Origin of the sequence: Mycobacterium sp. EPa45, assembly GCF_001021385.1 — a bacterium.
In the GTDB taxonomy this organism is placed as follows: Bacteria; Actinomycetota; Actinomycetes; order Mycobacteriales; family Mycobacteriaceae; genus Mycobacterium.
Map to the genome: position 1 here is coordinate 5,558,302 of NZ_CP011773.1, position 55,538 is coordinate 5,613,839.

The 55,538-nt window shown below is 66.4% G+C and carries 57 protein-coding genes (2 of these 57 only partly in view); 31 read left to right on the forward strand and 26 right to left on the reverse strand.

The features are described 5' to 3' along the window. The 3 genes in view from dmpG to AB431_RS26360 are tightly spaced (at most 13 nt apart) and all read right to left on the reverse strand, a layout consistent with a single transcriptional unit that may run on beyond the window. Positions 1 to 712 carry the 5' portion of a 4-hydroxy-2-oxovalerate aldolase gene (gene dmpG / locus AB431_RS26350; protein WP_047332425.1) on the reverse strand. Its footprint begins 341 nt before the window's first position, so the window shows 712 of its 1,053 coding nt (coding positions 1-712); it begins with the start codon at positions 710 to 712; its stop codon lies off the left edge, out of view. After that, positions 709 to 1,659: an acetaldehyde dehydrogenase (acetylating) gene (locus AB431_RS26355; protein ID WP_047332426.1), complete on the reverse strand. Its 951-nt coding sequence runs from the start codon at positions 1,657 to 1,659 to the stop codon at positions 709 to 711. The genes dmpG and AB431_RS26355 overlap by 4 nt, the downstream gene beginning before the upstream one ends. Positions 1,660 to 1,672: 13 nt before the next feature. Beyond that, the gene (locus tag AB431_RS26360) at positions 1,673 to 2,458 is read right to left on the reverse strand and encodes a 2-keto-4-pentenoate hydratase (protein WP_047332427.1); all 786 of its coding nucleotides are present in this window, start codon (positions 2,456 to 2,458) and stop codon (positions 1,673 to 1,675) included. A gap of 154 nt (positions 2,459 to 2,612) precedes the next feature. Here AB431_RS26360 and kstD point away from each other — a divergent pair, with 154 nt between their 5' ends. The 3 genes from kstD to AB431_RS26375 all read left to right on the forward strand — a co-directional run bounded on the left by kstD (position 2,613) and on the right by AB431_RS26375 (position 5,935). Further along, complete coding sequence (gene kstD, locus AB431_RS26365) at positions 2,613 to 4,325, forward strand: 3-oxosteroid 1-dehydrogenase (protein ID WP_047332428.1); 1,713 nt, start codon at positions 2,613 to 2,615, stop codon at positions 4,323 to 4,325. A gap of 1 nt (position 4,326) precedes the next feature. After that, the gene (locus AB431_RS26370) at positions 4,327 to 5,187 is read left to right on the forward strand and encodes a MaoC family dehydratase (RefSeq protein WP_047332429.1); all 861 of its coding nucleotides are present in this window, start codon (positions 4,327 to 4,329) and stop codon (positions 5,185 to 5,187) included. Between the two features lie 166 nt (positions 5,188 to 5,353). Beyond that, the gene (locus tag AB431_RS26375; RefSeq protein ID WP_144418372.1) at positions 5,354 to 5,935 is read left to right on the forward strand and encodes a hypothetical protein; all 582 of its coding nucleotides are present in this window, start codon (positions 5,354 to 5,356) and stop codon (positions 5,933 to 5,935) included. 51 nt (positions 5,936 to 5,986) lie between these two features. On the opposite strand, the gene AB431_RS26380 is transcribed toward AB431_RS26375, so the two are convergent. The 7 genes from AB431_RS26380 to AB431_RS26410 form a co-directional block, all read right to left on the reverse strand. Next, on the reverse strand, positions 5,987 to 6,829 hold the full coding sequence (locus AB431_RS26380) for a DUF559 domain-containing protein (protein ID WP_047332430.1): 843 nt from the start codon (positions 6,827 to 6,829) through the stop codon (positions 5,987 to 5,989). A 114-nt stretch (positions 6,830 to 6,943) separates the two neighbouring features. After that, entirely contained in the window at positions 6,944 to 8,110 is a 1,167-nt protein-coding gene (locus tag AB431_RS26385; RefSeq protein WP_047332431.1) for a lipid-transfer protein, read from the reverse strand. After that, positions 8,110 to 8,511: a MaoC family dehydratase gene (locus tag AB431_RS26390; protein WP_047332432.1), complete on the reverse strand. Its 402-nt coding sequence runs from the start codon at positions 8,509 to 8,511 to the stop codon at positions 8,110 to 8,112. Before AB431_RS26390 ends, AB431_RS26385 begins: the two co-directional genes overlap by 1 nt. Further along, positions 8,508 to 9,476: a bifunctional MaoC family dehydratase N-terminal/OB-fold nucleic acid binding domain-containing protein gene (locus AB431_RS26395; protein ID WP_047332433.1), complete on the reverse strand. Its 969-nt coding sequence runs from the start codon at positions 9,474 to 9,476 to the stop codon at positions 8,508 to 8,510. The genes AB431_RS26390 and AB431_RS26395 overlap by 4 nt, the downstream gene beginning before the upstream one ends. Beyond that, a complete protein-coding gene (gene fadE29 / locus AB431_RS26400; protein WP_047332434.1) occupies positions 9,473 to 10,636 on the reverse strand; it encodes an acyl-CoA dehydrogenase FadE29 in 1,164 nt (387 codons plus the stop codon). Before fadE29 ends, AB431_RS26395 begins: the two co-directional genes overlap by 4 nt. Before the next feature lie 2 nt (positions 10,637 to 10,638). Beyond that, positions 10,639 to 11,646, reverse strand: coding sequence for an acyl-CoA dehydrogenase family protein (locus tag AB431_RS26405; RefSeq protein WP_047332435.1), 1,008 nt, complete (start codon positions 11,644 to 11,646; stop codon positions 10,639 to 10,641). 34 nt (positions 11,647 to 11,680) lie between these two features. Then, positions 11,681 to 12,919 carry a cytochrome P450 gene (locus tag AB431_RS26410; RefSeq protein WP_047332436.1) on the reverse strand — a complete coding sequence of 413 codons (1,239 nt, stop codon included), beginning with the start codon at positions 12,917 to 12,919 and terminating at the stop codon, positions 11,681 to 11,683. Positions 12,920 to 13,039: 120 nt separating this feature from the next. On the opposite strand from AB431_RS26410, the gene AB431_RS26415 reads away from it, so the two are divergent. The 4 genes from AB431_RS26415 (at position 13,040) to AB431_RS26430 (ending at position 15,538) form a co-directional block, all read left to right on the forward strand. Next, positions 13,040 to 14,203, forward strand: a complete 1,164-nt coding sequence (locus tag AB431_RS26415) for a steroid 3-ketoacyl-CoA thiolase (RefSeq protein ID WP_047332437.1) — start codon at positions 13,040 to 13,042, stop codon at positions 14,201 to 14,203. Continuing rightward, the gene (locus tag AB431_RS26420) at positions 14,203 to 14,595 is read left to right on the forward strand and encodes a hypothetical protein (protein ID WP_047332438.1); all 393 of its coding nucleotides are present in this window, start codon (positions 14,203 to 14,205) and stop codon (positions 14,593 to 14,595) included. The genes AB431_RS26415 and AB431_RS26420 overlap by 1 nt, the downstream gene beginning before the upstream one ends. Positions 14,596 to 14,646: 51 nt before the next feature. Further along, positions 14,647 to 15,066 carry a nitroreductase family deazaflavin-dependent oxidoreductase gene (locus AB431_RS26425; RefSeq protein ID WP_369803093.1) on the forward strand — a complete coding sequence of 140 codons (420 nt, stop codon included), beginning with the start codon at positions 14,647 to 14,649 and terminating at the stop codon, positions 15,064 to 15,066. 70 nt (positions 15,067 to 15,136) lie between these two features. Beyond that, positions 15,137 to 15,538, forward strand: a complete 402-nt coding sequence (locus AB431_RS26430) for a nitroreductase family deazaflavin-dependent oxidoreductase (protein WP_047333826.1) — start codon at positions 15,137 to 15,139, stop codon at positions 15,536 to 15,538. On the opposite strand, the gene AB431_RS26435 is transcribed toward AB431_RS26430, so the two are convergent. Continuing rightward, complete coding sequence (locus tag AB431_RS26435; protein WP_047332440.1) at positions 15,535 to 16,440, reverse strand: SDR family oxidoreductase; 906 nt, start codon at positions 16,438 to 16,440, stop codon at positions 15,535 to 15,537. The two genes, AB431_RS26430 and AB431_RS26435, sit on opposite strands and share 4 nt — an antisense overlap. A 9-nt stretch (positions 16,441 to 16,449) precedes the next feature. Beyond that, complete coding sequence (locus tag AB431_RS26440; RefSeq protein ID WP_047332441.1) at positions 16,450 to 17,229, reverse strand: SDR family oxidoreductase; 780 nt, start codon at positions 17,227 to 17,229, stop codon at positions 16,450 to 16,452. Between the two features lie 68 nt (positions 17,230 to 17,297). Between AB431_RS26440 and echA20 the strand changes: the two genes are divergently transcribed. From echA20 to AB431_RS26475, 7 genes are read left to right on the forward strand one after another with little or no spacing between them, the layout of a single operon-like run. Then, the gene (gene echA20 / locus AB431_RS26445) at positions 17,298 to 18,053 is read left to right on the forward strand and encodes a (7aS)-7a-methyl-1,5-dioxo-2,3,5,6,7,7a-hexahydro-1H-indene-carboxyl-CoA hydrolase (protein ID WP_047332442.1); all 756 of its coding nucleotides are present in this window, start codon (positions 17,298 to 17,300) and stop codon (positions 18,051 to 18,053) included. Continuing rightward, entirely contained in the window at positions 18,050 to 18,928 is an 879-nt protein-coding gene (gene ipdA, locus AB431_RS26450) for a cholesterol ring-cleaving hydrolase subunit IpdA (RefSeq protein WP_047332443.1), read from the forward strand. Before echA20 ends, ipdA begins: the two co-directional genes overlap by 4 nt. Continuing rightward, positions 18,925 to 19,671, forward strand: coding sequence for a cholesterol ring-cleaving hydrolase subunit IpdB (gene ipdB / locus AB431_RS26455; RefSeq protein WP_047332444.1), 747 nt, complete (start codon positions 18,925 to 18,927; stop codon positions 19,669 to 19,671). Before ipdA ends, ipdB begins: the two co-directional genes overlap by 4 nt. Further along, positions 19,671 to 20,735 carry a (3aS,4S,5R,7aS)-5-hydroxy-7a-methyl-1-oxo-octahydro-1H-indene-4-carboxyl-CoA dehydrogenase gene (gene ipdC / locus AB431_RS26460; RefSeq protein WP_047332445.1) on the forward strand — a complete coding sequence of 355 codons (1,065 nt, stop codon included), beginning with the start codon at positions 19,671 to 19,673 and terminating at the stop codon, positions 20,733 to 20,735. The genes ipdB and ipdC overlap by 1 nt, the downstream gene beginning before the upstream one ends. Before the next feature lie 43 nt (positions 20,736 to 20,778). After that, positions 20,779 to 21,411 (forward strand): SatD family protein, encoded by a 633-nt coding sequence (locus AB431_RS26465; RefSeq protein ID WP_047332446.1) that lies wholly within the window; start codon positions 20,779 to 20,781, stop codon positions 21,409 to 21,411. Then, positions 21,408 to 22,145, forward strand: coding sequence for a hypothetical protein (locus AB431_RS26470; protein ID WP_047332447.1), 738 nt, complete (start codon positions 21,408 to 21,410; stop codon positions 22,143 to 22,145). The genes AB431_RS26465 and AB431_RS26470 overlap by 4 nt, the downstream gene beginning before the upstream one ends. Positions 22,146 to 22,191: 46 nt before the next feature. Next, positions 22,192 to 23,304, forward strand: coding sequence for an NDMA-dependent alcohol dehydrogenase (locus AB431_RS26475; protein ID WP_047332448.1), 1,113 nt, complete (start codon positions 22,192 to 22,194; stop codon positions 23,302 to 23,304). A gap of 81 nt (positions 23,305 to 23,385) precedes the next feature. Here the strand turns inward: AB431_RS26475 and fadA6 are convergent, their stop codons facing one another. The 4 genes from fadA6 to ipdE1 are packed head-to-tail and all read right to left on the reverse strand — an operon-like array spanning position 23,386 to position 27,080. After that, the gene (fadA6, locus tag AB431_RS26480) at positions 23,386 to 24,543 is read right to left on the reverse strand and encodes a steroid 3-ketoacyl-CoA thiolase FadA6 (protein ID WP_047332449.1); all 1,158 of its coding nucleotides are present in this window, start codon (positions 24,541 to 24,543) and stop codon (positions 23,386 to 23,388) included. Between the two features lie 10 nt (positions 24,544 to 24,553). Next, positions 24,554 to 25,144: a TetR family transcriptional regulator KstR2 gene (gene kstR2, locus AB431_RS26485; RefSeq protein WP_047332450.1), complete on the reverse strand. Its 591-nt coding sequence runs from the start codon at positions 25,142 to 25,144 to the stop codon at positions 24,554 to 24,556. Continuing rightward, a complete protein-coding gene (ipdF, locus tag AB431_RS26490; protein WP_200902792.1) occupies positions 25,141 to 25,923 on the reverse strand; it encodes a (5R,7aS)-5-hydroxy-7a-methyl-1-oxo-2,3,5,6,7,7a-hexahydro-1H-indene-carboxyl-CoA reductase in 783 nt (260 codons plus the stop codon). The genes kstR2 and ipdF overlap by 4 nt, the downstream gene beginning before the upstream one ends. An 8-nt stretch (positions 25,924 to 25,931) precedes the next feature. After that, positions 25,932 to 27,080, reverse strand: a complete 1,149-nt coding sequence (ipdE1, locus tag AB431_RS26495; RefSeq protein ID WP_047332452.1) for an acyl-CoA dehydrogenase IpdE1 — start codon at positions 27,078 to 27,080, stop codon at positions 25,932 to 25,934. A gap of 78 nt (positions 27,081 to 27,158) precedes the next feature. Between ipdE1 and fadD3 the strand changes: the two genes are divergently transcribed. Genes fadD3 through AB431_RS26520 form a run of 5 tightly spaced genes read left to right on the forward strand, consistent with a single transcriptional unit; the run spans position 27,159 to position 32,925 of the window. Then, positions 27,159 to 28,709, forward strand: coding sequence for a 3-((3aS,4S,7aS)-7a-methyl-1,5-dioxo-octahydro-1H-inden-4-yl)propanoate--CoA ligase FadD3 (fadD3, locus tag AB431_RS26500; RefSeq protein WP_047332453.1), 1,551 nt, complete (start codon positions 27,159 to 27,161; stop codon positions 28,707 to 28,709). Continuing rightward, on the forward strand, positions 28,709 to 29,851 hold the full coding sequence (locus AB431_RS26505) for an acyl-CoA dehydrogenase family protein (protein ID WP_047332454.1): 1,143 nt from the start codon (positions 28,709 to 28,711) through the stop codon (positions 29,849 to 29,851). The genes fadD3 and AB431_RS26505 overlap by 1 nt, the downstream gene beginning before the upstream one ends. Next, positions 29,848 to 30,801 carry an acyl-CoA dehydrogenase gene (locus AB431_RS26510; protein WP_047332455.1) on the forward strand — a complete coding sequence of 318 codons (954 nt, stop codon included), beginning with the start codon at positions 29,848 to 29,850 and terminating at the stop codon, positions 30,799 to 30,801. The genes AB431_RS26505 and AB431_RS26510 overlap by 4 nt, the downstream gene beginning before the upstream one ends. Further along, complete coding sequence (locus AB431_RS26515) at positions 30,798 to 31,745, forward strand: acyl-CoA dehydrogenase family protein (RefSeq protein WP_047332456.1); 948 nt, start codon at positions 30,798 to 30,800, stop codon at positions 31,743 to 31,745. Before AB431_RS26510 ends, AB431_RS26515 begins: the two co-directional genes overlap by 4 nt. A 10-nt stretch (positions 31,746 to 31,755) precedes the next feature. After that, positions 31,756 to 32,925, forward strand: coding sequence for a pyridoxal phosphate-dependent aminotransferase (locus AB431_RS26520; protein ID WP_047332457.1), 1,170 nt, complete (start codon positions 31,756 to 31,758; stop codon positions 32,923 to 32,925). 28 nt (positions 32,926 to 32,953) lie between these two features. Here the strand turns inward: AB431_RS26520 and AB431_RS26525 are convergent, their stop codons facing one another. Together AB431_RS26525 and AB431_RS26530 are read right to left on the reverse strand one after the other, a co-directional pair. Further along, on the reverse strand, positions 32,954 to 33,700 hold the full coding sequence (locus AB431_RS26525; protein WP_047332458.1) for a 3-hydroxybutyrate dehydrogenase: 747 nt from the start codon (positions 33,698 to 33,700) through the stop codon (positions 32,954 to 32,956). After that, positions 33,697 to 35,052, reverse strand: a complete 1,356-nt coding sequence (locus AB431_RS26530) for an MFS transporter (RefSeq protein WP_047332459.1) — start codon at positions 35,050 to 35,052, stop codon at positions 33,697 to 33,699. The genes AB431_RS26525 and AB431_RS26530 overlap by 4 nt, the downstream gene beginning before the upstream one ends. Before the next feature lie 245 nt (positions 35,053 to 35,297). On the opposite strand from AB431_RS26530, the gene AB431_RS26535 reads away from it, so the two are divergent. Continuing rightward, positions 35,298 to 36,062 (forward strand): alpha/beta fold hydrolase, encoded by a 765-nt coding sequence (locus AB431_RS26535; RefSeq protein WP_047332460.1) that lies wholly within the window; start codon positions 35,298 to 35,300, stop codon positions 36,060 to 36,062. Here the strand turns inward: AB431_RS26535 and hsaB are convergent. The 3 genes from hsaB to hsaA are packed head-to-tail and all read right to left on the reverse strand — an operon-like array spanning position 36,059 to position 38,763. After that, positions 36,059 to 36,625, reverse strand: a complete 567-nt coding sequence (gene hsaB / locus AB431_RS26540; protein WP_047332461.1) for a 3-hydroxy-9,10-secoandrosta-1,3,5(10)-triene-9,17-dione monooxygenase reductase subunit — start codon at positions 36,623 to 36,625, stop codon at positions 36,059 to 36,061. The two genes, AB431_RS26535 and hsaB, sit on opposite strands and share 4 nt — an antisense overlap. A 3-nt stretch (positions 36,626 to 36,628) precedes the next feature. After that, entirely contained in the window at positions 36,629 to 37,528 is a 900-nt protein-coding gene (gene hsaC, locus AB431_RS26545) for an iron-dependent extradiol dioxygenase HsaC (RefSeq protein ID WP_047332462.1), read from the reverse strand. A 44-nt stretch (positions 37,529 to 37,572) separates the two neighbouring features. After that, on the reverse strand, positions 37,573 to 38,763 hold the full coding sequence (hsaA, locus tag AB431_RS26550; protein WP_047332463.1) for a 3-hydroxy-9,10-secoandrosta-1,3,5(10)-triene-9,17-dione monooxygenase oxygenase subunit: 1,191 nt from the start codon (positions 38,761 to 38,763) through the stop codon (positions 37,573 to 37,575). Between the two features lie 144 nt (positions 38,764 to 38,907). Between hsaA and AB431_RS26555 the strand changes: the two genes are divergently transcribed. After that, complete coding sequence (locus AB431_RS26555) at positions 38,908 to 39,975, forward strand: ferredoxin--NADP reductase (RefSeq protein WP_047332464.1); 1,068 nt, start codon at positions 38,908 to 38,910, stop codon at positions 39,973 to 39,975. A 45-nt stretch (positions 39,976 to 40,020) separates the two neighbouring features. After that, positions 40,021 to 40,572: a hypothetical protein gene (locus tag AB431_RS26560; protein ID WP_369802948.1), complete on the forward strand. Its 552-nt coding sequence runs from the start codon at positions 40,021 to 40,023 to the stop codon at positions 40,570 to 40,572. Positions 40,573 to 40,653: 81 nt separating this feature from the next. Here AB431_RS26560 and AB431_RS26565 read toward each other — a convergent pair whose 3' ends face one another. After that, positions 40,654 to 42,759, reverse strand: a complete 2,106-nt coding sequence (locus AB431_RS26565) for an acyl-CoA dehydrogenase (protein WP_047332465.1) — start codon at positions 42,757 to 42,759, stop codon at positions 40,654 to 40,656. Between the two features lie 275 nt (positions 42,760 to 43,034). Between AB431_RS26565 and kstR the strand changes: the two genes are divergently transcribed. Together kstR and otsB are read left to right on the forward strand one after the other, a co-directional pair. Further along, complete coding sequence (gene kstR / locus AB431_RS26570; protein ID WP_162489464.1) at positions 43,035 to 43,634, forward strand: cholesterol catabolism transcriptional regulator KstR; 600 nt, start codon at positions 43,035 to 43,037, stop codon at positions 43,632 to 43,634. A 6-nt stretch (positions 43,635 to 43,640) separates the two neighbouring features. Further along, complete coding sequence (gene otsB / locus AB431_RS26575; RefSeq protein WP_047332467.1) at positions 43,641 to 44,399, forward strand: trehalose-phosphatase; 759 nt, start codon at positions 43,641 to 43,643, stop codon at positions 44,397 to 44,399. Here otsB and AB431_RS26580 read toward each other — a convergent pair. Continuing rightward, entirely contained in the window at positions 44,396 to 45,496 is a 1,101-nt protein-coding gene (locus AB431_RS26580; protein WP_047332468.1) for a LacI family DNA-binding transcriptional regulator, read from the reverse strand. The two genes, otsB and AB431_RS26580, sit on opposite strands and share 4 nt — an antisense overlap. Positions 45,497 to 45,606: 110 nt before the next feature. On the opposite strand from AB431_RS26580, the gene AB431_RS26585 reads away from it, so the two are divergent. The 7 genes from AB431_RS26585 (at position 45,607) to AB431_RS26615 (ending at position 52,725) form a co-directional block, all read left to right on the forward strand. After that, the gene (locus AB431_RS26585; RefSeq protein WP_082135811.1) at positions 45,607 to 46,524 is read left to right on the forward strand and encodes a metal ABC transporter solute-binding protein, Zn/Mn family; all 918 of its coding nucleotides are present in this window, start codon (positions 45,607 to 45,609) and stop codon (positions 46,522 to 46,524) included. A 30-nt stretch (positions 46,525 to 46,554) separates the two neighbouring features. Continuing rightward, entirely contained in the window at positions 46,555 to 47,346 is a 792-nt protein-coding gene (locus AB431_RS26590; protein ID WP_047333829.1) for a metal ABC transporter ATP-binding protein, read from the forward strand. Next, positions 47,339 to 48,205, forward strand: coding sequence for a metal ABC transporter permease (locus AB431_RS26595; RefSeq protein WP_047332469.1), 867 nt, complete (start codon positions 47,339 to 47,341; stop codon positions 48,203 to 48,205). Before AB431_RS26590 ends, AB431_RS26595 begins: the two co-directional genes overlap by 8 nt. Positions 48,206 to 48,273: 68 nt before the next feature. Next, a complete protein-coding gene (locus AB431_RS26600; protein ID WP_047332470.1) occupies positions 48,274 to 49,032 on the forward strand; it encodes a LamB/YcsF family protein in 759 nt (252 codons plus the stop codon). Next, entirely contained in the window at positions 49,032 to 49,952 is a 921-nt protein-coding gene (locus AB431_RS26605) for an MBL fold metallo-hydrolase (RefSeq protein WP_047332471.1), read from the forward strand. Before AB431_RS26600 ends, AB431_RS26605 begins: the two co-directional genes overlap by 1 nt. 10 nt (positions 49,953 to 49,962) lie before the next feature. Further along, entirely contained in the window at positions 49,963 to 51,198 is a 1,236-nt protein-coding gene (locus tag AB431_RS26610) for an SLC13 family permease (protein WP_047333830.1), read from the forward strand. Positions 51,199 to 51,207: 9 nt separating this feature from the next. After that, entirely contained in the window at positions 51,208 to 52,725 is a 1,518-nt protein-coding gene (locus AB431_RS26615) for an adenylate/guanylate cyclase domain-containing protein (RefSeq protein ID WP_047332472.1), read from the forward strand. 3 nt (positions 52,726 to 52,728) lie between these two features. Here AB431_RS26615 and rlmB read toward each other — a convergent pair whose 3' ends face one another. The 3 genes in view from rlmB to ispF are tightly spaced (at most 28 nt apart) and all read right to left on the reverse strand, a layout consistent with a single transcriptional unit that may run on beyond the window. Then, entirely contained in the window at positions 52,729 to 53,670 is a 942-nt protein-coding gene (rlmB, locus tag AB431_RS26620; protein ID WP_047332473.1) for a 23S rRNA (guanosine(2251)-2'-O)-methyltransferase RlmB, read from the reverse strand. After that, a complete protein-coding gene (cysS, locus tag AB431_RS26625) occupies positions 53,670 to 55,073 on the reverse strand; it encodes a cysteine--tRNA ligase (RefSeq protein ID WP_144418374.1) in 1,404 nt (467 codons plus the stop codon). Before cysS ends, rlmB begins: the two co-directional genes overlap by 1 nt. A gap of 28 nt (positions 55,074 to 55,101) precedes the next feature. Beyond that, positions 55,102 to 55,538, reverse strand: the 3' portion of a protein-coding gene (gene ispF / locus AB431_RS26630; RefSeq protein WP_047332474.1) for a 2-C-methyl-D-erythritol 2,4-cyclodiphosphate synthase. 55 nt of this gene lie beyond the right edge of the window; 437 of the gene's 492 nt are visible here — the last part of the coding sequence; its start codon lies off the right edge, out of view; the stop codon is at positions 55,102 to 55,104.

The window sequence follows — 55,538 nt, forward strand, 5'->3', positions numbered from 1 at the left end:
CACCGGCGCCGAATCGGCGGCAGGATCCGTCGATCTGCTTGGCTCCGGCGCGGACCGCCTCGATCGAGTTGGCGACGCCAAGGCCGAGGTTCTCGTGGCCATGGAAACCTACCTGCGCGTCGTCACCGAGCTCGGCGACCAGCGCGGCCACCCGGTCGGCCACGCCCTCGAGGACCAGCGCGCCGGCGGAGTCGACGACGTAGACGCACTGGCAGCCGGCGTCGGCCATGATGCGGGCCTGGGCGGCCAGCTTCTCCGGACTGATCGTGTGGCTCATCATCAGGAAGCCGACGGTCTCCAGGCCGAGCTCGCGGGCCAGTCCGAAGTGCTGGATCGAGACGTCGGCCTCGGTGCAGTGGGTGGCGATCCGGCAGATCGAGCCGCCGTTGTTCTGGGCTTCCTTGATGTCTTCCTTGGTGCCCACACCGGGCAGCATCAGGAAGGCGATCTTGGATTCCTTGGCCGTCTCGGCGGCCAGCTTGATCAGCTCCTGCTCGGGGGTCTTGGAGAACCCGTAGTTGAAGCTCGAACCACCCAGCCCGTCACCGTGCGTCACTTCGATGACCGGCACGCCAGCGGTGTCCAGGGCGGCGACGATGGCGCCGACCTCCTCCTTGGTGAACTGATGGCGCTTGTGGTGGCTGCCGTCGCGCAGGGACGTATCCGTCATCCGGACATCCCAGCTGGGATCGAACCAAACTTCTGCACTCATGCTTGCGCACCTGCCCTACTAATCTGCTCTTCGCGCGAGCGCTCATCGCCACCCGACGCGCGCTCTTTCGCGATCTCCTCGCCCACCTTGGTGGCCGCGGCGGTCATGATGTCCAGATTTCCAGCGTAGGGCGGTAGATAGTCGCCCGCACCCTCGACTTCCACGAACGTGGTGACGAGGTGATGGCCGCCGTTGTAGACCGTCGGCTCATCGAACTGCGGCTCATTGAGCAGGCGGTAGCCCGGCACATAGGTCTGCACCTCGGCGACGACATCCTTGATGGACTGCGTGATCGCATCGTGGTCGGCGTCCTCGGGGATCGCGCAGAAGATGGTGTCGCGCATGATCATTGGCGGGTCAGCCGGGTTGAGAATGATGATCGCCTTGCCCCGCCTCGCGCCGCCGATCACCTCGACGCCGGCACTGGTGGTCTTGGTGAACTCATCGATGTTGGCCCGGGTGCCGGGGCCGGCCGACGCCGACGACACCGACGCGACGATCTCGGCGTAGGGGACGTCGACAACGCGGCTCACCGCGTAGACCATCGGGATCGTGGCCTGGCCGCCGCAGGTGACCATGTTGACGTTCGGCGCGTCCAGGTGCGCACGCAGGTTGGCCGGCGGGATCACGCCGGGGCCGACGGCGGCCGGGGTCAGATCGATCGCGCGGATACCGGCCTCCTCGTAGCGGGGCGCGGCGGCCCGATGCACGTAGGCGCTGGTGGCTTCGAAGACCAGGTCCGGCTTCTCCGACTGCGCCAGCAACCAGTCCACGCCCTCGTGGCTGGTCTCCAGGCCGAGCTTGCGCGCCCGGGCCAGACCCTCGCTCTCGGGATCGATGCCGATCATCCAGCGCGGCTCGAGCCACTCCGAGCGAAGGAGCTTGTACAGCAGGTCGGTGCTGATGTTGCCCGACCCGACGATGGCGACAGAACTCTTCTGGGGCATGTAGAGCCTCCTCTTATTCGAATGACAGCCGGACTGACCCCAGACCGGCGAAGTCCGCGACGAACTCGTCGCCTGGGCGGGCGTCGATGGCCCTGGTGCACGATCCCGGCAGCACGATGTCGCCCGCCTTCAACCGCACGCCGAAGCTCTCGACCTTGCGGGCCAGCCACGCCACCGCGGTGACCGGGTTGCCCAGCACGGCGTCGCTTCGGCCCTCGGCCACCACTTCGCCGTTGCGGGTGAGCACCGCGTCGATACCCCTGATGTCAACATCTTTCGGCGACACCCGCTCCTTACCGAGCACGTATCCGGCCGACGACGCGTTGTCGGCGATCGTGTCGCACAACGCGATCTTCCAGTCCTTGATCCGGGTGTCGATCAATTCGATGGAGGGAGCGAACGCCGCGGTTGCCGCGAGCACGTCGTCTTCGGTGCAGCCGGCGCCGGGCAGGTCGTCGGCGAGGATGAAACCAACCTCGACCTCGACGCGCGGGAACAGAAACCGGCCGGCCGGCACCGGCTTGTCTTCGAACACCTCCATGTCGGCCAGTAGGTGGCCGTAGTCGGGCTCGTCGACGCCCATCATCTTCTGCATGGCCTCCGACGACAGGCCGACCTTGTGTCCGACGACCCGGGCGCCCTCGGCGACCCGCTGACGAATGTTGATCAGCTGGATCTCGTAGGCGTCGACGACGTCGATATCGGGGTGATTGGACGTCAGCGGCGTCATCGGAACGCGACTGCGTTCCGCTTCGGCAAGTTCGGCGGCAAGCTCTTCGCGCGTGGAAACGCTCAGCATTCCCGGGAGTCCCATCGTCGGTGTGACCGGGGCGAACGGCGCCCGGTGCGGGCAATTCTAGTGCGGTCCGGGGGCCCGTGGGGTAAGCGTTCCGCTGATCGGAAAGGAGGGGTCGGTAGCGCCCGGACGGGGCAATTCTATAACGTGTTCTAGTATGACAGCTCAGGAGTTCGACGTCGTCGTCGTCGGAAGCGGCGCTGCCGGCATGGTCGCCGCGCTGACCGCCGCTCACCAGGGACTATCGACAGTCGTCGTCGAGAAGGCCGCGCACTTCGGCGGCTCGACCGCCCGCTCGGGTGGCGGCGTGTGGATCCCGAACAACGAGATCCTCAAGCGTGACGGGGTCACCGACACCAAAGAAGCCGCGCGCACCTATCTGCACGCGATCATCGGCGACGTGGTGGAGCCCGAGCGCATCGACACCTACCTCGAGCGCGGCCCGGAGATGCTCTCGTTCGTGCTCAAGCACACGCCGCTGAAGATGTGCTGGGTGCCGGGATACTCCGACTACTATCCGGAGACCGCCGGGGGACGCCCGGGGGGCCGGTCGATCGAACCAAAGCCCTTCGACGCCAAGAAGCTCGGTCCCGACGAGCCCTACCTGGAGCCGCCGTACGGCAAGGTCCCGCTCAATGTGGTTGTGATGCAGCAGGACTACGTGCGCCTCAACCAGCTCAAGCGCCACCCCCGCGGCGTGCTGCGCAGCCTGAAGGTCGGCGCACGCACGATGTGGGCAGGTGCACGCGGCAAGAACCTCGTCGGCATGGGCCGTGCGCTGATCGCGCCGCTGCGAATCGGCCTGCGCCAGGCCGGAGTTCCGGTGCTGCTCAACACCGCACTAACCGACCTGTATGTAGAAGACGGTGTAGTGCGCGGCATCTACGTACGAGATACGACGGGCCCGGAAGCGGCTGATCCGCAACTGATCCGGGCACGCCGCGGCGTCATCCTGGGCAGCGGTGGCTTCGAACGCAACGAGCAGATGCGAGTCAAGTATCAGCGCGCACCGATCACCGCGGACTGGACCGTGGGCGCGGCCGCCAACACCGGCGACGGCATCGTGGCGGCCGAGAAGCTGGGTGCGGCATTGGAATTGATGGAGGATGCCTGGTGGGGACCGACGGTCCCGCTGGTCGGCGCACCGTGGTTCGCGTTGTCGGAACGCAACTCCCCCGGGTCGATCATCGTCAACCTCGCCGGCAAGCGCTTCATGAACGAGTCGATGCCCTACGTCGAGGCCTGCCACCACATGTACGGCGGCCAGTATGGGCAGGGTCCCGGCCCTGGCGAGAACGTGCCCGCCTGGCTGGTCTTCGACCAGCAGTACCGCGACCGGTACATCTTCGCGGGATTGCAGCCGGGACAACGGATTCCGAAGAAGTGGATGGAGTCCGGCGTGATCGTCAAGGCCGACACCCTGGAGGAGCTGGCCAAGGTGACCGGCCTTCCGGCGGACGCCTTCCTGGCGACCGTCGAGCGGTTCAACGGGTTCGCCCGCTCGGGTAAGGACGAGGACTTCCACCGGGGCGAAAGCGCCTACGACCGCTACTACGGCGATCCGACCAACAAGCCCAACCCCAACCTCGGCGAGATCCGCAACGGTCCGTTCTACGCGGCCAAGATGGTGCCCGGCGACCTCGGCACCAAGGGCGGAGTGCGCACCGATGTCCACGGCCGGGCGCTGCGCGACGACGGTTCAGTGATCGAAGGCCTATACGCGGCCGGTAATGTCAGCTCGCCGGTGATGGGTCACACCTATCCCGGTCCCGGCGGCACCATCGGCCCCGCGATGGCGTTCGGGTACCTGGCGGCTTTGCACATCGCCGGAGCCGCTGGGCCGGCGACATCCAGCACAGGGAAGGGCTGACATGCCGATCGATCCGTCCGTCGCGCTCGCTGCCGAACTGGATCCCATCGAGTTCTCTTGGACCAGTAGCGATATTCAGCTCTATCAGCTGGGCCTGGGCGCAGGCGCGGACCCGATGGATCCCAAGGAGTTGCGTTACCTGGTGGACCGCACCCCGCAGGTGCTGCCCACCTTCGGCAATGTGGCGGCCAGCTTTCACCTGACCGAGCCGCCCGCGGTGCAGTTCCCGGGGATCGACATCGAGCTGAGCAAGGTGCTGCACGCCAGCGAGGCGGTCACGGTGCCCGCTCCGCTGCCGCCGAGCGGCACCGCGACGTCGGTGCAGCGCTTCACCGAGATCTGGGACAAGGGCAAGGCGGCGGTCATCGTCAGCGAGACGACCGTGACCGACCCGGACGGCAAGCTGTTGTGGACCACCAAGCGATCGATCTTCGCCCGCGGTGAAGGCGGTTTCGGTGGCGAGCGCGGACCGTCGACGTCGGTCGCCGCCCCGGATCGTGCGCCGGACATCGAGATCTCGGTTCCGGTGCTGCCCCAGCAGGCGCTGCTGTACCGGCTCTGCGGTGACCGCAACCCGTTGCACTCCGACCCCGAATTCGCTTCGGCGGCAGGCTTTCCCAAGCCGATCCTGCACGGGCTGTGCACCTACGGCATGACCTGTAAGGCGCTGGTGGACACGCTGTTGGACTCCGACGTGTCGCAGGTGAAGTCTTACGGTGCGCGCTTCGCCGGGGTCGTATACCCGGGCGAGACCATCAAGGTCAGCGCGTGGAAGGAAGACGGCCGCTACGTCGGCGTGGTCACCGCACCCAGCCGCGAGGACGCCGTCGTGCTCTCCGACGTGGAATTGATTCCGGTCTGAGGGTCAGCTGTCGTTGACGAAGAGGTGTGATTTCTCCGTCAACTTCGTGGTTCGGTCCCGCATACAGTGGACTCCGGGGTAGGAACGCAGCAAGCAAACTTTGATGCTCCTACAGAAGGACTCCTCTATGAAGCCCTCGCGGACTAAGACCGTCGGCCTGATCGGTGTGGCACTGCTGGTGGGCACCGCAGCAGTCGGCTGCGGCGGTGATGATAAGGAATCCTCCTCGTCGTCGTCGGCTACGAGCTCGTCATCTACGGGATCATCGGGCTCGGAGACCACCAGCGCCGCCGCCACTGCCGCGCCCGCAGGCGACTACAGCAAACTGCTGCTAAAGGCTTCCGACATCGACCCGAGCTTCACCGCCAGCCCGCCGGAGACGCCCCCGACCGGTATCACCGGCATCGGTCAGACCATGGCCAACACCGCGCAGAACCAGATCATCAAGTTCCAGATCATGATCGAAACGGATGCCGCCGCGGCGGTCAAGAGGCTAAATGAGGCAAAGGCAACGATCTCCACGGAGGTCGACGGGGCACCGCAGCCCGCCGACGTCGGCGACGGCGGCTTCATCGCCACCGGCAAATCGCCCGACGGCTCGAAAGCCATCACCGAGGTGTATTTCACGCAGGGTAAGGCAGCCACGAGCGTCGAGTTCTCCAGCGCGCCGAACGATCCGGTGCAGAACGACACCGCTCTGGCGATCGCCAAGATGCAGGCCACGCAGATCAAGAACAACCTGTCCTGAGACTCGAACGTAACGCCACGGCGCCGAATCGCCTGATTCTCCGCCGTGGCGTTACTGTCGGCGTGCCAAGGCAGCTGCGATTTTGCGTATCACTGTGCCCGGGGTGTCCTCGGCCGTGAATCGCAAGACCATCCACCCGAGTTCGATAAGTTCGTCGTACCGACGGATGTCCTTTTCGAACTGTCTGCGGTCAGTGCGGTGGTGTGCCCCCTCGTACTCGATCGCGATCTTCAGGTCTTCATATCCCATATCGACCTCGGCAATCAGAACGCCGTATTCGTTGTGAACAGGGATCTGAGTCTGTGGGCGCGGGAAGCCAGCCCTAATGATCACCAGGCGCAACCATGTTTCCTTCGGCGACTCGGCGCCAGAGTCGACGAGCTCAATTGCGGCGCGGGCCTTCTTGATTCCCCGACGACCCCGATAGCGGTCGGCCAGCAACTCGATGTCAGCGACCTTCAGGCGCGTCGCTCGCGCCAACGCGTCCACCGCCGTTATCGCTGTGTCTGTCGGGTACCAGCACAGCAGATCGAAGGCTGTCCGCGCGGGAGTGGTCAGGGCCAAACCGTCCTTCAGACATAGCTCGTCGGACTCGATGACACAGGCGCGCGTTATCACGCCCGGTGTCGGTCGACGATTGGTATCGCTGATTTCCGCGGCACGCCGGTTGTCGATCCATCTGGCGCCGTGGACGGCTGATGCCGAGAAGCCGACCAGTACGCCCCGTCTTCGCGATCGCAACCAGGACGCCTTCGCGCGCAAAACCGGACTAAGCTCAGCGTTCACCGGAATGTACACGTCCTGATGGATCGCGCGAAACTTCGTCCGAAGTTCATGCCGGGTCAGCCGACCGAGCGCCAATGCTTCGCTTCCTATAAACGGAACGTCCTCCATGGCGGAAGTGTGCCGCGGAGGGCCGACAAGCCCGCGACAGGAACGCCACGGCGGCGAATCGATCGATTCTGCGCCGTGGCGTTACATTCGCCGCGAGGAGGCGCCGCCTGCAAGTCAGCCGAGGATGAGGCCCGACGTCGGGACGCCGGTGCCGGCGGTGACGAGCACGTGCTCGACATTGTCGACCTGGTTCACCGAGGTTCCGCGCAGCTGGCGCACACCTTCGGCGATTCCGTTCATGCCGTGAATGTAGGCCTCACCCAGCTGACCGCCGTGAGTGTTGATCGGCAACCGCCCACCGATCTCCAGCGCACCGTCCTTGACGAAATCCTTCGCGTCACCTTGTGCGCAGAATCCCAACTCCTCCAACTGAATCAGCGTGAAGGGCGTGAAGTGGTCGTAGAGGATCGCGGTCTGGATGTCGGCCGGCGTCAGACCGGACTGCTCCCACATCTGCCTGCCTACCAAACCCATCTCGGGCAGTCCCAGCTCGGGCCGGTAGTAGCTCGTCATCGAGTACTGGTTCGGGCTCGATCCCTGCGCCGCAGCCTCGATGACGGCGGGCCGGTGCTTGAGGTCCTTGGCGCGCTCGGCCGAGACGATCACCAGCGCCACACCACCGTCGGTCTCCTGGCAGCAGTCCAGCAGCCGCAGCGGCTCGGCGATCCATCGCGAGGCCTGATGATCCTCGATGGTGATCGGCTTCTCGTAGAAGTACGCCTTCGGGTTGTTGGCCGCGTGCTTTCGGTCGGCGACCGACACCGCGCCGAAATCGCGGCTTGTCGCACCGGAGAGGTGCATGTAGCGCTGGGCGATCATCGCCACCTGCGCTGCCGGCGTGGACAAGCCGTGCGGGTAGGAGAACGAGTTGTCCACCCCGGTGGAATCCGCGTTCTCGACCAGCCGCATCTGCACCTGGCCGAACCGCATCCCGGAACGCTCGTTGAAAGCGCGATATGCCACAACGCAATCCGCGACACCGGTGGCCACGGCTATCGCCGCCTGCTGCACGGTCGCGCAGGCGGCGCCGCCGCCGTGGTGGATCTTGGAGAAGAACTTCAGGTCACCGATACCGGTGGCCCGGGCGATCGCGACCTCGGTGTTCGAGTCCATCGTGAATGTCGTCATGCCGTCGACGTCGGCCGGCGTGAGGCCCGCGTCGTCAAGTGCGTCGAGCACCGCCTCCGACGCCAGCCGCAACTCGCTGCGGCCAGAGTTCTTGGAGAAGTCGGTGGCGCCGATACCGACGATCGCGGCCTTGCCGCTCAGCTCGCCCGGCATTACGCGGCACCGATCGTCAAGGTGGCAGTCGCGATCACGTGATCGCCAAGACTGTTGTTGCCCACGATTTTCAGCGTGATCAAACCGTCCTCCACTGCGGTGACCTCACCTGAGAACGTCACCGTGTCGTAGGCGTACCAGGGCACCCCCAGGCGCAGACCGATCGACTTGATGACGGCGGTCGGCCCGGCCCAGTCGGTGATGAACCGCTGCACCAGACCGGTGTCGGTGAGGATGTTGACGAAGATGTCCTTGGACCCCTTGGCCTGCGCCTTGTCCCGGTCGTGGTGGACATCCTGGTAGTCCCGGGTGGCGATCGCCGTCGAGACGATGAACGTCGGGTCGCCGTAGAACTTCAGTTCGGGCAGCTTGGTGCCGACTTCGATGGCAGGTGCGCTCATTTGGCGGGCTCCCACGCGTAGTTGGTCCAGGCCGGCCCGACGTCATTGGCCGGGAAGTCGATATACATTGCGCGAACCGGCATTCCGATCTCCACGGTCGAGGGGTCGACGTTGCGCAGCTCGCCGAGCATCCGAACACCCTCCTCGAGCTCGACGAGAGCTATGACGAACGGCAGCGTGCGGCCGGGCACCTTCGGCGCGTGGTGCACGACGAAGCTGAACACCGTGCCGTTGCCGCTGGCGACGACGTAATCGGTCTCCTGTTCCTTATCCAGCCACAGCGCCGGAACCGGTGGATGAACCAGCGTGCCGTCGTCACGCTTCTGGATGCGCAGTTCGTGCGCGTTGACGCCGTCCCAGAAGAACTTGGTGTCCCTCGACGACGCAGGCCGCATGGCGGAGTCGGCATCGAGATCGTCCGGCACCGAGGAACCGGAGGCCTTGGTTTCTTGATCAGATGGAATGAACTTCATGATGCGCCACATCATCTCGGCGACATCCTCATCGCCGACCGACCAGGTGATGGTCTGGGTGATGAAGAACGCCTCACCCAGCGCGGTGCGTTTCGGGCCGACGACGTCGGTCAGCTCGGCGGCGACGCTGACCTCCTCGCCGGGTCGCAGGTAGCGGTGATACGTCTGCTCGCAGTTGGTCGCGACCACACCGATATAGCCTGCGTCATCGAACAGTTCGATGATCTTGCCGAGCGGGTCGTCATCGGGACGGACGCCACCGAGACCCATCATCGTCCACACCTGGATCATCGCGGGCGGCGCAACAAGCCCCGGATGTCCGGCCGCCTTGGCGGCCGCCTCGTCGACGTAGATCGGGTTCTTGTCGCCGATCGCGTCGAGCCAGTGGTCGATCATCGGCTGGTTGACCGGATGTCTGCCAACCCGCGGCTTGCTCTTACCTTCGGCCTTGACCCGCTCGGCGGCGGCCTTGATGTCGTCGACTGCACTCACCGCGGAACCCTCGGCACCTTCAGACCGGCAGCCGCGATCATCTCTCGCATAACCTCGTTCACTCCGCCACCGAAGGTGATCACCAGATTGCGCTTGGTCTGGCTGTCCAGCCAGTCCAGCAGCTCCGCAGTATCCGGATCAGCCGGATTGCCGTGTGTGCCAACGATTTCCTCAGCCAACCGACCCGCGTACTGAATGCGCTCGGTGCCGAAGACCTTGGTAGCGGCGGCGTCGGCGACGTCGATGTCCTCCCCGGACGCCGCGACCTGCCAGTTGAGCAGCTCGTTGATCCGCCACATCGCCTTGAGCTCGCCGAGCGAGCGTTTGACGTCGTCGTGATCCAACGGAGTGTCCCCGTTGCTGCCGGGCTTGGATGCCCATGCGTGCACCCGGTCATACAGCGCCGCGAACCGGCCGGCCGGTCCGAGCATCACCCGCTCGTTGTTGAGCTGGGTGGTGATCAGCCGCCATCCGCCGTTTTCTTCACCGACGAGCATGTCGGCGGGCACCCGGACGTCGTTGTAGTACGTCGCATTGGTGTGGTGGGCGCCGTCCGACAGGATGACCGGCGTCCAGGAGTAACCCGGATCCTTGGTGTCGACGATCAGGATCGAAATGCCCTTGTGCTTCACGGCTTCCGGGTCGGTGCGGCAGGCCAGCCAGACGTAGTCGGCGTCGTGCCCGCCGGTGGTCCACATCTTCTGGCCGTTGACGATGTATTCGTCACCCTGGCGTACCGCGGACGTCCGCAATGACGCCAGGTCGGTCCCGGCCTCCGGTTCGCTGTAACCGATGGCGAAGTGCACCTCACCGGCCAGGATCGCGGGCAGGAACTTCTTCTTCTGCGCCTCGGTCCCGTACTGCTGAAGTGTCGGCCCGACGGTCTGAAGCGTCACCGCGGGCAGCGGCACGTCGGCGCGCTGCGCCTCGTTGACGAAGATCGACTGTTCGATGGGGCCGTAGCCCAGCCCGCCATACTCCTTGGGCCAGCCGACACCCAGCTTGTTGTCGGAGCCCATTCGCTTGATGATGGCCCGATAGGTCTCGTTGTGCCGGTCGGACTCCATCGCCTTGGCTTCCTCAGGCGAGATGAGATTCGAAAAGTATTCCCGCAGTTCGGCTTGTAACTGCTTCTGCTCGGGTGTCAGCTCGATGAACATGTTTACGCTCCCACCAGTTCGAGGCGATGTGCCTTGCCGCCCAAGAACCGGGTCAGGTCCTTGATCGACTCGTAGTACCGGTGCATCGGATAGGTGATGTCCATCCCCATGCCGCCGTGCAGGTGATGGCACAGTTGCATGACCGGAGGCGCCTGCGACGTCACCCAATAGCCAAGGACGTCAATGTCTTCGGTCGCGTCCCGGCCTTCGGAGAGCAACCAGGCCACCGACGTCGCCGCCAGCGTGATGGTCCGCGAGGCGATGTAGATCTCGGCGAGCTGCGCGGCGACCGTCTGGAAGGTTGACAACGGCTTGCCGAACTGGTGCCGGTTTGCGACGTAGTCCGCAGTGAGCCGCAACGCGCCCGCCACCAGACCGGCGGCATAAGCGCCAACCGCTGCCACCACCAGCTGGTTGATCCGTCGAACGGAGTCGTTGCCGCCCAACACATCTGCGTCAGCGACCGGAGTGTCTCGGAAGGTGACGACATATTCGTCAGAGTGATTCGACGTCGGCGTCTGAGTCAGCGAAATACCGTCAGCCTTGGGCGACACGACGACCACACCGCTGTCCGTGCTGACCACGAGCCATTCGGCCTGCTCCGCATAGGGAACGCCGACCTTGGTCCCGTTCAGCTTGCCGTCGGCGAGGCGCGTCGCCGGCCGCTCGGGCAGCGAATGCCCCGGCTCGTTGAGTGCCGCGGCCAGCACCGCACCCTTGGCCACGCCGGCGAGGTAACGATCCTGTTGGGAGTCGGAGGCCAAGTCCAGCAACGGAAGCAGGCCCAGACCCAGCGTCGCGAACGCGGGACTGACGTTGCCGAACCTGCCGATCTGGGTGAGCGCCGCGGTGATCTCGGCCAGTCCGAGGCCGTCGCCGCCGAGCCGCTCCGGGACGCCGAAGGCCACGATGCCGCCGGATACCAACGCGTCCCAACTGTTGTCCCGTTCGAGCGCGGAGGTCACCACATCGGTGACAGCCTGCTGCCCTTCGTCCGGACTGAAGTCCACGAAAGAATCCTCCTTGATTCCTGCTGCGAAATACTTAAGCCGAGGCTCCGGTGTAGTCGACCTGCCAGTGCTTGATTGCGTTGAGCCACCCCGAACGTAGCCGTTCCGGCGTGCCCGCCGAGGCGAGATCCGGCATGTGGTCAGCGACGGCGTTGAAGATCAAGTTGATCGTCATCTTGGCGAGGTTGGCGCCGACGCAGTAGTGCACCCCGGTGCCGCCGAAGCCCACATGCGGGTTCGGGTTGCGCAGGATGTTGAAGGTGTAGGGGTCCTCGAAGACCTCTTCATCGAAGTTGGCCGAGCGGTAGAACATCACCACCCGCTGGTCCTTCTTGATCTGCACACCGGACAGCTCGACATCCTCGCCGGCGGTGCGCTGGAACGCGGTGACCGGAGTCGCCCACCGGACGATCTCGTCGGCCGCGGTCTCCGGGCGCTCCTTCTTGTAGAGCTCCCACTGGTCGGGGTTGTTGGCGAAGGCGATCATGCCGTGGGTGATCGAGTTGCGGGTGGTCTCGTTGCCGGCCACGGCCAGCATCATCACGAAGAAGCCGAACTCGTCATCGGAGAGCTTCTCGCCGTCGATGTCAGCGTTGATCAGCGCGGTGACGATGTCGTTGCCGGGGTTCTTCCCCTTCACCTCGGCCATATGCATGGCGTAGGCCAGGACCTCCATCGACGATTGCTTGGGATCGACGTCGAACTCCTCGTCACTGTTGCCGGTCATCTCGTTCGACCAGCGGAACAGCTTGTCGCGATCCTCCTGGGGCACGCCCAGCAAATCGGCGATCGCCTGCAGCGGGAGCTCACACGCCACCTGCTCGACGAAGTCGCCGCTGCCGTGGGCGGCGGCCTCCTTGGCGATGATCTGGGCCCGCCGGTCCAATTCGTCGCGCAGCGCCCCGATGGCCCGCGGGGTGAACCCCTTGGAGATGATCCGGCGCAGGCGATCGTGATAGTCGCCGTCCATGTTGAGCATGACGACCTTCTGCAGGTCGATATCCTCGCGCGCCATCTCGTCCGGGAACTGCGGGATGGCGGTGTTGGGGGAGCTGAGGAAGACGTCGTTGCGCCGCGAGACCTCTTTGACGTCCTTGTGCTTGGTGACGACCCAGTAGCCGCCGTCGTTGAAGCCGCCCTTGCCGATAGCCTGTTCGCACCACCAAATCGGCGCGACCTTGCGCAGCTCGGCGAGCTCCTCCACCGGCAGCCGCTCGACACACAGGTCTGGGTCCAGGAAGTCGAAGCCGGGCGGAATGTTGGGGGTTGGCATGGTCGTGCGCTCCTCAATATGACGTGTTCTAGTGCCAGTAAAACATGCCTTCACCGCAGACAAAAGGCGCAAAAGCATCCTCGCTTGTCAGACTAATGAAACGTGTTCTAGCCTGACCTCATGGGTAATCCTGTCATCGTCGAAGCCACTCGCAGCCCCATCGGTAAGCGCGGCGGCTGGCTGTCCGGTCTGCACGCGACCGAATTGTTGGGGGCCGTCCAGAAAGCTGTGATCGACAGGGCCGGCATCGACGCCAACGAGGTCGAGCAGGCCATCGGCGGTTGCGTCACCCAGTACGGCGAGCAGTCCAACAACATCACCCGGGTGGCATGGCTGACCGCCGGACTGCCCGAGCAGATCGGCGCCACCACGGTCGACTGCCAGTGCGGCAGCGCCCAGCAGGCCAACCACCTGATCGCCGGGCTGATCGCCACCGGCGCGATCGACGTCGGTATCGCCTGCGGTATCGAGGCCATGAGCCGCGTCGGTCTGGGCGCCAACGCCGGCCCGGACCGCTCGCTGATCCGCGCCGCGTCGTGGGACATCGACATGCCGGACCAGTTCACCGCCGCCGAGCGAATTGCCAAGCGCCGCGGCATCACCCGTGAGGACCTCGATCACCTCGGCTTCCTGTCTCAGCAACGGGCCAAGCGGGCGTGGGACGAGCACCGCTTCGACCGTGAGATCTCCCCGATCGAGGCGCCGGTGATCGACCAGAACAAGCGGCCCACCGAGGAGCGGCACATGGTCAGCCGCGACCAGGGCCTGCGCGACACCACGATGGAGGGCCTCGCCGGGCTCAAGCCGGTGATGGAAGGCGCCATCCACACCGCGGGGACCTCGTCGCAGATCTCCGACGGCGCCGCGGCGGTGCTGTGGATGGACGAGGACAAGGCGCGGGCACTCGGGCTCAAGCCGCGGGCGCGCATCATCAGCCAGGCCCTCGTCGGTGCCGAGCCGTATTACCACCTCGACGGTCCGGTCCAGTCGACCGCGCGGGTGCTCGAGAAGGCCGGCATGAAGTTGGGTGACATCGACCTCGTGGAGATCAACGAGGCCTTCGCGTCCGTGGTGCTCAGCTGGGCCCAGGTCCATGAGGCCGACATGGACAAGGTGAACGTCAACGGCGGCGCGATCGCACTGGGCCACCCCGTCGGCAGCACGGGCAGCCGGTTGATCACCACCGCGCTGCACGAGCTCGAGCGCACCGATCAAAACACGGCGCTGATCACCATGTGCGCCGGCGGCGCGCTGTCGACCGGCACCATCATCGAGCGGATCTAGTGGCTGCGGCGCCTGGCGAGCCGGTCACCGAATCGGAGCGGATCGCGGCGGCACGCGCCTACATCCAGGCGCTGGCCAGCCACCGTGCCGACGACGTGCCGTTCGCGCCCGGCTGCACCCGCGTCGAGGTCGGGCTGAAGACCGGCTTCTCCGGAAACCACTTGCGCCGCAGCCTCAATCGCGGATTGCAGTATCGGGTGATCGCGTCGGTGACCGAGCCTGAGTTCAGTGTGTCCGGCGACGAGGTACATGCTCGCTTCGATCTGGTCACCAAACCGTCACTGGCCGGACGGAAGGTCGGCGCGCACATCGACGAGACGTTTCTGATCCCAGCCGGCGATGGCAAGATCCATCACATCCGGGCGAACATTCGCCCGTTCCTGACCCGCTAGCCCGAGGAGCTCTTCTTGCCCAAACCGCGCCCCAAGGGCCTCGACACCCCGATGACGAAGTTCATCATCAAGTGGATGTCCCGCGGACAGACCGCGGTGTACAAGGCGAGCAACGGCAAGGTCGGCGGGAGTTTCCTCGAAGGCGCGCCGGTGGCGCTGCTCACGACGATCGGACGCAAGAGCGGTGAACCGAGGGTGGCGCCGCTGCTCTTCCTCCGCGAAGGCAACCGAGTGGTGCTCGTCGCGTCCCAGGGCGGCAGCGACAAGCACCCGCTCTGGTACCTCAACCTCAAGGCGAACCCGAAGGTGAAGGTTCAAATCAAGGACGAGGTGCTCGAGTTGACTGCGCGCGATGCCACAGAAGCCGAGCGTGCCGAGTACTGGCCCAAGTTGACGGCTTTCTACAAGGGTTTCGAAGACTACAAATCGTGGACCGACCGGGTCATCCCGATCGTGATTTGCGATCCGTAAAGCTGGGCAATTCTTTGGGGTGAGCCAAGAGTCCCATCCCATTCGCAACTCGACCCTGCTGGCGAAGGCCATGAAGTACTTCGCCCGCGCCCACATTGCGGTGTATCGCCGCACGAACGGGATATTGGGCGCCAGGCTCCTGTGGTTCCCGGCCGCACTGCTGACGACCACGGGCCGCAAGTCAGGCCGGCCGCGCACAACCGCCACGTTGTATCTGCAGGACGGCGAGCGTGTCGTGCTGCCGGCGTCCTACGGTGGCCGCGACTCCAACCCGGCGTGGTACCTGAACCTCAAGGCCGACCCGAAGGTCCGGGTTCAGGTGCGCGATAAGGTGCAGGACATGACCGCGCGGGACGCCACCGACGACGAGCGCCGGGTCTACTGGCGCCAGCTGACGCGAATTTACCCGCCGTACAAGGGATATCAGGATGCCGCGGACCGGCGCATCCCGCTGGTGGTGTGCGAGCCCTAGGCTCCGAAGACCGGCAGCGGGGTGCGCGAGTTGGCGAGCAGGTCGCTGACCACCGGACCGAGCTCGGCCGGGTCCCAGCGGGCGCCTTTGTCCACTTCAGCACCGCGGGCCCAACCCTCGGCCACCCGGATGATGCCGCCCTCGACCTCGAACACCCGGCCAGTGACGTCCTTCGACTCCGCACTGCCGAGCCACACCACCAGCGGTGAGATGTTCTCCGGCGCCATCGCGTCGAAGGCCTTGTCTTGCGTGGACATCATGTCGGCGAACACGGTTTCGGTCATCCGGGTGCGTGCCGACGGAGCGATGGCGTTGACGCTGACGCCGTAGCGGCCCATCTCGGCAGCGGCCACCAGAGTCAGTGCAGCGATTCCCGCCTTGGCGGCACTGTAGTTCGCCTGTCCCACACTGCCTTGCAGACCGGCGCCCGAGCTGGTGTTGATGATGCGGGCGTCGACGGTCTTGCCTTCTTTGGACTGCGCGCGCCAGTAGGCGGCCGCATGCTTCATCGTGGCGAAGTGCCCCTTGAGGTGCACCGCGGTAACGGCGTCGAACTCTTCCTCGGACGTATTGGCGAACATGCGGTCTCGCACGATGCCGGCGTTGTTCACCAGGACGTCGAGCCCGCCGAAGGTGTCGACAGCGCTCTGGATCAATGCCTCGGCCTGAGCCCAGTCGGCGACGTTGGAGCCGTTGGCAACGGCTTCCCCACCGGCGGCGGCAATTTCGTCGACGACGCCCTGCGCAGCGCTGCCGCCACCGGCCGGCGAGCCGTCGAGGCCCACCCCGATGTCGTTGACCACGACCCGCGCCCCCTCAGCGGCGAACGCCAGTGCGTGCGCACGCCCGATGCCACCACCGGCACCGGTGACGATGACCACCCGACCGTCGAGAAGTCCCATTGTGTCTCCTTATTTGATGTCGGCAGTGGTGGTCGAAAGGTAGTGCGGCGGTTCCCCGCCACCGTGCACCTCCAGCGACGCACCGCTGATGTAGGACGCCGCCGGTGAGGCGAGAAACGCAGTGGCCCAACCGATGTCCTCGGGTTTGGCCAGCCTGCCCAGCGGCACGTTCTTGGCGATCGCCGCGATGGAATCGGCGTCGCCGTAGAAGAGCTCGGACTGTTCGGTTTCGACCATTCCGACGACGACGGAGTTGACCCGGACCTTCGGGGCCCATTCCACGGCCAGCGTGGTGGTCATGCTTTCCATGCCGGCCTTGGCCGCCCCGTACGCGACGGTGCCCGGGGTGGGCCGCCGGCCGCTCACGCTGGTGATGTTGACGATCGACCCACCGGAGTCCTGAGTCTGCATCACGGCGTTGGCGTGCTGTGAAACCGACAGCGCACCAAGAAGATTCAGCTCGACGATCTTGGTACTGAACTTCGCCGAGGCTTCGGCGGCCGGCACATAGGGCGACCCGCCCGCGTTGTTGACGACCACATCAAGGCGACCGTGATCGGCGGCAATGCCGTCGATGAGCGCCTTGACCGCCTCGTCGTCGCGGATGTCGCAGGCGCGGAACTCATACGGGGATCCGTCGACCGGTCGGCGGGCGCAGGTGATGACGGTGGCGCCTTGCGCGGCGAATACGGCGCTGATTCCGGCGCCGACACCACGCACACCCCCGGTCACCAGGACGACGGAGGCGCTCAATTGCAGGTTGATACCGCTGTCAGCCGCTTCGGTCACTGTGCTAGCGTACCAAGCAAGTGCTTGCTTAGGTATTCACCCCGTCAGGAAGTGGCCCAGGTATCCCGATGACCATCACCACCAGCACCGTCGAGCCGGGCATCGTCGCCGTCACGGTGAACTATCCGCCCGTCAACGCGATCCCCTCCCGCGGCTGGTTCGAGCTTGCCGACGCCATCACCGCCGCAGGCCGCGACATGTCCACGCACGTGGTGATCCTGCGCGCCGAGGGTCGCGGGTTCAATGCCGGTGTCGACATCAAGGAGATGCAGAACACCGAGGGCTTCACCGCTCTGATCGACGCCAACCGCGGCTGCTTCGAAGCGTTCCGCGCGGTATACGAGTGCGCGGTCCCGGTAGTCGCCGCAGTGAACGGCTTCTGTGTCGGCGGTGGTATCGGTTTGGTCGGTAACGCCGACGTGATCGTCGCCTCCGACGATGCGAAGTTCGGCCTGCCGGAGGTGGAGCGTGGTGCTCTGGGGGCGGCCACCCACCTTTCCCGGCTGGTGCCGCAACACCTGATGCGCCGGCTGTTCTTCACCGCCGCGACCGTCAGCGCCGAGACCCTGCACCACTTCGGGTCGGTGCACGAGGTGGTGCCGCGCGCCGAGCTCGACGAGGCAGCGCTGCGGGTGGCACGTGACATCGCGTCCAAGGACACCCGGGTGATCCGCGCCGCCAAGGAAGCCCTCAACTTCATCGACATCCAGCCGGTCAACGCGAGATACCGGATGGAACAGGGCTTCACCTTCGAGCTGAATCTTGCCGGTGTCTCCGATGAGCATCGCGACGCATTCGCCGGTACGGACAAGGGGGCGAAATGAGCGATAAGAGAACAACTCTCGACGAGGCCGTCGCATCCGTCGAAACCGGCATGACGATCGGCATCGGCGGCTGGGGCTCCCGGCGCAAGCCGATGGCCTTCATCCGGGCACTGCTGCGCACCGACGTCACCGACCTGACCGTCGTCACCTACGGCGGCCCCGACCTCGGTCTGCTGTGTTCGGCGGGCAAGGTCAAGCGCGTCTACTACGGCTTCGTGTCGCTGGACTCGCCACCGTTCTACGACCCGTGGTTCGCCAAGGCGCGCACGACGGGGGCGATCGAGGCACGAGAGATGGACGAGGGCATGCTGCGCTGCGGTCTGCAAGCCGCCGCACAACGACTGCCGTTCCTGCCGATCCGCGCCGGGCTGGGCAGCGACGTGCGGGCATTCTGGGGTGACGAGCTCAAGACCGTCAAGTCCCCCTACAAGACCGGATCGGGTTATGAGGAGCTGGTTGCCATGCCCGCCCTGAACCTCGACGTCGCGCTGGTGCACATGAATCTCGGTGACGCACGGGGCAATGCGGCCTACACCGGCATCGACCCCTACTTCGACGACCTGTTCCTGATGTCGGCCGAGAAGCGGTTGCTGTCGGTGGAAAAGGTGGTGCCCACCGAAGAACTGGTCAAATCCGTTCCGCCACAGTCGCTGTTGATCAACCGAATGATGGTCGACAAGGTCGTCGAGGCGCCCAACGGCGCGCACTTCACCACTGCCGAGCCCGACTACCGTCGCGATGAGAAATTCCAGCGGCACTATGCAGAGGCCGCGGCCTCCGAAGAGAGCTGGGCCGAGTTCGTCTCGACCTACCTGTCGGGCAGCGAGGACGACTACCAAGCCGCCGTGCGCAAGTTCAAGGAGGAGCAGGCATGATCTCCGCAACCCGCGCCGAAGTGTGCGCCGTCGCCTGCGCCGAATTGTTCCGTGACGCCGGCGAGATCATGGTCAGTCCGATGACGACGATCGTGTCGATCGGCGCCCGGCTGGCCCGATTGACCTTCTCCCCCGACATCGTGCTGACCGACGGCGAGGCCCGGCTGATCGCCGACACGCCCGCCATCGGTGCCGCCGCCGCGATCGAGGGCTGGATGCCGTTCGGCCGCGTCTTCGAGACGCTGGCCTGGGGCCGTCGCCACGTGGTGATGGGCGCCAACCAGATTGACCGGTACGGCAACCAGAACCTGTCGGCCTTCGGCCCGCTGCAGCATCCGACCCGCCAGATGTTCGGTGTACGCGGCGCCCCCGGCAACACCATCAACCACGCCACCAGCTACTGGGTCGGCAACCACTCCAAGCGGGTCTTCGGCACGGATGTCGACATCGTCTCCGGAATCGGCTGGGACAAGGTCGATCCGGACAATCCGGCATACCGCTTCGTCAACGTCTACCGCGTGGTGACCAACCTCGGAGTGTTCGACTTCAACGGACCCGACCACCAGATGCGGGCGGTGTCGCTGCATCCCGGCGTGGAGCCTGAGCAGGTCGCCGAGAACACCTCGTTCGAGGTGCACGGTCTGGGCGAGGCCGAGACTTCGCGTCTTCCCTCCGGCGAGGAGCAGAAGCTGCTGCAAGAGGTCATCGACCCGAAGTCCTTGCGAGACAAAGAAGTAAGGTAATGGCCGCTCATCTTAAGACGCCACTGACCGAGCTCATCGGCATCGAACACCCGGTGGTACAGACCGGCATGGGCTGGGTGGCCGGCGCCCGGCTGGTCTCGGCGACGTCCAATGCCGGCGGCCTGGGCATCCTGGCCTCGGCGACGATGACGATCGACGAACTCGCGACCGCCATCCGCAAGGTGAAGGACACAACCGACAAGCCGTTCGGGGTGAACATTCGCGCCGACGGCGCCGACGCCGGCGATCGGGTCGACTTGATGATCCGCGAGGGCGTCAAGGTCGCATCCTTCGCGCTGGCTCCCAAACAGGAGCTGATCGCCAAGCTCAAAGAGGCCGGCTCCGTGGTGATTCCGTCGGTCGGCGCGGCCAAGCACGCCCGCAAGGTGGCGAGTTGGGGTGCCGACGCCGTGATCGTGCAGGGTGGCGAGGGCGGCGGACACACCGGCCCGGTCGCCACCACGCTGCTGCTGCCGTCGGTGCTCGACGCGGTGGACATTCCGGTGATCGCCGCCGGTGGCTTCTTCGACGGACGCGGCCTGGCCGCGGCACTGTCGTACGGCGCGGCGGGTGTGGCGATGGGAACCCGGTTCCTGCTGACATCGGATTCGACGGTGCCCGAGGAAATCAAGCAGCGGTATCTCAATGCCGCACTGGACGGCACCGTGGTCTCCACCCGTGTCGACGGCATGCCACACCGGGTGCTGCGCACCGAACTCGTCGAGAAGCTCGAGAGCGGCTCACCGGTCCGCGGCTTCGCCGCCGCGGTTCGCAACGCGGCCAAGTTCAAGAAGATGTCCCAGATGACATGGTCGGGGATGATCCGCGACGGTCTGGCGATGCGGCGCGGCAAGGACCTCACCTGGTCGCAGGTGCTGATGGCCGCCAACACGCCGATGCTGCTGAAGGCCGGACTGGTAGAGGGCAACACCGAGGCGGGCGTGCTGGCCTCGGGACAGGTCGCCGGGATCATCGAGACCCTGCCGTCGTGCGCCGAGCTGATCGACTCGATCGTCGCCGACGCCGTCAAGCATCTTCAGGCCGCGAGCGCGTTCATCGAATAAAGCTATTTGCTTCAGTTGAGTGAAATGAAGCTATAGTCTTCATATGACTGAAGTGAAGTCGATTGCTTCATCGTCGCGCGCAGCGCTGCTCGGCGACGTGGTCGGTTCCCGGCACGCCGCGGACCGGGCCGAGCTGCACCGACGTATCAGTCGGACACTCGCAGGCACTCCGTTGGGGTTCACGGTCGGCGACGAATTCCAGGGCAGTTTTCCCACAGTCGGCGCCGCGATCGACGCCGCACTGACCGTGCGCCTGGCACTGGAGCCGGACATCGACATCCGCTTCGGTATCGGCTGGGGCGACATGACCGTGCTGGATGCCGAAACCGGAATTCAGGACGGCCCCGGCTGGTGGTCGGCGCGCGACGCCATCGAGTGGACCGCGGCCGCGCAGCAGCAGCCGGCACTCGCAACAGTGCGCACCGCCTACCGGCGCCACGGCGAGACCGGGCCCGACCCCGACGCCGTCAACGCCGCCCTGTTATGTCGGGACCACCTGCTTGGATCGATAGATGCTCGGTCCCTGCGATTGCTGAGGGGACTACTCGACCACAAGACCAAGAAGGAACTGGCGGCCATGGAAGGCATCAGCGCATCGGCGGTGTCCCAGCGGACCGCGCGCGACGGACTGGATCTTCTGGTGCTGGCCTGCGAACAACTGCGAGCCGTGCGATGAGCGGGGTCGCGGTGTTCCTGATCGCCGTCGGTTGCGCCGATATCGTGCGCAGGCTGACGCGACCCCTGTGGCCGGCCGTCGTCGCCGGCCCGGTGGTCGCGGTGCTCACCGCTGCGCTGTGCGGTCTGTGGCATCTCGGCGATCTGCTTCTGGTCGGCATCGCGGTGGTCGCGGCGGCGGCGTGGGAGCTGTCGTGTACCCCCGCCGAGCGCGCCGGGGGCCGCTGGCAGGTCGCGCCGTTGGTGCTGTTCGGCGCCGCGCTGGCGACGTTGATCGTGCTGTCCGGGCTTGGGTCAGCCGTGGCAGGCCCGGTCGGGGCCTGGGTTGACTGGGCGCCGGTGACGGGGACCGACCCGAGCCGAATCGTGTTGGTAGCGGGGGTGATTCTGCTGCAACTGGTGACCGGCAACCAACTGGTCCGGTTGCTGCTCGGATCGGTTGGGGCGGTCAAGCCGGCCGGCGAGCCGCAGCCGTCCGATCGACTCAAGGGCGGCCGGCTGTTGGGACCGATGGAGCGACTGTTGATCCTCGGGCTGAGCTTGGCTGGGCAGCTCGCCGCCGCAACCGCCGTGGTCGCGGCGAAAAGCGTGATCCGCTTCCCGGAGATCAACGCTCAAAAGGCCCGGGAGAACGGCGGTATCGGCATCGACGATGTCACCGAGTACTTCTTGGTCGGCAGTTTCGCGAGTTGGATCGTGGCGCTCGGCGGGCTGGCGCTGACGGGCCTCGGTTAGCGTCAATCGCCGTCGCGGACGGCAACGGCGTCATAGGTTGTGCACCATGAAAATGAATGCCGCGATCCTGTGGGAGTACGGGCAAGACTGGAGCGTCGAAGAAGTCGAGCTTGATCCGCCCAAGGAGGGCGAGGTTCTCGTCTCGTTCGAAGCCACCGGCCTGTGCCACTCCGATCACCACATCCGCGACGGTGACCTGGTCGCTCCCATTCCACTGATCGGCGGCCACGAGGGAGCCGGCGTCGTGCAGGAGGTCGGACCCGGGGTCCGCGACCTGAAGGTCGGCGACCATATTGTCGCCGCGTTCCTCCCCGCCTGCGGACGCTGCCGCTGGTGCGCGACCGGCAAGTCGAACCTGTGCGACATGGGTGCCGAAATCCTCACCGGGCTTCAGCCCGACGGCACATTCCGCCGGCATGCGCGCGGCCAAGACATCTTCGCCGCAATCGGATTGGGCACCTTCGCTCCCTACGGCACGGTGCCCGAGGCGTCACTGGTGAAGATTGACGACGACATCCCGCTGACCCGGGCCTGCCTGCTCGGCTGCGGCGTCACCACCGGCTGGGGGTCGGCGGTCAACACCGCCGACGTTCGGCCGGGTGACACCGTCGTGGTGATCGGCTGCGGCGGCATCGGCAGCGGCGCGATCCAGGGCGCGCGGCTGGCCGGTGCGGAGAAGATCGTCGTGATCGACATCGTGGAAAGCAAGCGGGACAAAGCTTTTCTGTTCGGTGCCACCCACTTCGCGACCTCGATCGCAGAAGGCACCGAGCTGGTCCGGGAGCTGACCAAGGGGGTGATGGCCGACTCCGCGCTGCTGACCGTCGGGCTGGTCAAAGGCGAGATGATCAACGATGCGCTGGAACTCGTCAGCAAGGGCGGCACCGTGGTGCTCACCGCATTGGCGGCGATGACCGATGTGACGCCGGTACTGCCGATGACGATGTTCACGCTCTTCCAGAAGCGTCTGCTGGGCAGCCTCTACGGGCAGGCCAACCCGCGCGCCGACATCCCGAAGCTGCTCAGCCTCTACCGCGAGGGCAAGCTGCTGCTCGACGAGACCGTCACTCACGAGTACAAGCTGGGTGAGATCAACAACGCCTACGACGATATGCTCGCCGGCCGCAACATTCGTGGAGTCGTCCTCCACGACCACTGACGACCGCCGACTGTGCGATCCCATACGCACGCGACGGCGCGTCGCGGATGAAATCGCACAGTCAGCGAAACAGTAAGCCGCTCAGAGACGTTCGATGATCGTGACGTTGGCGGTGCCGCCGCCTTCGCACATCGTCTGCAGCCCGTAGCGGCCACCGCGACGCTCGAGCTCGTTGAGCATGGTGGTGAACAGCTTGGCGCCGGTGGCGCCCAGCGGGTGCCCCAGCGCGATCGCGCCGCCGTTGGGATTGACCTTCTCCGGGTCGGCCTTGGTCTCCTTGAGCCAGGCCATCACCACCGGCGCGAAGGCCTCGTTTATCTCGACGACGTCGATGTCGTCGATCGTCAGGCCGGCCTTGTCGAGCGCGTACTTCGTCGCCGGGATCGGGCCGGTGAGCATGTACACCGGGTCGGCGCCGCGGGCGCTGATGTGATGGATGCGAGCGCGCGGGGTCAGCTTGTGGTCCTTGACAGCCTGATCGCTGGCCAGCAGCACCGCACTCGCCCCGTCGGAGATCTGGCTGGCCATCGCCGCGGTCAGCCGGCCGCCGTCGCGCAGTGTCTTCAGGCCGGCCATCTTCTCCAGGCTCGACTCACGCGGGCCCTCATCGGTGCGGAAGTCGCCGACCGGGACGATCTCGTTCTCGAAGTTGCCGTTACGGATTGCCGCGAACGCCTTGTTGTGGCTGCCGAGGGAGAACTCCTCCATCTCCTCACGGGACAGGCCCCACTTCTCGGCGATCATCTCGGCACCCCGGAACTGTGAGATCTCCTGGTCGCCGTAACGGTGCAGCCAGTTCTCGGACTCGTTGGTCGGCGAGGTGAAGCCGAACTGCTCGGCGACGGTCATCGCCGACGAGATCGGGATGCGGCTCATGTTCTGCATGCCGCCGGCCAAGATGAGGTCCGCGGTGCCGGCCATGATGGCTTGCGCACCAAAGGAGATCGCCTGCTGGCTCGAACCGCACTGCCGGTCGACGGTGACGCCGGGGACCTCTTCGGGGAAACCGGCGGCCAGCCAAGTGTTGCGGCCGATGTTGCCCGCCTGCGGGCCGATGGTGTCCAGGCAACCGACGATCGCGTCCTCGACGGCGCCCGGGTCCACATCGACCCGGTCGAAGATGCCCCGGAACGCCACCACGCCGAGATCGATGGGATGAACGTGGGCCAGCGATCCGTTGCGCTTGCCTACCGCCGTGCGCACGGCGTCGATGACGTATGCCTGTGAAGCGGGGGCCATGTCGATCTCCTTACTTTGCGGCGGCTATTCCGCCGAGGACGATGGAAAGGTATTGGCGGCCAACTTCTTCGGCCGTCAGCGGGCCACCCGGTTGATACCAGCGCACGGAAACCCACGTGGTATCCCGGATGAACCGGTACACCACGTCGACGTCTATATCGGGCCGGAAGTAGCCCTGCTCGACGCCGGAGTTGAGCAGGTCGAGCCACATCTTGCGCTGTTCTTTATTGCGCGCTTCGACGAAATCGAATTGCGGCAGAGTCGTCAGCCGCTTGGCTTCGTCCTGGTAGATCACCACCTGCGCGTGCCGGTCTTCAATCGCCTCGAAGGACGTCATGAACAGGCCCTTGAGTCGCTCCAGCGGATTGGGCTCGGTGGTGATGATCTGCTGGTAGCGGTCGAACAGCCAGTCCAGGAAGTCACGCAGGACCTCCTCGACCATCTGCTCCTTGCTCTTGAAGTGGTGATAGAGGCTGCCGGACAGAATGCCCGCCGAGTCGGCGATGTCGCGCACGGTCGTCGCACGCAGGCCGCGTTCGGCGAACATCGTCGCGGCGAGCACCAGAAGCTCGTCGCGGCGACTGACCGGCTGCTCTGTCACGCTCGCTGGCTCGATACCGAAATTACTTCGCCGGTCAGGTAACTCGAGTAGTCGCTGGCCAGGAAGGCGATGGTGGCAGCCACCTCCCAGGGCTCGGCGGCGCGACCGAATGCCTCACCCTCGGAGAGGCGGTCGAGCAGGTCGGTCGAGCTGACTTTCTCGAGGAACTTGTGCCGCGCGATGCTCGGAGACACCGCGTTGATGCGCACTCCGAATTCGACGGCTTCGATTGCGCTGCAACGGGTCAGCGCCATCACGCCGGCCTTGGCTGCGGCGTAATGGGACTGCGAGTGTTGGGCCCGCCACCCGAGGACGCTGGCGTTGTTGACGATGACCCCGCCGTGGCCGGCGTCGCGGAAGTACCGCAACGCGGCGCGGGTCGCCCGCATCACCGACGTCAGCGTCACATTGAGCACCCGGTCCCAGTCTTCGTCGGTCATATCGATGACCGGGGTTTCACCGCCGAGCCCCGCATTGTTGACCAGGACGTCGAGGCGACCCAGCCGTGCGGTGGTGGACGCGATCAGCGCGTCGACCTGGGCGGTGGAGGTGACGTCGCACACCACGGCCTCGACCCTGCCGAGGCCCAATTCGGCCAGCTGGTCCCGGGTTTCGCCCAGTCGCCGTTCGTGGTGGTCGGAGACCACGACGTCGGCACCTTCGAGCAGCGCGCGCCGCGCCGTCGACGATCCGATGCCAGTGCCCGCGGCGGCGGTCACGACGACGACCTTGCCGGTGAGCAGGCCGTGGCCGTCGATCTCCTCAGGCACGTCCGACAGTGGCGCCACTAGCCCTTCACCTCTCGCGGAAGGCCGAGCACCCGCTCGGCGATGATGTTGCGCTGGATCTCATTGGACCCGCCGTAGATTGTGTCAGCACGCGAGAAGAGGAACAGCCGCTGCCACTCGTCGAACTCGCCGTCTTCCAGCAGCAGTCCGGAGCGGCCCTTGATGTCCATGGCCAATTCGCCGAGATCGCGGTGCCAGTTCGCCCACAACAGCTTTGACACGTTATCTTGGCCGGGTTGTTCGACGTCCATGGTCGCCAATGCGTAGGACCGCATGGTCTGCAGGCCCGCCCAGGACCGGGCGAGCCGCTCACGGATCAGCGGGTCGTCAATGGCGCCAGTGGTCCTGGCCAGCTCGGCGATGCCGGAAAGCTCACGGGCATAACGGATCTGCTGGCCGAGGGTGGACACACCACGCTCGAAAGTCAGCAATCCCATCGCCACCCGCCAGCCGTCGCCCGGCTCGCCCACGACCAGGCTCGCGTCGGTACGGGCGTCGGTGAAGAAGACCTCGTTGAACTCCGAGTCACCGGTCAGCTGGATGATCGGGCGGATCTCCACCCCGGGCTGATCGAGCGGCACGAGCAGGAACGACAGGCCGGCATGCCGCTTGGACCCCTTCTCGGTGCGGGCCACCACGAAGCACCACTGTGCCCAGTGCGCCAGGGAGGTCCACACCTTTTGGCCGTTGATCACCCACTCGTCGCCGTCCAGCACAGCGGAGGTGGCCACGTTGGCCAGGTCGCTGCCCGCACCGGGTTCGGAGTAGCCCTGCGACCACAGCTCCGTGACGTCGAGGATCTTCGGCAGGAACCGCTGCTGTTGTTCGGGAGTGCCGAATGCGATCAGCGTGGGCCCCAGCAGTTCCTCACCGAAGTGGTTGACCTTGTCGGGGGCGTCAGCCTTCGCGTACTCCTCGTAGAACGCCACCCGGTGGGCGACCGACAGGCCGCGACCGCCGTGCTCGACCGGCCAGCCCAGGCAGGTCAGGCCCGCCGCGGCGAGATGCCGGTTCCAGGCCAGCCGCTCCTCGTAGGCTTCATGCTCGCGCCCCGGGCCACCGAGTCCCTTGAGCGCGGCGTATTCACCGACGAGATTGTCGGCCAGCCACTCGCGGACCTCCGCCCGGAACTCCTCGACCGTGATCACCCTTGTAGGCTAACCTACCAAGCACTTGCTTTGTTAGCCCGGTGGTGATCCGCCGGGTATCAAGCCTTAGGAGTCTCGATGACGAGCGCCCCGCGCACCACACCCGCGGTGCTGGACCGGATGGCACTCGATTTCGCCGACCACGACGCCCTGATCACCGACGATCGCTCGTTCACGTTCGGTGAACTGCGCGACGAGGTCCGCCGGGCGGCCGCCGCCATCGTCGGGCTCGGGGTGCAGCCCGGCGACAAGGTCGCGATCTGGTCACCGAACACCTGGCACTGGGTGATCGCCTGCCTGGCCATCCACTACGCCGGTGCGGTGATGGTGCCGTTGAACACTCGCTACACCGCCGACGAGGCCTCCGACATCCTGGCCCGCACCAAGGCGCCGCTGCTCTTCGGCATGGGCCGGTTCCTCGGCGCTGACCGGGTGGGCGACCTGGATCGAGGTGCCCTGCCGGCGCTGCGCCACATCGTGCGCATCCCGGTCGACTCAGACAACACCGGCTCGGCTGGAACCTGGGACGAGTTCATCGCTGGGCCGCAGGTTCCGCTGTCGGAGGTCGACGCCCGCGCCGCCGCGGTGCGCCCCGACGACCCCTCCGATGTCCTGTTCACCTCGGGCACCACCGGCCGCAGCAAAGGTGTGCTCTGCGCCCACCGGCAATCACTGGCCGCCCCGGCGGCGTGGGCCGAATGCGGCCAGCTCACCAGCGCCGACCGCTACCTGTGCATCAACCCGTTCTTCCACAACTTCGGCTACAAGGCCGGCATTCTGGCCTGCCTGCAGACCGGTGCCACGCTGATCCCCCAGCTGACGTTCGACCCCGAACAGGCCATGCGGGTGATCGCCGAGAAACGCATCACCGTGGTGCCCGGACCACCGACCATCTTCCAGACGCTGTTGGACCACCCGGCCCGCAAGCAGTACGACCTGCGCTCACTGCGGTTCGCGGTGACCGGCGCGGCGACGGTGCCCGTCGTGCTGATCGAACGCATGCAGGCCGAGCTCGACTTCGACATCGTGCTCACCGCATACGGCCTCACCGAAGCCAACGGGTTCGGCACCATGTGCCGCGCCGACGACGACGCGGTCACCGTCGCCACCACCTGCGGGCGTCCGATCGCCGACTTCGAGCTGCGCATCGACGCACCGGACGACACTAGTGCAGGCGAAGTCCTGTTGCGCGGACCCAATGTGATGCTCGGCTACCTCGACGATCCGGCCGCCACGTCGGCGGCGATCGACGCCGACGGCTGGCTGCACACCGGTGACGTCGGCACCGTCGACAACGCCGGAAATCTGCGCATCACCGACCGGCTCAAGGACATGTACATCTGCGGCGGATTCAACGTCTACCCCGCCGAGATCGAACAGGTGCTGGCTCGGCTCGAGGGCGTCGCCGACTCCGCGGTCATCGGCGTGCCCGACCAACGTCTCGGCGAGGTTGGGCGCGCGTTCATCGTGCGCCGCCCCGACAGCGATCTCGACGAGCAGGCCGTGATCGACTACACCAAGAAGCACCTGGCCAATTTCAAGACCCCGCGCTCGGTGGTATTCGTGGAATCACTACCACGAAACCCCGGCGGCAAAGTGGTCAAACCCACACTGCGAGAGATGGTTTGATGGATCTCAGCTACGACGACGCCACCGAAGAGTTCCGCAACGAAGTGCGGAGCTTCCTGGCGGCCAACAAAGACTCGTTCCCGACGAAGTCCTACGACAACGCCGAAGGGTTCGAACAGCACCGGCGGTGGGACCGCATCCTGTTCGACGCCGGCCTGTCGGTGGTGACGTGGCCGGAGAAGTACGGCGGCCGCGACGCCACCCTGCTGCAGTGGGTGGTCTACGAGGAAGAGTACTTCCGCGCCGGCGCGCCCGGCCGGGCCAGCGCCAACGGCACCTCGATGCTGGGGCCCACGCTGTTCGCGCACGGTACCGAGGAGCAACTCGACCGAATCCTGCCCAAAATGGCCAGCGGCGAGGAGATTTGGGCGCAGGCCTGGTCGGAGCCGGAGTCCGGCAGCGACCTGGCGTCGCTGCGGTCCTCGGCAACCCAGACCGACGGCGGCTGGCTGCTCAACGGTCAGAAGATTTGGAGCAGCCGGGCACCGTTCGGCGACCGGGCTTTCGGTCTGTTCCGCTCCGACCCCAGCGCCGAACGTCATCGCGGGTTGACCTACTTCATGTTCGACCTCAAGGCCGACGGGGTGACCGTCCGGCCCATCGCCCAGCTCGGCGGCGACACCGGATTCGGAGAAGTGTTCCTGGACAACGTCTTCGTGCCCGACGCCGACGTGATCGGCGCTGTGCATGACGGCTGGCGCGCGGCGATGAGCACGTCGAGCAACGAGCGCGGCATGTCGCTGCGCAGCCCGGCGCGCTTCCTCGCACCGGCCGAGCGGCTGGCGTCCGAATGGCACAGCCGCGGCGCCGACCCGGCGTTCGCCGACCGGGTCGCCGATGCCTGGATCAAGGCGCAGGCGTATCGACTGCACACCTTCGGCACCGTCACCCGGATCGCTGCCGGTGGCGAACTGGGCGCCGAATCCTCGGTCACCAAGGTGTTCTGGTCGGATCTCGATGTCGCCCTGCACCAGACCGCACTGGAACTCCGCGGGGCCGACGCCGAGCTGACCGATGCCTGGACCGAGGGTCTGCTCTTCGCGCTGGGCGGCCCGATCTACGCCGGTACCAACGAGATTCAGCGCAACATCATCGCCGAGCGGCTGCTCGGGCTGCCGAGAGAGAGCGCCGGGAAGAAATGAAATTCACACTCGACGAACAGCATCGGGACTTCGCCGCCAGTATCGACGCCGCTTTGGGGGCCGCCGACGTCCCCGGCGCGGTGCGGGCGTGGGCGCAGGGTGACACCGCACCCGGCCGCAAGATATGGTCGGCACTGACCGACCTGGGCGTCACCGCCCTGGCGGTCGCGGAGAAGTACGACGGCATCGAGGCCCACCCCGTCGACCTGGTGGTCGCACTCGAGCGGCTCGGCCGCTGGAATGTGCCCGGTCCGGTCGCGGAATCCATTGCGGTGGCACCGGTTCTGCTGGCAGACGATGACCGTTCGGCCGCACTGGCCGCCGGAGAACTGATCGCGACGGTCGCGCTGCCGCCGTCGGTGCCACGCGCGGTCAACGCCGACTTCGCCGGATTGACCCTGTTGGCCCAGGACGGCTCCGTCAGTGATGCCACCGTCGGTGACGGGCACTCCTCCGTCGACCCCAGCCGAACGCTCTTCGACGTCACCGCCGGAGACAACCGGGACGCCGACGTCGCCCGCGCCTACGAGTTCGGCGCGTTGGCAACCGCGGCCCAGCTCGTCGGCGCCGCCCAGGCGATGCTGGACATGTCGGTCGAATACGCCAAGCAGCGCAGCCAATTCGGCCGGATCATCGGCAGCTACCAGGCGATCAAGCACAAACTCGCCGACGTTCACATCGCGGTCGAACTGGCCCGTCCGCTGGTCTACGGCGCGGCGCTGTCGCTGGCCGACGGATCGCCCGACACCGCACGGGATGTCAGCGCCGCAAAGGCCGCCGCTTCAGACGCGGCACTGCTGTCCGCGCGGTCCTCGCTGCAGACCCACGGCGCCATCGGCTTCACGTCCGAACACGACCTGTCGTTGTGGCTGTTGCGGGTGCAGGCACTGCATTCGGCGTGGGGTGATCCGACCAGCCATCGCCGTCGAGTGCTGGAGGCACTGGCATGACATCGATCGAAGAACGGCAGATGCTCCGTGACACCGTCGCGGCACTGGTCGAGAAGCACGCCTCACCCGCCGCGGTGCGCGAAGCGATGGAATCCGATCGGGGCTACGACGAATCGCTGTGGTCGAAGCTGTGTGAGCAGGTCGGTGTCGCCGCTCTGGTGGTGCCCGAGGAGCTCGGTGGCGCCGGTGGTGAATTGGCCGACGCCGCAGCAGTTCTCGAGGAACTGGGTCGCGGCCTGGTCCCGACGCCGCTACTCGGTACGACGCTGGCCGAGCTGGCCCTGCTGGCCGCCGACGAACCCGACAGCGACGCGCTCGAACAGCTCGCCGCCGGGGAGTCGATCGGTGCGGTGGTGTTCGACCCGGGCTACGTGGTCAACGGTGACGTGGCCGACGTGGTGATCGCGGTCGACGGTGGTGCGCTGAGCCGCTGGAGTGACGTCACCGCCGAAGCGGTGACGACCATGGACCCCACGCGGCGACTGGCCCGGCTCACCGCCGGATCCACCGCGGCGATCGGCACCGATCCGGGACTGGCCGACACCGCGGCAATCCTGTTGGCGGCCGAGCAGATCGGCGCGGCGTCGCGTTGCCTGGAGCTCACCGTCGACTACACCAAAGAACGGGTGCAATTCGGCCGGGCGATCGGCAGCTTCCAGGCGCTCAAGCACCGGATGGCCGACCTGTACGTCGCGGTGCAGTCCGCCCGCGCCGTCGTCAACGACGCCATCGCCGCACCGTCGCCGACATCGGCGGCGCTGGCCCGGCTGGCCGCGACCGAGGCGTTCACGAAGGTAGCGGGCGAAGCGATCCAGATGCACGGCGGTATCGCGATCACCTGGGAGCACGACATCCAGCTGTACTTCAAGCGGGCGCACGGCAGCGGCCAGCTGCTCGGCTCGGTCGGCGACCAACTGCGCCAGCTCGAATCCGAGGTGCTTTAGCCTGAGTCAGGTGAACAACCGCGTTGCCCTGCGAGCCGGAATCCCACCGTTCTATGTGATGGACGTGTGGCTGGCCGCCGCGGAGCGGCAGCGGACCCACGGCGATCTGGTGAACCTGTCGGCCGGACAGCCCAGCGTCGGCGCGCCCGAGCCGGTGCGCGCGGCCGCCGCGGCTGCGCTGGAGGCCAACCAGCTGGGCTACACCGTCGCGCTGGGCATCCCGGAATTGCGGCAGGCGATCGCGGGTTCCTACGCCGACCGGTACGGCCTGGACGTGAGCGCCGACGATGTGGTGGTGACCACCGGCTCGTCGGGCGGCTTTCTGCTGGCATTCCTGGCGTGCTTCGACGCCGGTGACCGCGTCGCCATCGCCAGCCCCGGTTATCCCTGCTACCGCAACATCCTGTCCGCGCTGGGCTGTGAGGTGGTGGAGCTCCCGTGCGGGCCGCAGACCCGCTTTCAGCCGACGGTGCAGATGCTGGCCGAACTGGACCCGCCGGTGCAGGGTGTGATTGTCGCGAGCCCGGCCAATCCCACCGGCACGGTGATCCCGCCGGAGGAGCTCGCGGCGATCGCGACGTGGTGCGACCAGACCGGCGCCCGGCTGATCAGCGACGAGGTGTACCACGGGCTCGTCTATCCGGGTGCGCCGCAAACCTCGTGTGCATGGCAGACATCGCGCAATGCCGTTGTGGCGAATAGCTTTTCGAAGTATTTCGCGATGACAGGCTGGCGGCTGGGCTGGCTGCTGGTGCCGCAGGAGTTGCGTCGCGCAGTCGACTGCCTCACTGGCAACTTCACGATCTGTCCGCCGGTGCTGCCGCAATTCGCCGCGGTGGCGGCGTTCACGCCTGAGTCGATCGCGGAATGCGAAGGCCATCTACACCACTACGCGGCCAATCGGGAGCGGCTGCTGACCGGGTTGCGGGAGATCGGCCTGACCCGGCTGGCGCCCACCGACGGCGCGTTCTACGTCTACGCAGACGTCTCCGACTTCACCTCGGACTCGTTGGGCTTCTGCGAAAAACTGTTGGCTGACACCGGATTGGCGATCGCCCCGGGTATCGACTTCGACACCGTGCGCGGCGGGTCGTTCGTGCGGCTGTCGTTCGCGGGACCGACGAGCGACATCGACGATGCGCTGCGCAGGCTCGGTCCCTGGCTGGCGACTGTGCATTGAGGGCATTGAGTGTGCAACCAGTCCGTCGCTAGCGGGCGCTCCAGCCGCCGTCCATCGTGTACGACGCGCCGGTCACCATCGCCGCGGCGGGCGACGCAAGCCAGCCGACCAAATCGGCAACCTCCTCGGGTTCCACCAGCCGCTTGATCGCACTCTCGCTGAGCAGGATCGTCTCCAGCACTTCCTGCTCGTCGATCCCGTGGGTCCGGGCCTGGTCGGTAATCTGCTTGGTCACCAACGGCGTTCGCACATAGCCCGGATTCACGCAATTACTGGTGACACCGCGCGGACCGCCCTCGAGCGCGGTAACCTTGGACAGCCCCTCCAGGGCATGCTTGGCCGTGACGTATGCGACCTTGAACTCCGAGGCGCGCAGCCCGTGGATGGACGAGATGTTGATGATCCTGCCGAACCCACGCTCGTACATCGTCGGCAGAGTGGCGCGCACGAGCAGGAACGGCGCCTCCACCATCAGCGCGAGCAGCATGCGAAATTTCTCCGGCGGATAGTCCACGATCGCGTCGATGACCTGCAACCCGGCGTTGTTGACCAAGATGTCGAACTCCAAGTGCAGCTCCTCCAACGCCGTCACATCGAGAAGGTCGACCTCCCAGGCCTTTCCGCCGATCTCACCGGCCAGCGCGGTGGCTCCGGGGCCGTCGATGTCGGCGACGGTGACCTTCGCCCCGCGGGCGGCCAGTTCGCGCGCACACGCCGCGCCGATACCGCTGGCCGCCCCGGTGACCAGAGCAGCGCGCCCATCCAGTGCCGTCATGCCGACGCCGTCGCGGACGTCGACCTACCATCACGCTGCGCGTCGGCGCTGTCGATGTCGGCGAGGTCGATGCCCTTGGTCTCTCGTGCAAACGCCAGCGCGATGAGGGTGATCACCGCGGCGGCGGCCAGATAGATGGCGATCGGCACCGCCGACTTGTAGGCCTCCAGCAGCTTCACCGCGATGATCGGTGCCAACGACCCGGCGAAGATCGCGGTGACCTGATAGCCAAGGGATACACCGGAATAGCGCATACGAGTCGGGAACATCTCGGCCATCAGCGCCGGCTGCGGGGCGTACATCAGCGCATGGATGACCAAGCCGAGAATGATCGAACTCATGATCAACAGGTAGTGCCCGCTGTTCATCATCGGGAATGCGAAGAAGCCCCACGTGCCGGCGCCGAGCGCGCCGATCAGGTAGACCGGTTTGCGCCCGAAGCGGTCCGACATCCGTCCGGCGTACGGGATCACCACGAAATGCACAGCGTGCGCTGCCAAGAGCCACCACAAGATGTCGCTGGTGTCGGCGTGCACCTGCACCTTGAGATACGTGATCGAGAAGGTGACCACCAGGTAGTACATGATGTTCTCCGCGACGCGCAGCCCCATGGCGGTGAAAACGCCACGCGGATAACGCTTGACGACCTCGACGACACCGTACGAGGTGGCCTTGATCTGCTCGGCCTCCCGTTGCGCCTCGACGAAGATCGGGGCGTCGGTGACCTTGGTGCGGATGTAGTAGCCCACCAGGACCACCACCGCCGACAACCAGAAGCCGACCCGCCAACCCCACGACAGGAACGCAGTTTCGGACAGCGTCGTGGTCAACGTCAGCAGCACCACGGTGGCGAGAATGTTGCCTACGGGTACGCCGGCCTGCGGCCAACTGGCCCAGAATCCACGCTCCCGGTTGGGACTGTGTTCGGCGACCAGCAGGACCGCCCCGCCCCACTCTCCGCCAACGGCAAAGCCCTGCAGAAAACGCAGGACCACCAGAAGCGCGGGCGCCCAGTAACCGATCTGACTGAACGTCGGCAGGCAGCCCATCAAGAACGTCGACGCGCCGACCAACACCAGACTGAACTGCAACAGCTTCTTGCGACCGTACTTGTCCCCGAAATGCCCGAAGACAATCCCGCCGAGCGGGCGGGCCGCGAACCCGACCGCATACGTGATGAAGGCGGCGAGGATCGCGTCGAGGTCGCTCGTGCCCTTGGCGAAAAAGATCTTGTTGAACACCAGTGTGGCAGCCGTGCCGTAGAGGAAGAACTCATACCACTCCACGACGGTGCCTGCCATCGAGGCGACGACGACCTTACGCAGGCCGCTCGCCACACCGGTCACGCTCATCGGAGATCCCTCCTCGGTAAGCCCTATGCCCACATGTGACGGCAGCCACACGTCGCTGAGTATTCGCGCCCGTCGACATGGGCGCAATGCCGGTGCTCGCCGGGGGTTCGGCTCATTGATTGAGCGTTCAGGAAGCAGTCTTTCTAAGAGTCGCCAAACCTGAGCGCTCACTGAACCCAACTGGCCACCGGCGCGCACTGAGCGAAACTGTTGCGCGACACTGCCGAAGCTGGTGCAGTCAGGACATGCCCTTCATCGACCATGACCACGGCCGCGCCTATTACCGGCACTGGGCCGCCGCCGAACCACACGCGGCGGTCATCTTCCTGCACGGATTCGGCGAGCACACCGGCGTCTATCACCGGCTGGGTTTTGCCCTCAACGCCGCCGGCATCGACCTGTGGGCAGTCGACCAATTCGGTCACGGACTTTCCCCGGGCGAGCGCGGCGACTTCGGGTCGATCGAGGACAGCTCGGCGCTGGCCGATTCGCTCACCGAACTGGCCGAACAGCGCACGCCCGGAATCCCGCTGATCGCCCAGGGGCATTCGTTCGGTTCGGTGGTCACACTGTTCCGGCTGCTGAAGGATCCGAAACGGTATACCGCGGCGGTGATTTCGGGAGCACCCCTGGTGCCAGTCCCCGAGCTGCTCGGCGGCGACGCAGTCGAGCTCAACCCGGGCTGGCTGTCGGGCGACCCGTTCTACCTGGACTCGCTGGAGAACGACCCGCTGGCATTCGTCGACGCTGACGGCGGCGCCCTGGCGCGCGAACTCGACCGGGCCTGGGATCACTTCGGCGCCGAGTTGCCGAAGCTGGCCGTCCCGACGCTGGCCATCCACGGTGAGCTCGATCCGATCGCACCGGTGAGCGCACTGCGCGCCTACGCCGAGCAGATCGAACCGCTACGGCTGCAGGAGTTTCCGGGTGCGCATCACGACATCCTGAACGAGACGGTGCACCGGGAGGTGGCAGCGGTGATCGTCGAGTTCGTCGACGGGCACAGCTAGAGCCAGGTATCGGTGGTGGTCGTGGTGAGGAACGCGTCGAGGTCGTCGCGCCACTGCGCCGGGCTGTTCTTGTCCGGCTCGATACCGGTGTACTCGCCGCGGTAGAACAGCAGCGGTCGCGGTTTCTTCTTCGGCACCTCAGATAGCGAGTGCACGGCGCCGAACACCACAAAGTGGTCACCGCCGTCGTGCACGGAATGCACGGTGCAATCGATGTGGGCCAAGGTGCCGTCGATCACCGGTGAGCCGAGCGGGCTTAAGCTCCAGTCGATTCCGGCGAACTTGTCCGGTTCCTTCGATCCGAATCTCGCCGACACGTCCTTCTGCTTCTCATGCAGGACGTTGACGCAGAACTTTCCGCTGGCCTCGATAGCCGCCCAGGATCGGGACAGCTTGGTCGGGCAGAACAGCACCAGTGGCGGCTCGAGGGACAGCGCCGCGAACGACTGACAGGCAAAGCCGATTGGAGTGTCGTCGTGCACCGTCGTGATGATCGTGATGCCGGTGCAGAACTGCCCCAGCACGTGGCGGAACGTGCGTGGGTCGATCTCCGAGGAGGCCATCGGCTACTTGAACCCGACGGAGAAGTCGTGGCCCCAGAGGCTGACCGCGGTGCTCTCCCGGGCGATCCAGTCCTTGTCGTCGACTTCCAGTCCCTCGCAACCGAATTCGACGTCGAAGCCGCCCGGAGTCTTCATGTAGAAGGACAACATCTTGTCATTGGTGTGCCGGCCCAGGGTGGCCGACATCTTGACCTTGCGACGTAACGCACGGTCCAGGCACAGGCCCACGTCGTCGGAGTTCTCCACCTCGACCATCAGATGCACGATGCCGGTCGGATTGGGCATCGGCATGAATGCCAGCGCGTGGTGGCGCGGGTTGCAGCCGTAGAACCGCAGCCAGACCGGGTCGCCGTCGGCCGGCCTGCCCGCGATTTCCGGGGGCAGGCTCATCGAATCACGCAGCCGGAAGCCGAGCACGTCTTGGTAGAACGCCTGCGCGGCGGCGTCGTCGTCGCAGGTGAGCACCACGTGTCCCAGGCCCTGTTCAGCGGTGACGAACTTGTGGCCGTACGGGCTGACGAAGCGGCGGCCCAGGTACTGCGCGCCGTGGAACGCCTCCAGGACGTTGCCGGCGGGATCGTTGAACCGGATCAGACCCTCGACCCGACGCTCGGACTTCTCCTCGCGGGTTCCTTCGGTGAAGTCGACGCCCGCCTTGGCCAGGGTCTCGCGCAGGTCCTGCAGCGCGGCCGCATCGGCGACCTCCCAGCCGGAGACCAGCAACCGGTCCTTCTCGCCGGGCACGATCACCAGGCGAGCGGCGAATTCATCCATCCGCAGGTACAGCGCGTCGGCGATGGCCCCGTCACCCTCCACCATGCCGAGCACCTTGGTGCCGAAGTCGCGCCAGGCCGCCACATCGGTGGCCTCAATTCGCATGTAGCCGAGCGCCTTTAGCGTCATGCTTCCCCTCCGAGAAAAGTCGATCGTCAGTCTGCCCGAACCGATTAGACCATCGTGTCGCCGAGCGGCAGCCCGAATTCCTGGTTGCCGAACATCACGTAGGCGCGTTCGGCGTCGTTGGCGGCGTGCACCCGGCCGGCATGTGCGTCACGCCAGAACCGTTGCAGCGGAGTGTCGGTACCCAACGCGGTAGCTCCGGCACTCTCGAAGAGGCGGTCGACGGACGCGATCGCGCGCTGGGTGGCGCGCACCTGGTCCCGGCGAGCCTTGGCCCGCAGCTCCAGCGGAATCTCTTCGCCGGCCAGCAACAGCGCGTACTCGGCGGCGAGGTTGCCCGACAGCTGGGTCCACGCCGCGTCGATATCACTGGACGCCTCAGCGATGCGGACCTTGGCGAACGGGTCGTCCTTGGCCTTCTCGCCGGCGTAGGCGGCGCGCACCCGCTTGCCCTGGTGCTCGACGTGGGCGGCGTACGCGCCGTAGGCCATGCCGACGATCGGGGTGGATATCGTCGTGGGATGCATGGTGCCCCAAGGCATCCTGTACACCGGCGCGGTGTTGGTCTGCAGGCCCGGCGAAGTCAGGTCGCCCATCGCCTTGAACGAGGTGAACCGGTGCCGCGGCACGAACACGTCCTTCATGACCAGCGTGTTGCTGCCGGTGCCCTTGAGGCCCACCACGTGCCAGTCGTCCTCGATGCGGTAGTCGCCGAGCGGCACCAGAAAGCTGCCGAAGTCGACCGGCCGGCCGTCCTTGATCACCGGGCCACCGACGAACGTCCACGTGGCGTGGTCGCAGCCCGATGACCAGTGCCAGGCGCCGTTGACGATGTAGCCGTCGCCGGCCTCGGTCACCACGCCGGCACCCATCGGCGCGTACGACGAGGAGATCCGGACGGTCGGATCGGCGCTCCACACGTCTTCCTGGGCCTGTTGATCGAAGTGCGCCAGGTGCCAGTTGTGCACACCGAGGATGCCCGACACCCAACCGGTCGACCCGCACGCGCTGGCCAGGCGGCGAACCGCCTCGTAGAACACCGTCGGGTCGGTCTGCAGGCCGCCCCACTGCTCGGGCTGCAGCAGCTTGAAGAAGCCGACTTCATCGAGTTCGGCGATGGTGGCGTCGGGAATCCGACGCAGGTCCTCGGTCTCCTGAGCGCGCTCGCGGAGCTTGGGCAGCAATTCATCGATGCCGGTGAGAACCGCCTCCGCGTCACGCTGTTGAATAGACGTCACTGCATGCCTCCCAGAGTGTGGTGCTGGACCCAAGACTAGAACACGTTACGATTTGTGTCGAGCACGGCGAGCCTGCGGCTGGTAGCGATATGGAAAGCGATTTCTGTAACCTGTTCTAGTTAGGCGGAGGAAGGCTAAAACACCGTGACGCAGGTTCCACCCGACGAGCCGCTGGGCAGCCACGTGCTCGAGCTGGAAGTGACCGACGTGGTCGACGAGACCGACGACTCGCGATCACTGGTGTTCGGCGTGCCCGCGGGTGCCGACATCCCGGCCGATCGCCTGCGCTACGCCCCCGGTCAGTTCCTGACTCTGCGCATTCCCAGCGATCGGACTGGTTCGGTGGCGCGCTGCTACTCGCTGTGCAGCTCGCCGTTCACCGACGACGCCCTGACCGTCACCGTCAAGCGCACCGCCGACGGATACGCATCGAACTGGCTGTGCGACCACGCCCACCGGGGCATGAAGATCCACGTGCTGGCCCCGTCGGGCACCTTCGTGCCCAAGACCCTCGACGCCGATTTCCTGCTGATCGCGGCGGGCAGCGGGATCACCCCGATGCTCGCGATCTGCAAATCGGCGCTCTCGGAGGGCAGCGGCCAGGTGACGCTGCTCTACGCCAACCGCGACGAGCGTTCGGTCATCTTCGGCAGCACGCTGCGCGACCTCGCCGCCAAATACCCCGATCGGCTCACGATCGTGCACTGGCTGGAGTCGGTGCAGGGGCTGCCCAGCACCGGGGCGTTGACCAAGCTGATGGCCCCCTACACCGACCGGCAGGCATTCATCTGCGGGCCGGGGCCGTTCATGCAGGCCGCCGAGCAAGCCCTGGAGTCGCTGGAGGTGCCGGCCAAGCAGGTGCACATCGAGGTGTTCCGCTCGCTGGACACCGATCCCTTCGCCGCGGTGAAGATCACCGACGAGGGTGACGAACCGCCGGCCAGCGCCGTCGTGGAACTCGACGGGCAAACCCACACAGTCTCGTGGCCGCGCAGCGCGAAGCTGCTCGACGTCCTCCTCGACAAGGGACTCGACGTGCCGTTCTCCTGCCGAGAGGGCCATTGCGGGGCGTGCGCGGTGGTGAAGCGCAGCGGCGACGTCGAGATGGACATCAACGATGTGCTGGAACCCAGTGACATCGAGGAAGGCCTGATTCTGGCCTGCCAGGCGCGGCCGACGTCCGATTCGGTCGAAGTCACCTACGACGAGTAGGGCGGCGCTACGTTGTCATGAGGTGTCGGGGGACGATCGCAGAAGATGGGACACCACAACATGGCGCTTCCTCGGCTGATGGGCACGGTCGCCGCGGCGGGTCTGGCGATCGGCCTCGCACCGCCGGCCGCAGCCGCCGTCGACACCGCTGACACGTCATTCCCGATCGACGAGACCACCCAGCTCGAAATGCACACGCGGGTGGACTGTTCCGTCGCGGCCAAGACGTGCCAGTTCTATACCGCCACCAATCTGCGCACGCCCGAAGGGATCACCGGATTTCCGGACGATCTGTGGGCCCGGCAAAGCACCGAGGTGCGTTCGCTGGACCGGACCACCTACCTCGATGTGAAAGCCAACGGCGGCCCGTTCACCAAGGTGTTCAAAGAGGGCGGACCAGACGTCATCACCACGATCTACTTCGGCGGCGGTCCACCGGACAAGTACGTGACCACCGGAACCATATGGCCCACAGACTATTCCACGGGTCAGCCACGAACCGAGGGAACCGTGATCGTGTGCGCGCATGTTCAGGTGGTCTACAGCGGGGTGAACATCACTTCGCCGAGTACCTGTGCTCAGCCGCGGTTCTCCTAGCAGCGTTTGCGTCGCGCGAGTGTGCGTCCTGCTACGCCAACCGCGGCGTGTTGCGGATGAAACCGCACACTCACCAATGCCCTAGCGCGGCAAGCCCAGCAGCCGCTCGCCGGCCATGGTGAGCAGGATCTGCTCGGTGCCACCGGCAATCGTCAGGCAGCGGGTGTTGAGGAAGTCGTGCACGAACCGGTCGACGACCAAGCCCCCCGACTCCGACAGTTCCAGGCGGAACTCGGCCAGCGCTTGACGGTGCCGAACCCCGATCAGCTTGCGGGCGCTGGCTTCTGCGCTGGTCTCGTGTCCACCGACAGCCAACTGGGCGATGCGCTGATCGAGTAGTGAGCCGGCTTGCGCGGACAAAATCAGCTTGGCCGTCTGGTCCAGCAGCGCGGTGTCCAGCTCGCGTTCGGCGACCGACCGCAGCATCTCTTCCACCGGATTGCCCAGTGCGGTGCCCTGCGCCATCGCGACCCGCTCATTGGCCAACGTGGTGCGCGCCAACCGCCAACCGTCGTTGACGGTGCCGACCACCATGTCGTCCGGAACGAAAACGTCGTCGAAGAAGACTTCGTTGAACAGCTCGTCACCGGTGATCTCCCGCAGCGGCCGCACCACGATGCCCGGCGAGCGCATGTCGATGAGGAAGTAGGTGATTCCCTTGTGCTTCGGCGCATCCGCGTCGGTGCGCGCCAGGCAGACACCCCAGTGCGCCTTCTGCGCGGCCGAGGTCCACACCTTCTGGCCGGTTAGCTTCCAACCACCTTCGACGCGAACGGCTTTCGTGCGCAGCGCAGCCAGATCCGATCCGGCGCCGGGCTCGGAAAACAATTGGCACCAGATGATCTCGCCGCGGAGCGTGGCCGGCACGAACTTGTCGATCTGCTCGGGTGTGCCGCCCTCCAGGATCGTCGGCACCGCCCACCAGCCGATCACCAGATCGGGCCGTTGCACGTCGGCCTTGGCCATCTCCGAATCGATGAGCAGCTGCTCGGCCGGCGAGGCCTCGCGGCCGAAAGGCTTGGGCCAGTGCGGTGCCAGCAGGCCGGTGTCGGCCAACGCCGGCTGACGCTGGTCTGCAGGAAGCTTCGCGACGTCGGCGACGGCGGCGGCGATCTCGGGCTGAAGGTGCGCGACGGACTCCAGGTCGATATGCAACTCGCGGCGCACCCCGTCCAGCGTCAGCGCGGCCACCCGGCGCAGCCACGCCGGCCGCCCGCCCAGGATCTGGCCGATGCTGTAAGCACGGCGCAGGTACAGATGCGCGTCGTGTTCCCAGGTGATGCCGATGCCGCCGAGCACCTGGATGCAGTCCTTGGCATTGGACTTCGCCGACTCGATACCGATGGCCGCGGCGATCGCGGCGGCGATGGACAGCTGCTGCTGATCAGCACCCGCTGCAGCCACCGCGGCGTCGGCGGCGGCCACGGCGGCCTGTTGGGAACGCAGCAGCATCTCGGCGCACATGTGCTTGATGGCCTGGAAACTGCCGATCGGCTTGCCGAACTGCTCGCGCACCTTCGCGTACTCGACGGCGGTGTCCAGCGTCCAGCGCGCCAAGCCCGCAGTTTCGGCGGCCAGCACGGTGGCGGTCAGATCCTCGAACCGGCGCCTCGAGACCGCGAGCGCGGTGGCGGGAACGGAGTCCAGCGTGATCTTCGCCAGCGGGCGGGAGAAATCGGTGGCGCCCAGCAGCTCGACGGTCACCCCGTCCGCGGCGGCGTCGACCACGACGACGTCATCACCGACCGGCAGGAGCAGGGCCCCGGCGGTGTCGGCACCGAGGGTGTACTCGGCGGTGCCCGACACCGTGTCACCGTCTCTGCGCAGATCACCGGCCAGCGCCAGCCCCGCAGTCGTCTCGCCGGAGGCCAGGGCTTCGAGCAGCTCGGGATCGGTGATCACCAGGGTGGCCACCGCCGTCGTCGCGACGGGCCCGGGGATCAGCGCCCGCGCCGCCTCCTCGACCATGGCGCACAAATCCTGGACCGACCCGCCGGCACCGCCGGCCTCTTCGGCGACGGCGACACCGAACAGTCCCAGCTCAGCCAGGCCGCGATAGACCGGGCGCCAGGCGTCCGGGGTGCCGTGCTCGACGTCTCGAACAGCCGCAAGTGCGCCGGCGGAAGCGGCCCAGCTGCGGACCAAATCGCGGGCGGCAAACTGTTCGTCGGTGATGGTCGCTGACACCGTCGGCTCCTAAGGTCACAAAAGAACGGGCGCTGATAATGTTCTCGGCCCACTAGAACGTGTTCTAATAGTGCCAGCGATCACCAGTCAAGTCGACCAGCATCGCAGCAGGACACGCGGCAGTCCTGGGGGACATCGAGCTGCGCGACGCAGTGTAGCGATGCGTATCGTTTCTCCCAGAACGGCCCTTGGAAGGAGCTAGCCAACCCATGTCATCGCCAGCGCAGAAATCATCGGCCGGCGGTTCGGGTTCGCAGCCACGTGAGGTGATACCGGTGTCAGTGCTCGCCGAATCGGAGCTGGGCTCAGAGGCCCAGCGCGAGCGTCGCAAGCGGATCCTCGACGCGACCATGGCCATCGCGTCCAAAGGCGGGTACGAGGCGGTGCAGATGCGCGCGGTGGCCGATCGCGCCGACGTGGCTGTCGGCACCCTGTACCGCTACTTCCCGTCGAAGGTGCACCTGCTGGTGTCGGCGCTGGCCCGCGAGTTCGAGCGCATCGACGCCAAGACCGACCGGACGGTGGTGGCAGGGGGGTCACCGTTCCAGCGGCTGAGCTTCATGGTCAGCAAGCTGAACCGGGCTATGCAGCGCAATCCGCTGCTCACCGAGGCGATGACACGTGCCTATGTGTTCGCCGACGCCTCGGCAGCGGGTGAAGTCGATCACGTCGAAAAGATCATCGACAGCATGTTCGCGCGCGCCATGAGCGACGGCGAGCCGACCGAAGACCAGTACCACATCGCCCGTGTCATCTCGGATGTCTGGCTGTCCAACCTGTTGGCGTGGCTGACCCGCCGGGCTTCGGCGACCGACGTCAGCAAACGTCTTGACCTTGCGGTGCGGCTGCTGATCGGCGACGAAGGCGAGTCCTGAGACCACGTGCCCGATCTCCCCGAGGATCTTCGCCGCGCGCTGACCGCCGTCGCGCACGTCCCGCGATTGCTGGTGGCCTCCGACTTCGACGGCACCGTCGCGCCGATCGTGTCCAACCCCGCTGACGCCCGTCCCATTCCGGCTGCCGCAGCGGCCTTGGCGAGACTGGCGACGCTCGAATCCACCAGTGCCGCACTGATTTCCGGGCGGGCGTTGAGTACCCTGCGCGAGTTGTCAGGTGCTCCGGCCGAGGTGCATCTCGTGGGTAGCCATGGCGCGGAGTTCGACGCCGATTTCCTCGACGCGATCGACGACGCCGCCAAGCAGCAGCTCACCGAGCTCAAGCAGACGTTGACCGCGCTGGCGGAGCGCTATCCCGGTGCGACCGTCGAGAAAAAACCGGTCAGCGTGGCCTTTCACGTGCGCAACACCGCTCCCGCACACGCCCAGCAGGCACTCGATGACGCCCTGGATGCGGTGCGGAACTGGGATATTCACGTCACCGAGGGCAAAGCGGTTCGCGAGTTCGCCGTGATCGACACCGACAAGGGTGCCGCACTCGAGCAGCTGCGCGAACAACTCGGGGCGGACGCGGTGGTGTACTTCGGCGACGACGTCACCGACGAAAAGGGCTTTCGCCGACTGGGCGATGGCGACATCGGGGTAAAGGTCGGCCCAGGCGAGACGCAGGCACGCTATCGGGTCGACTCCCCGGACGATGTCGCGACCGCGCTGGAGTTTCTGCTCGACGCGCGTCGGGACTAAGCGGGTGGCCCCGCCGTCCGCCCCCGCACCAGTTCGGTGGGCAGCACATCGATCACCGGCAGGCCGTCACGTGGTGGGCTGTGCAGCAGCCGCCCGGCCCGCCTGCCCTTCTCCAGACTGGGCTGCGACACCGTGGTCAGACCACGGCTGAGTGCCTCCGGGATGCCGTCGAATCCGGTGACCGTCATCTGACCCGGTACGTAAACCCCTTTGGCGCGTAGGTAATCCATCGCCGAAATCGCCAGCACATCGGCAGTGCACATCAACGCGGTGATGCGCGGGTTGGTCTGCAGCGCCAGCTCGGCGGCTGTTGCACCCGACGCCGGAAGGTGCTCGTAGCTCTCGACGATCGTGAGGGACCCCGGGTCGTGGCCCGCGCCGGCGATCGCATCGCGCACACCGCCGATCCGCTCGGTCTGGACGTGAAAGTGCGATGCTGCCAGGCGATCCGGAGCCACGATGCCCGCCGTCTGGTTGCCCACGCGCCGCTCGGTACCCAATCGCATTGTCAGCAAACCGATTTCATGATGACCCAGCCCGACGACATAATCGGCCAGCTGGCGCATGGCGGCGCGGTCGTCGATGCAGACTCTCGATGCGCCGGGGACGTCCTTGGGCTGGTCCACGACCACGATCGGGACGTGGCGCTGCAATGCGGTCTGCAGATAAGGGTCGTCGTCGGATGCGGCGTAGACAACGAAACCGTCAACCCCAGCTGCCAGAACCGAATTCGTTCCGTCGGACACGCTGCGGTCCGGACCGACTGCGACCAGCAACAGACCCTGACCAACTTCTTCGCACGATTCCGCCAGACCGGCAACAAAATTCAGCGCGGCGGGATCACTGAAGGCGTAGGTCAGCGGCTCGGTGATCACCAGGCCGACCGCACCGGCCTTCCGGGTGCGCAGCGACCGGGCGACGGGGTCCGGGCCGGCGTACCCCAGCCGCTTGGCGGTGGCCAGGACGCGCTCGCGCAGATCGGCCGACAATTGGTCGGGACGGTTGTAGGCATTCGAGATCGTGGTTCGCGAAACCTTGAGCTCGGCGGCCAACGAAGCCAGAGTCGCCCGCCGCCGCGGCGCCGGACTTCGGGACATGCTCCGTGAGGCTAGCGCATCGACTTGCGCACGACCGGTATCGATGCCCTATGGTTAATGGAAACGGTTTTCATTTGTATTGATTTGCCTCGGGTGAGAGAGGAGCGATCGTGCGACAAGCTGCGATCCGCGCGGTCATCGGTCTGTCGGCGCTGACCTTGGTGGGCGGTGTCGCCGCGTGCAGCGGCGACACATCCCCGGGTAGCGCCCAGGACCGGACGCCGACCGTGGTGGCGTCGACCGACGTGTGGGGCAGCGTCGCGCAGGCCGTCGCCGGTGACCATGCCAAGGTCACCTCGATCGTCACCAGCGCCTCCGCTGACCCGCATTCGTTCGAAGCCAGCCCGTCGAACGCCGCCGACATCGCCGACGCGTCGCTGGTCGTCTACAACGGGGGCGGCTACGACCACTGGGTCGACGACATCCTGGCCAGCCACAAGGGCGTGGCCTCGGTCGACGCGTACTCGCTGCTGCAGGCTCCCGCCGGGGAACCGCAGCCGGCCAACGAACACGTCTTCTACGACGTGGCCACCGCCAGGGCCGTCGCCACCAAGGTTGCCGAGAAGTTGGCACAGGATGATCCGCAGCACGCCGCCGACTACAAGTCCAACGCCGAGACCTTCAACCGTGGCGCCGACGCGATCGCACAGACCGAGAAGGCCATCCGCACCAGCCATCCGGGCGCCGCGGTCGTTGCCACCGAACCCGTCGCCCACTACCTTCTGGTCGCCGCCGGCCTGACCGACAAGACCCCCGCCGGCTTCGCCAACGCCGTCGAACAGGACACCGATCCCGCCCCAGTCGACGTCGCGGCACTACTGGACGTCATCAAATCCCGTCAGGTCAGCGCGGTGTTGTTCAACGAACAGACGGTGACGGAAGTGACCAAGCAGGTCCAGGCCGCGGCGCAGAGCGCCGGAATCCCGGTCGTCAGCGTCACCGAGACGCTGCCCGTGGGCAAGGACTACCTCAGCTGGCAGCGCGACACCGCCGACCGGTTGACCGCAGCCTTGCAGCAGAACCGATAATCACTGCTTGTGAGTGCCGAGATCGTCTGCATGTCCGGTGCTCGGCTGGCCTTTGGGGACCGGGTGCTGTGGGATCACCTCGATCTGAAGGTCGCCGCCGGAGAGTTCATCGCCATCCTCGGTCCCAACGGCACCGGGAAGACGTCCTTGTTCAAGGTGCTGTTGGGCCAGTTGTCGCTGAGTGCCGGCACAGCCACCATCGAGGGCCGGCCGATCGAGGCGGGCAGCGAGCGGATCGGCTATGTGCCCCAACACCGATCCGTCGACCGTGGATTGAGCCTGCGCGGACGCGACCTGGTCCGCCTTGGCGTCGACGGTCACCGCTGGGGCCTCGGGTCGCTCTCACCGAAGGAACGACACCGCCAACGCGAAGTTGTCGAGCGGGCGATGGCACAGGTCCATGCACTCAAATTGGCGAGGGTCCCGGTCGGGGTGATGTCTGGCGGCGAATTGCAGCGGGTGCGCATCGCCCAGGCGTTGGCCAGCGATCCGGCCCTGCTGCTGTGCGACGAACCCCTGCTCAACCTGGATCCGGCCAGCGCCCGGCTGGTGGCCCAGCTGATCGACCGGCGCCGCAAGACCGGCACTGCCGTGATGTTCGTGACGCACGAGATCAACCCCGTGGTCAACTACGTCGACCGGGTGCTCTATCTCGTCAACGGCCGGTTCCGGATCGGCACGGTCGCCGAGGTGATGACCTCGCAGACCCTCTCGGAGCTGTACCAGGCCGACATTCAGGTGGTGCAGATCGGCGATCGCTACGTCGTGGTCGGCGAGCACCTCGACCACTCCGGCCACACCCATGGGCACACCCATGAATGACCGCTTCGCCAACCTGCTGGATCACCTGTTCGCCTTCGACATCACAGCCGACCTGCTGGGTCGCGGCTTCGTGCAGCAGGCTCTGATCGCCGCGGCGCTGTTGGCGCTGGTGGCCGGGTTGATCGGACCGTTCATCGTGATGCGCCAGATGTCGTTCGCCGTGCACGGTTCCTCTGAGCTGTCACTGACCGGCGCCGCGTTTGCGTTGTTGGCCGGTTTCGACGTCGGGGTGGGCGCGTTGGTGGGCAGCGCGCTGGCCGCCGTGCTGTTCGGCATCCTCGGCCAGCGGGCCCGCGAACGGGACTCGGCGATCGGCGTCGTACTGGCCTTCGGATTGGGTCTGGCCGTGTTGTTCATCCATCTGTATCCGGGCCGATCCGGCACCAGTTTCGCTCTGCTGACCGGTCAGATCGTCGGCGTCGGTTACTCGGGCCTGGCGCTGCTGATCGCGGTGACGGTGTTGGTCGTCGGTGTGCTGGCGTTCAGTTTCCGGCCGCTGCTGTTCGCCACCGCCGACCCGGAAGTGGCTGCCGCACGCGGTGTTCCGGTCCGGGTGCTGGGCATCGTGTTCGCCGCCCTGGTCGGCGTCGTGGCCGCGCAGGGTGTGCAGATCGTCGGCGCGCTACTGGTGATGTCCCTGCTCATCACGCCGGCGGCCGCCGCGGCCCGGGTATTCAGCTCACCGGCGGCGGTGATCGGGGCGTCGGTGGTCTTCGCCGAGCTGTCCGCGGTGGTCGGCATTGTGCTGTCCCTGGCGCCCGGGGTTCCGGTGTCGGTGTTCGTCACGACGATCTCGTTCGTGATCTATCTGGTGTGTTGGGCCATCAGCCGACGTCAGGTTGACCCCGCCGCGGCTTGAGATAATTGCTCGCTCCTCCTCCGCCTCGTCCCTCGGCGGCATCGGTCGACTCGCCTAGGCTGGAGTGCGTGACCACCGTCGACCTGAACGCAGACCTGGGCGAAGGCTTCGGTGTCTGGGAACTCGGTGACGACGCCGCCATGCTCGACATCGTCACCAGCGCCAACGTGGCCTGCGGATTCCACGCCGGCGATCCGGCCGGGCTGGCACGCACCACCCGGGCAGCCGCCGAACGCGGGGTACGTATCGGCGCCCAGGTGAGCTACCGCGACCTGGCCGGGTTCGGGCGGCGCTTCATCGACGTCGAACCGGCCGAGCTGACCGCGGAGGTGATTTATCAGATCGGCGGGTTGCAGGCGCTGGCGCGCGCCGCCGGCTCCGAGATCGCCTACGTCAAACCCCATGGTGCGCTGTACAACACGATTGTCAGCCACCGCGAGCAGGCGCGCGCGGTCGCCGAGGCGGTGCACGCCGTCGACCCCGGCCTGCCCGTGCTGAACTTGGCCGGTTCGGTGTTCTTCGAAGAGGCGCAACGGCTCGGATTGCGGACCGTCGCAGAGGCATTCGCCGATCGCGCCTACCGCCAGGACGGCACCCTGGTGTCGCGCCGCGAAGAGGGCGCGGTACTGAGGGATCCCGAGTGCATCGCCGAGCGGGTGTCGCGGATGGTACGGAGCGGTCAGGTGGTCGCCGTCGACGGATCGACGATCGACATTCAGGTGGAATCGGTTTGCGTCCATAGTGATTCGCCTGGGGCGGTGCAGATTGCCACCGCGGTCCGCGAACGCCTGTTGCGCGACGGAGTCGACTTGGCGGCGTTCCTCTGATGCGGCTCAAACTCGGCAGACCCGACATCGCCCAATACCGCCATCGCTTCGATGTTCCCGCAGCCGACCCCGACGCAGCCTTGTCGATCACCTGGTTGGGCGTGTCCACACTCCTCGTCGACGACGGCACAAACTCGCTGTTGACCGACGGTTTCTTCTCCCGGCCACCGCTACTGGACGTCGGGCTGCGCCGGCTGACGCCATCGGTGTCGCGGATCGACTACTGTCTGAATCGGGCCAAGGTCAACCGCCTGGCCGCAGTGCTGCCGGTGCACACCCATTACGACCATGCCATGGACTCAGCACTGGTCGCGGCGCGCACCGGCGCAAAGCTGATCGGCGGCGAGTCAGCCGCCAATATTGCTCGCGGATACCGCCTTCCGGACGATCAGATGGTCGCCGCGACTTCGGGACAAGAGCTCACGCTCGGGCCGTTCGCCGTCACACTCATCGAGTCACACCACTGCCCGCCGGACCGCTTCCCCGGCTCGATCACCAAAGCGGTGGTGCCACCGGCGAAGGCCTCAGCGTTCCGGTGTGGCGAGGCGTGGTCCACGCTGATCCATCACGCACCCAGCGATCGGCGGCTGCTCATCCAGGGCAGCGCGGGCTTCCTGCCCGGCGCCCTCGACGGGCGGCGCGCAGACATCGCCTACCTCGGTGTCGGTCAGCTCGGTGTTCAACCGCAGGCCTACATCGAGCAGTACTGGCAGCAGACGGTTCGGGCGGTCGGTGCGCGCCGTGTCGTGCTGATCCACTGGGACGATTTCTTCCGCCCGCTCACCGAGCCGATGGTTGCGCTCCCCTATGCGGGTGACGACCTGAACGTCTCGATGCGGGTGTTGTCGGCGCTGGCCGAAAACGACGGTGTCGCTCTGCATCTGCCGACCGTGTGGCAACGCGAAGACCCGTGGGCCTAATCGCGCTGTGCTGATCGTCTCCCTGCTGGCCCTGGTGGTCGTCCTCGTCTTTGCCATCGCCAGGCCCGCCGGTTGGTCGGAGGCAATAGTCGCCGTGCCCGCCGCCGCCGTGGTCATCGCCATCGGTGCGGTGTCGACCCATGACGCGGCCGCCGAGGCAGGCCGGATGCTCCCGGTGGTCGGCTTCCTGGCCGCGGTGCTGGTGCTGGCCAAGTTGTGCGACGACGAAGGACTGTTCCAGGCCGCAGGCACTTGGATGGCGCGCGGCAGCGGCGGTCGCCCGCGCCGGCTGCTGGGTCAGGTATTCCTCATCGCAGCGGCCACCACGGCGATCCTGAGTCTGGACGCCACGGTCGTCCTGCTGACCCCGGTGGTACTGGCGACGGCGCGGACGCTGCGGGTGCCGCCCCGGCCGCACCTGTATGCCACTGCGCATCTGTCGAATTCGGCCTCGCTGCTGCTGCCGGTGTCCAACCTGACCAACCTGCTGGCGTTCAGCGCCGCCGGGCTGTCATTCACTCGGTTCAGTGCGTTGATGGCCGCACCGTGGCTGGCGGCGGTGGCCGTCGAATACCTGGTGCTACGGCTGATCTTTCGGCGCGATCTCACCGACGTGCCCACCGAGACTCCTCCCCCACCGGCGGACAACCCGGTGTTCGTCCTCGTCGTGCTGGGGTTGACTCTCGCCGGATTTGTGGTGACGTCGTTCGCCGGCCTGTCGCCGGCGTGGGCGGCGCTGGCCGGGGCGGTGGTTCTGGGTGTGCGGTCGCTGGCGCAGCGGCGCAGCACAATTGGCGGGATCGTGCACTCGGCGAACCTCCCGTTCCTGCTGTTCGTGCTGGCGCTGGCCGTGGTGGTCAAGGCGGTGATGGTCAACGGACTCGACCACTTCGCCTCGGAGCTGCTGCCCTCAGGTAGCGGCTTGGTGGCGCTGCTCGGGATCGCGGCGGTGGCCGCACTGCTGTCCAACGTCGTCAACAACTTGCCCGCCGTGCTGGTGTTGCTGCCGCTGGTCGCCGTCAGTGGCCCGGCCGCGGTGCTGGCTGTGCTGATCGGGGTGAATATCGGGCCGAACCTGACCTACGCCGGGTCGCTGGCCAACCTGCTGTGGCGCCGGGTGCTGCATCAGAACGGCGAGCCGACCAGCGTTCGCGAGTTCACTTGGCTTGGCGTGGCGACTGTTCCGGCGTGCCTGGTGGTAGCGGTGCTGACGTTATGGGCCGGAGTGCAGCTGATCGGGGTCTAGTCTCCGAAAATGGATCGCTTCTGGCAGTGGGCGTGGGATCGACACGCGCCGAGATACTTGTGGGTGGTCTGGCTGTCTGCGTCCGCAGCCTCGCTGCCGGTCTACCTTGCATGGGCGTGGATCGTGCTCTCGGTTGAGAATTCCAGTCGCTACGGGGTGGCCGCCATGGTCGCTGTTGTCGTGGCGCTGGTGATGGCGGCCGGGGGCACATTTCCGAGCCGATGGCGTTTCCGCGGTGTGGATCGATGGTTGTCGGGCCAGGAGATCGATCGGGCGAAGGCGCTGGAAGACACGTTCATCTGGACTCGAACGACAGATGCTCGATCCATCGTGTATGTCCCGGTTTCCATGGTCGTCCTGTTGATCGTGGTCGGAGTGATTGCCGGCGCGGATGGATCACGGTTGATTGAATACGGCATCCTCGGCGTCGCCGCGGGAATTTCCACCGCGCTCATCGGTGTGCACAATTCCGGGGAGGGCGCACTGCGGCCGGTGCGGGCCGCCCTGGCCGGGCACTCAGGGATCGGCGACTCCCTGCCGCGATCACGCCCGACATTCGCGCAGTGGCTGGGCCTGTCAATCGTGGGCTCGATCTTCACGTTCGCGGTGATGTCTGCGATGGTGGCGATCGCCGTTGTCGACCGGCACAAAGCGAGCCCGCTTGTCGCCGTGGTGATCGCGAGCGCCCTGACGCTTGTCATCGGGGTACCGATCACCGTCGTTGCGATACTCTCGCCGACCTTTCGGCCAATTCAGGACCTCACCGATGCGACCAATCGGGTGGCGGCCGGCGACTACAGCAGGCGTCTGCCGGTGGTCCAAGACGATGACCTAGGCGCTCTCGCTGCCTCGTTCAACCGGATGCAGGCGGGATTGGCTGAGCGACAACGACTTCAAGCGGCTTTCGGTACCTACGTCGACCCGATCCTGGCGGCACGGCTGCTCGATCAGGGCGATGATGTGTTCACCGGCGAGCGCCGCGAAGTGACGACGATGTTCATCGACATCCGCGACTTCACCCCCTACGCCGAGGCCAACACAGCTGAGGACACGGTCGCCCGCCTGAATGCACTCTTCGAGATCGTCGTGCCCGCAGTCGTCGACGCCGGCGGGCATGTCAACAAATTCCTCGGTGACGGAGCGCTTGCCGTCTTCGGCGCCCCCAACGACCTTGCCGATCACGCCGACGCGGCGCTGGCTGTCGCGCTGCTGATCCAACGGACGGTAGCCGAACGCTTCAGCGGCACATTACGCATCGGGATCGGGATCAATACCGGAGTGGTGATCGCCGGCACCATCGGCGGTGGCGGGAAGCTCGAATTCACGTTGATCGGTGATGCCGTGAATGTCGCTGCCCGCGTCGAGCAACTCACCAAGACAACGCTCGACCCGATACTGCTGACCCAACAGTCCGTCGACGCGCTCATCGCACGTCCGGCTGGTCTGATCGAGCGGGGATCCCATGTATTGAAAGGAAAATCAGCGGCGATTCAGGTCTTCGGATTGGACCAGCACGTCGCGGTGTAGCGGCTAACGCCGGCGCTGGCGGGCGATCTCGGCCAGTACCACACCGGCGGCCACCGAGGCGTTGAGCGACTCTGTCGGCCCGGCCATCGGAATCGACACCACCGCGTCGCAATTCTGACGGACCAGGCGCGAAAGCCCCTTGCCCTCCGAGCCGACCACGAGCACCAACGGGCCTGAGCCGTCGAATTCGTCGAGCATGGTGTCACCATCCGCATCGAGTCCGATCACCTGAACCCCGGCGTCAGCCCAATCCTTCAGCGTGCGATTGAGATTCGTGGCGCGCGCCACTCGCACTCGCGCCGCCGCACCGGCGCTCGTGCGCCACGCGACGGCGGTCACCGACGCCGATCGCCGCTGCGGGATCAGCACACCATGGCCGGCGAACGCGGCCACCGACCGCACGATCGCGCCGAGGTTGCGTGGATCGGAGATGTTGTCCAAAGCCACCAACAGTGCCGGCTCCACGTCAGAGGTGGCGGCGGCCAGCAGGTCGTCCGGGTGCGCATAGGCGTAGGGCGGCACCTGCAGGGCAATGCCCTGGTGTAAACCGTTGGCGCTCAGCCTATCCAGGTCGTGGCGCGGCACCTCGAGGATCGGGATGCCGCGGTCGGCGGCCAGCGTCACCGATTCGGTGAGCCGCTCGTCGGCTTCGGCGCCCAGCACCACATACAGCGCGGTCGCCGGGGCATGTGCCCGCAGGCACTCCAGCACCGGATTGCGGCCCAGGACAATCTCGGTCTCATCGGCCGGTTTGCTGGATCTGCGCGCCTGCTTTGCGGCGACCGCAGCACGCCTGGCCGCGGGGTGGCCGGTGCGCTGGTGCGCCGGAGGCGTCGCACCGCGCCCTTCCAGTCCGCGACGGCGCTGCCCCCCGGATCCGACAGTCGGACCCTTCTTGGTGCCTTCTTTACGAATTGCGCCACGACGCTTGGAGTTTCCGGCCATTACTTACCGCCCTCATCCCGTAGCGCCCACTGCGGCCCGTCGGCGGTGTCGGTTACCTCGATGCCGGCTTCCTTGAGCCTATCGCGAATCTCATCGGCCAGCGCCCAGTCACGGGTCTGGCGAGCACCGTCCCGGCGATTCAGCTCGGCACGCACCAGAACATCCACCGCACCAAGGGCGGCCGACGTCTCATCGCGGGTCTCCCAACGCTCATCGAGCGGGTCGCATCCGAGAATGCCCATCATCGAACGGATTTCGGCCGCCTTGGCCAGCGCGGTCTCGTGATCGCCGGCTTCCAGTGCCCGGTTGCCGTCGGCGCGTGCCGCATGCACTTCGGCCAGGGCTGCGGGCACGGCCAGGTCGTCGTCGAGTGCGGCGGCGAACTTATCGGTCCAGCCGCCGGGCACCACGGCGCCCACGCGGGTGCGCACCCGGTGCAGAAATTCCTCGATGCCGGTATAGGCCTTGACCGCATCCTGCAGGGCGTTCTCGGAGAACTCCAGCATCGAGCGGTAGTGTGCGCTGCCCAGGTAGTATCGCAGCTCCGCGGCTCGAACCCGTTGCAGGACAGCGGGAATGGCCAGGACGTTGCCCAGCGACTTGCTCATCTTCTCGCCACCCATGGTGACCCAGCCGTTGTGCAGCCAGTACCGGGCGAAGCCGTCGCCTGCGGCGCGTGCCTGAGCGATCTCGTTCTCATGGTGCGGGAACACCAGATCCATTCCACCGCAGTGGATGTCGAATTCAGCCCCGAGATATTCATGGGCCATCGCCACGCACTCGGAGTGCCACCCGGGCCGGCCCGGTCCCCACGGAGTCGGCCACGACGGCTCGCCGGGCTTGGCGCCCTTCCACAACGTGAAGTCACGCTGATCACGCTTGCCGGTCGCTACGCCCTCGCCCTGGTGGACGTCGTCGATCTTGTGCCCGGAGAGCTTGCCGTACTCCGGGAAGCTCTGCACATCGAAGTAGACGTCACCGGCACCGGTGTAGGCGTGGCCGGTGTCGACCAGGCGCTCGATCAGCTCGACGATCTGGGTGATGTGCCCAGTTGCCCGCGGCTCCGCCGACGGCGGCAATACGCCCAGGGCGTCGTAGGCCGCCGTGAACGCGCGCTCGTGGGTGGCTGCCCACTCCCACCACGGCCGCCCGGCGTCGGCGGCCTTGGTCAGGATCTTGTCGTCGATGTCGGTGACGTTGCGGATGAACGCGACATCGAAACCCTTGGCCATCAGCCAGCGGCGCAGCACGTCGAAGGCCACACCACTGCGAACGTGACCGATGTGGGGTAGGCCCTGCACGGTGGCGCCGCACAAATAGATGGAGGCGTGCCCGGGACGGATCGGCACGAAGTCGCGCACGGCACCGCTGTAGGTGTCGTGGAGTCGCAGGGTGCCGGTCACGACGGGCCAGCTTACCGGCCTGAACGCCTCAGTCAGGCACCGAGGCGGACCCGGCCACCACCAGCGCGGTGGCAATGGCCGCCATTCCCTCCCCGCGACCCGTCAGCCCAAGCCCGTCGGTGGTGGTCGCCGACACCGACACCGGCGCGCCCAGCAACTCGGAAAGCACCACCTGGGCTTCTTCCCGGCGCGGGCCGATTTTGGGGCGATTGGCGACGACCTGGACGGCAGCGTTGCCGACGGCGAAACCCGCGGCGGCGACCAGCCCACGGACATGCTCGAGCATCCGGGCGCCGGTGACGCCGTGCCACTGCGGCTGGTCCACCCCGAACACCGTTCCGAGGTCACCCAGCCCGGCGGCCGAGAGCAGAGCGTCGCACAGCGCGTGCACGGCGACGTCGCCGTCGGAATGGCCGGAGCAGCCGTCGGCGCCCTCGAACAGCAGGCCCAGCAGCCAGCAGGGCC

What these genes read in the sequence shown, in the direction of transcription:
- AB431_RS26355 (WP_047332426.1), bottom strand. Translation starts at nt 1,659, where the DNA reads ATGCCCCAGAAGAGTTCTGTCGCCATCGTCGGGTCGGGCAACATCAGC.
- AB431_RS26360 (WP_047332427.1), bottom strand. Translation starts at nt 2,458, where the DNA reads ATGCTGAGCGTTTCCACGCGCGAAGAGCTTGCCGCCGAACTTGCCGAA.
- kstD (WP_047332428.1), top strand. Translation starts at nt 2,613, where the DNA reads ATGACAGCTCAGGAGTTCGACGTCGTCGTCGTCGGAAGCGGCGCTGCC.
- AB431_RS26370 (WP_047332429.1), top strand. Translation starts at nt 4,327, where the DNA reads ATGCCGATCGATCCGTCCGTCGCGCTCGCTGCCGAACTGGATCCCATC.
- AB431_RS26380 (WP_047332430.1), bottom strand. Translation starts at nt 6,829, where the DNA reads ATGGAGGACGTTCCGTTTATAGGAAGCGAAGCATTGGCGCTCGGTCGG.
- AB431_RS26385 (WP_047332431.1), bottom strand. Translation starts at nt 8,110, where the DNA reads ATGCCGGGCGAGCTGAGCGGCAAGGCCGCGATCGTCGGTATCGGCGCC.
- AB431_RS26390 (WP_047332432.1), bottom strand. Translation starts at nt 8,511, where the DNA reads ATGAGCGCACCTGCCATCGAAGTCGGCACCAAGCTGCCCGAACTGAAG.
- fadE29 (WP_047332434.1), bottom strand. Translation starts at nt 10,636, where the DNA reads ATGTTCATCGAGCTGACACCCGAGCAGAAGCAGTTACAAGCCGAACTG.
- AB431_RS26410 (WP_047332436.1), bottom strand. Translation starts at nt 12,919, where the DNA reads ATGCCAACCCCCAACATTCCGCCCGGCTTCGACTTCCTGGACCCAGAC.
- AB431_RS26415 (WP_047332437.1), top strand. Translation starts at nt 13,040, where the DNA reads ATGGGTAATCCTGTCATCGTCGAAGCCACTCGCAGCCCCATCGGTAAG.
- AB431_RS26425 (WP_369803093.1), top strand. Translation starts at nt 14,647, where the DNA reads ATGACGAAGTTCATCATCAAGTGGATGTCCCGCGGACAGACCGCGGTG.
- AB431_RS26430 (WP_047333826.1), top strand. Translation starts at nt 15,137, where the DNA reads ATGAAGTACTTCGCCCGCGCCCACATTGCGGTGTATCGCCGCACGAAC.
- AB431_RS26435 (WP_047332440.1), bottom strand. Translation starts at nt 16,440, where the DNA reads ATGGGACTTCTCGACGGTCGGGTGGTCATCGTCACCGGTGCCGGTGGT.
- echA20 (WP_047332442.1), top strand. Translation starts at nt 17,298, where the DNA reads ATGACCATCACCACCAGCACCGTCGAGCCGGGCATCGTCGCCGTCACG.
- ipdA (WP_047332443.1), top strand. Translation starts at nt 18,050, where the DNA reads ATGAGCGATAAGAGAACAACTCTCGACGAGGCCGTCGCATCCGTCGAA.
- ipdB (WP_047332444.1), top strand. Translation starts at nt 18,925, where the DNA reads ATGATCTCCGCAACCCGCGCCGAAGTGTGCGCCGTCGCCTGCGCCGAA.
- ipdC (WP_047332445.1), top strand. Translation starts at nt 19,671, where the DNA reads ATGGCCGCTCATCTTAAGACGCCACTGACCGAGCTCATCGGCATCGAA.
- AB431_RS26465 (WP_047332446.1), top strand. Translation starts at nt 20,779, where the DNA reads ATGACTGAAGTGAAGTCGATTGCTTCATCGTCGCGCGCAGCGCTGCTC.
- AB431_RS26470 (WP_047332447.1), top strand. Translation starts at nt 21,408, where the DNA reads ATGAGCGGGGTCGCGGTGTTCCTGATCGCCGTCGGTTGCGCCGATATC.
- AB431_RS26475 (WP_047332448.1), top strand. Translation starts at nt 22,192, where the DNA reads ATGAAAATGAATGCCGCGATCCTGTGGGAGTACGGGCAAGACTGGAGC.
- fadA6 (WP_047332449.1), bottom strand. Translation starts at nt 24,543, where the DNA reads ATGGCCCCCGCTTCACAGGCATACGTCATCGACGCCGTGCGCACGGCG.
- fadD3 (WP_047332453.1), top strand. Translation starts at nt 27,159, where the DNA reads ATGACGAGCGCCCCGCGCACCACACCCGCGGTGCTGGACCGGATGGCA.
- AB431_RS26505 (WP_047332454.1), top strand. Translation starts at nt 28,709, where the DNA reads ATGGATCTCAGCTACGACGACGCCACCGAAGAGTTCCGCAACGAAGTG.
- AB431_RS26510 (WP_047332455.1), top strand. Translation starts at nt 29,848, where the DNA reads ATGAAATTCACACTCGACGAACAGCATCGGGACTTCGCCGCCAGTATC.
- AB431_RS26515 (WP_047332456.1), top strand. Translation starts at nt 30,798, where the DNA reads ATGACATCGATCGAAGAACGGCAGATGCTCCGTGACACCGTCGCGGCA.
- AB431_RS26525 (WP_047332458.1), bottom strand. Translation starts at nt 33,700, where the DNA reads ATGACGGCACTGGATGGGCGCGCTGCTCTGGTCACCGGGGCGGCCAGC.
- AB431_RS26530 (WP_047332459.1), bottom strand. Translation starts at nt 35,052, where the DNA reads ATGAGCGTGACCGGTGTGGCGAGCGGCCTGCGTAAGGTCGTCGTCGCC.
- AB431_RS26535 (WP_047332460.1), top strand. Translation starts at nt 35,298, where the DNA reads ATGCCCTTCATCGACCATGACCACGGCCGCGCCTATTACCGGCACTGG.
- hsaB (WP_047332461.1), bottom strand. Translation starts at nt 36,625, where the DNA reads ATGGCCTCCTCGGAGATCGACCCACGCACGTTCCGCCACGTGCTGGGG.
- hsaC (WP_047332462.1), bottom strand. Translation starts at nt 37,528, where the DNA reads ATGACGCTAAAGGCGCTCGGCTACATGCGAATTGAGGCCACCGATGTG.
- AB431_RS26560 (WP_369802948.1), top strand. Translation starts at nt 40,021, where the DNA reads ATGGGACACCACAACATGGCGCTTCCTCGGCTGATGGGCACGGTCGCC.
- AB431_RS26580 (WP_047332468.1), bottom strand. Translation starts at nt 45,496, where the DNA reads ATGTCCCGAAGTCCGGCGCCGCGGCGGCGGGCGACTCTGGCTTCGTTG.
- AB431_RS26590 (WP_047333829.1), top strand. Translation starts at nt 46,555, where the DNA reads ATGTCCGGTGCTCGGCTGGCCTTTGGGGACCGGGTGCTGTGGGATCAC.
- AB431_RS26595 (WP_047332469.1), top strand. Translation starts at nt 47,339, where the DNA reads ATGAATGACCGCTTCGCCAACCTGCTGGATCACCTGTTCGCCTTCGAC.
- AB431_RS26605 (WP_047332471.1), top strand. Translation starts at nt 49,032, where the DNA reads ATGCGGCTCAAACTCGGCAGACCCGACATCGCCCAATACCGCCATCGC.
- AB431_RS26615 (WP_047332472.1), top strand. Translation starts at nt 51,208, where the DNA reads ATGGATCGCTTCTGGCAGTGGGCGTGGGATCGACACGCGCCGAGATAC.
- rlmB (WP_047332473.1), bottom strand. Translation starts at nt 53,670, where the DNA reads ATGGCCGGAAACTCCAAGCGTCGTGGCGCAATTCGTAAAGAAGGCACC.